Origin of the sequence: Tissierella carlieri (genome assembly GCF_018917285.1) — a bacterium.
Classification (GTDB): Bacteria; Bacillota; Clostridia; order Tissierellales; family Tissierellaceae; genus Tissierella; species Tissierella carlieri.
Map to the genome: position 1 here is coordinate 1 of NZ_JAHLOH010000050.1, position 57,671 is coordinate 57,671.

At 31.0% G+C, this 57,671-nt stretch carries 52 protein-coding genes, 1 pseudogene, 6 riboswitches and 3 other annotated features (1 of these 62 running past the window's edge); of the genes and pseudogenes, 10 read left to right on the plus strand and 43 right to left on the minus strand.

From position 1 onward, the window contains the following. Nucleotides 1–123, plus strand: a pseudogene (locus KQI38_RS22070) (IS110 family transposase); the annotation flags it as partial. 370 nt (nt 124–493) lie between these two features. Here the strand turns inward: KQI38_RS22070 and KQI38_RS18205 are convergent. The 9 genes from KQI38_RS18205 to KQI38_RS18245 form a co-directional block, all read right to left on the minus strand. After that, nucleotides 494–1,198: an ABC transporter ATP-binding protein gene (locus tag KQI38_RS18205; RefSeq protein WP_216561947.1), complete on the minus strand. Its 705-nt coding sequence runs from the start codon at nt 1,196–1,198 to the stop codon at nt 494–496. Further along, nucleotides 1,192–1,974, minus strand: a complete 783-nt coding sequence (locus KQI38_RS18210; protein ID WP_216561949.1) for an ABC transporter ATP-binding protein — start codon at nt 1,972–1,974, stop codon at nt 1,192–1,194. Before KQI38_RS18210 ends, KQI38_RS18205 begins: the two co-directional genes overlap by 7 nt. Next, nucleotides 1,952–2,902 carry a branched-chain amino acid ABC transporter permease gene (locus KQI38_RS18215; protein ID WP_216561951.1) on the minus strand — a complete coding sequence of 317 codons (951 nt, stop codon included), beginning with the start codon at nt 2,900–2,902 and terminating at the stop codon, nt 1,952–1,954. Before KQI38_RS18215 ends, KQI38_RS18210 begins: the two co-directional genes overlap by 23 nt. An 11-nt stretch (nt 2,903–2,913) precedes the next feature. Beyond that, on the minus strand, nt 2,914–3,798 hold the full coding sequence (locus tag KQI38_RS18220; protein WP_094903970.1) for a branched-chain amino acid ABC transporter permease: 885 nt from the start codon (nt 3,796–3,798) through the stop codon (nt 2,914–2,916). Nucleotides 3,799–3,880: 82 nt separating this feature from the next. Next, nucleotides 3,881–5,053 (minus strand): ABC transporter substrate-binding protein, encoded by a 1,173-nt coding sequence (locus KQI38_RS18225; RefSeq protein ID WP_216561953.1) that lies wholly within the window; start codon nt 5,051–5,053, stop codon nt 3,881–3,883. A gap of 144 nt (nt 5,054–5,197) precedes the next feature. Continuing rightward, nucleotides 5,198–5,429: a binding site (T-box leader), on the minus strand. Nucleotides 5,430–5,593: 164 nt separating this feature from the next. Next, nucleotides 5,594–6,145, minus strand: coding sequence for an RNA 2',3'-cyclic phosphodiesterase (gene thpR / locus KQI38_RS18230; RefSeq protein WP_216561955.1), 552 nt, complete (start codon nt 6,143–6,145; stop codon nt 5,594–5,596). Between the two features lie 636 nt (nt 6,146–6,781). Further along, the gene (locus KQI38_RS18235; RefSeq protein ID WP_216561957.1) at nt 6,782–7,609 is read right to left on the minus strand and encodes a TPM domain-containing protein; all 828 of its coding nucleotides are present in this window, start codon (nt 7,607–7,609) and stop codon (nt 6,782–6,784) included. Beyond that, nucleotides 7,603–8,649, minus strand: coding sequence for a TFIIB-type zinc ribbon-containing protein (locus KQI38_RS18240; protein WP_216561960.1), 1,047 nt, complete (start codon nt 8,647–8,649; stop codon nt 7,603–7,605). The genes KQI38_RS18235 and KQI38_RS18240 overlap by 7 nt, the downstream gene beginning before the upstream one ends. 39 nt (nt 8,650–8,688) lie before the next feature. Further along, complete coding sequence (locus KQI38_RS18245) at nt 8,689–9,891, minus strand: SPFH domain-containing protein (protein WP_216561961.1); 1,203 nt, start codon at nt 9,889–9,891, stop codon at nt 8,689–8,691. A gap of 198 nt (nt 9,892–10,089) precedes the next feature. Continuing rightward, nucleotides 10,090–10,307, plus strand: a binding site (T-box leader). Between the two features lie 349 nt (nt 10,308–10,656). Here KQI38_RS18245 and KQI38_RS18250 point away from each other — a divergent pair. Beyond that, nucleotides 10,657–11,691: an ornithine cyclodeaminase, nickel-pincer nucleotide-dependent gene (locus KQI38_RS18250; protein ID WP_216561963.1), complete on the plus strand. Its 1,035-nt coding sequence runs from the start codon at nt 10,657–10,659 to the stop codon at nt 11,689–11,691. 34 nt (nt 11,692–11,725) lie between these two features. Here KQI38_RS18250 and KQI38_RS18255 read toward each other — a convergent pair whose 3' ends face one another. Further along, a complete protein-coding gene (locus KQI38_RS18255; protein WP_094903963.1) occupies nt 11,726–12,106 on the minus strand; it encodes a hypothetical protein in 381 nt (126 codons plus the stop codon). Between the two features lie 392 nt (nt 12,107–12,498). Further along, nucleotides 12,499–12,888, minus strand: coding sequence for a RidA family protein (locus KQI38_RS18260; RefSeq protein ID WP_216561966.1), 390 nt, complete (start codon nt 12,886–12,888; stop codon nt 12,499–12,501). A 311-nt stretch (nt 12,889–13,199) separates the two neighbouring features. Here KQI38_RS18260 and KQI38_RS18265 point away from each other — a divergent pair, with 311 nt between their 5' ends. Further along, nucleotides 13,200–13,793 carry a TetR/AcrR family transcriptional regulator gene (locus KQI38_RS18265; RefSeq protein ID WP_094903962.1) on the plus strand — a complete coding sequence of 198 codons (594 nt, stop codon included), beginning with the start codon at nt 13,200–13,202 and terminating at the stop codon, nt 13,791–13,793. A gap of 200 nt (nt 13,794–13,993) precedes the next feature. Then, the gene (gene baiCD, locus KQI38_RS18270; protein ID WP_216561968.1) at nt 13,994–15,931 is read left to right on the plus strand and encodes a bile acid Fe-S flavoenzyme BaiCD; all 1,938 of its coding nucleotides are present in this window, start codon (nt 13,994–13,996) and stop codon (nt 15,929–15,931) included. Nucleotides 15,932–16,067: 136 nt separating this feature from the next. Here baiCD and KQI38_RS18275 read toward each other — a convergent pair whose 3' ends face one another. From KQI38_RS18275 to KQI38_RS18285, 3 genes are all read right to left on the minus strand, one after another. Then, nucleotides 16,068–16,871 (minus strand): DUF2935 domain-containing protein, encoded by an 804-nt coding sequence (locus KQI38_RS18275; RefSeq protein WP_216561970.1) that lies wholly within the window; start codon nt 16,869–16,871, stop codon nt 16,068–16,070. Between the two features lie 386 nt (nt 16,872–17,257). Next, entirely contained in the window at nt 17,258–17,803 is a 546-nt protein-coding gene (locus KQI38_RS18280) for a phosphoribosyltransferase family protein (protein ID WP_216561972.1), read from the minus strand. Nucleotides 17,804–17,824: 21 nt separating this feature from the next. Continuing rightward, nucleotides 17,825–18,892: an NCS2 family permease gene (locus KQI38_RS18285; protein ID WP_216561974.1), complete on the minus strand. Its 1,068-nt coding sequence runs from the start codon at nt 18,890–18,892 to the stop codon at nt 17,825–17,827. A 140-nt stretch (nt 18,893–19,032) separates the two neighbouring features. Beyond that, nucleotides 19,033–19,134: riboswitch (purine riboswitch) on the minus strand. A gap of 133 nt (nt 19,135–19,267) precedes the next feature. Here KQI38_RS18285 and KQI38_RS18290 point away from each other — a divergent pair. After that, the gene (locus KQI38_RS18290; protein WP_216561976.1) at nt 19,268–20,209 is read left to right on the plus strand and encodes a phosphoglycerate dehydrogenase; all 942 of its coding nucleotides are present in this window, start codon (nt 19,268–19,270) and stop codon (nt 20,207–20,209) included. A gap of 269 nt (nt 20,210–20,478) precedes the next feature. On the opposite strand, the gene KQI38_RS18295 is transcribed toward KQI38_RS18290, so the two are convergent. The 14 genes from KQI38_RS18295 to KQI38_RS18360 all read right to left on the minus strand — a co-directional run bounded on the left by KQI38_RS18295 (nt 20,479) and on the right by KQI38_RS18360 (nt 35,946). Next, on the minus strand, nt 20,479–21,135 hold the full coding sequence (locus tag KQI38_RS18295) for a DUF998 domain-containing protein (RefSeq protein ID WP_216561978.1): 657 nt from the start codon (nt 21,133–21,135) through the stop codon (nt 20,479–20,481). Further along, nucleotides 21,125–21,355: an AbrB/MazE/SpoVT family DNA-binding domain-containing protein gene (locus KQI38_RS18300; protein WP_216561980.1), complete on the minus strand. Its 231-nt coding sequence runs from the start codon at nt 21,353–21,355 to the stop codon at nt 21,125–21,127. Before KQI38_RS18300 ends, KQI38_RS18295 begins: the two co-directional genes overlap by 11 nt. Before the next feature lie 417 nt (nt 21,356–21,772). After that, a complete protein-coding gene (locus tag KQI38_RS18305; protein WP_246565921.1) occupies nt 21,773–22,504 on the minus strand; it encodes an amino acid ABC transporter ATP-binding protein in 732 nt (243 codons plus the stop codon). A gap of 77 nt (nt 22,505–22,581) precedes the next feature. Further along, nucleotides 22,582–23,304, minus strand: coding sequence for an amino acid ABC transporter permease (locus KQI38_RS18310; protein ID WP_246565922.1), 723 nt, complete (start codon nt 23,302–23,304; stop codon nt 22,582–22,584). A gap of 10 nt (nt 23,305–23,314) precedes the next feature. Next, nucleotides 23,315–24,160: a transporter substrate-binding domain-containing protein gene (locus tag KQI38_RS18315; RefSeq protein WP_216561982.1), complete on the minus strand. Its 846-nt coding sequence runs from the start codon at nt 24,158–24,160 to the stop codon at nt 23,315–23,317. A gap of 160 nt (nt 24,161–24,320) precedes the next feature. Further along, nucleotides 24,321–24,504, minus strand: a riboswitch (Lysine riboswitch). Between the two features lie 330 nt (nt 24,505–24,834). Next, entirely contained in the window at nt 24,835–25,758 is a 924-nt protein-coding gene (gene ftcD / locus KQI38_RS18320; RefSeq protein WP_216561984.1) for a glutamate formimidoyltransferase, read from the minus strand. A gap of 38 nt (nt 25,759–25,796) precedes the next feature. Continuing rightward, the gene (locus KQI38_RS18325) at nt 25,797–26,438 is read right to left on the minus strand and encodes a cyclodeaminase/cyclohydrolase family protein (protein WP_216561986.1); all 642 of its coding nucleotides are present in this window, start codon (nt 26,436–26,438) and stop codon (nt 25,797–25,799) included. A gap of 449 nt (nt 26,439–26,887) precedes the next feature. Then, a complete protein-coding gene (locus tag KQI38_RS18330; protein ID WP_216561988.1) occupies nt 26,888–28,318 on the minus strand; it encodes a sigma-54 interaction domain-containing protein in 1,431 nt (476 codons plus the stop codon). 276 nt (nt 28,319–28,594) lie between these two features. Then, on the minus strand, nt 28,595–30,301 hold the full coding sequence (locus tag KQI38_RS18335) for an S-layer homology domain-containing protein (protein WP_216561990.1): 1,707 nt from the start codon (nt 30,299–30,301) through the stop codon (nt 28,595–28,597). A gap of 65 nt (nt 30,302–30,366) precedes the next feature. Continuing rightward, nucleotides 30,367–30,678 carry a transposase gene (locus KQI38_RS18340; RefSeq protein WP_216562133.1) on the minus strand — a complete coding sequence of 104 codons (312 nt, stop codon included), beginning with the start codon at nt 30,676–30,678 and terminating at the stop codon, nt 30,367–30,369. Beyond that, nucleotides 30,675–33,335: an ABC transporter permease gene (locus KQI38_RS18345; RefSeq protein ID WP_216561992.1), complete on the minus strand. Its 2,661-nt coding sequence runs from the start codon at nt 33,333–33,335 to the stop codon at nt 30,675–30,677. Before KQI38_RS18345 ends, KQI38_RS18340 begins: the two co-directional genes overlap by 4 nt. After that, nucleotides 33,332–34,015, minus strand: coding sequence for an ABC transporter ATP-binding protein (locus KQI38_RS18350; protein ID WP_216561994.1), 684 nt, complete (start codon nt 34,013–34,015; stop codon nt 33,332–33,334). Before KQI38_RS18350 ends, KQI38_RS18345 begins: the two co-directional genes overlap by 4 nt. Nucleotides 34,016–34,073: 58 nt before the next feature. Beyond that, complete coding sequence (locus tag KQI38_RS18355; protein WP_216561996.1) at nt 34,074–35,267, minus strand: sensor histidine kinase; 1,194 nt, start codon at nt 35,265–35,267, stop codon at nt 34,074–34,076. Beyond that, nucleotides 35,260–35,946 (minus strand): response regulator transcription factor, encoded by a 687-nt coding sequence (locus tag KQI38_RS18360; protein ID WP_216561998.1) that lies wholly within the window; start codon nt 35,944–35,946, stop codon nt 35,260–35,262. The genes KQI38_RS18355 and KQI38_RS18360 overlap by 8 nt, the downstream gene beginning before the upstream one ends. A gap of 220 nt (nt 35,947–36,166) precedes the next feature. On the opposite strand from KQI38_RS18360, the gene KQI38_RS18365 reads away from it, so the two are divergent. Then, nucleotides 36,167–36,601, plus strand: a complete 435-nt coding sequence (locus KQI38_RS18365) for a GNAT family N-acetyltransferase (RefSeq protein ID WP_216562000.1) — start codon at nt 36,167–36,169, stop codon at nt 36,599–36,601. Nucleotides 36,602–36,772: 171 nt separating this feature from the next. Here the strand turns inward: KQI38_RS18365 and metG are convergent, their stop codons facing one another. From metG to KQI38_RS18425, 12 genes are all read right to left on the minus strand, one after another. Then, nucleotides 36,773–38,398: a methionine--tRNA ligase gene (gene metG, locus KQI38_RS18370; RefSeq protein WP_216562002.1), complete on the minus strand. Its 1,626-nt coding sequence runs from the start codon at nt 38,396–38,398 to the stop codon at nt 36,773–36,775. Between the two features lie 59 nt (nt 38,399–38,457). Then, nucleotides 38,458–38,715, minus strand: a binding site (T-box leader). A 113-nt stretch (nt 38,716–38,828) separates the two neighbouring features. Continuing rightward, complete coding sequence (locus KQI38_RS18375) at nt 38,829–40,955, minus strand: hypothetical protein (RefSeq protein WP_216562004.1); 2,127 nt, start codon at nt 40,953–40,955, stop codon at nt 38,829–38,831. A 129-nt stretch (nt 40,956–41,084) separates the two neighbouring features. Then, the gene (locus KQI38_RS18380; RefSeq protein WP_216562006.1) at nt 41,085–41,294 is read right to left on the minus strand and encodes a helix-turn-helix domain-containing protein; all 210 of its coding nucleotides are present in this window, start codon (nt 41,292–41,294) and stop codon (nt 41,085–41,087) included. A gap of 184 nt (nt 41,295–41,478) precedes the next feature. After that, nucleotides 41,479–42,843 carry a DUF6179 domain-containing protein gene (locus tag KQI38_RS18385; protein WP_216562009.1) on the minus strand — a complete coding sequence of 455 codons (1,365 nt, stop codon included), beginning with the start codon at nt 42,841–42,843 and terminating at the stop codon, nt 41,479–41,481. Next, a complete protein-coding gene (locus KQI38_RS18390; protein WP_216562010.1) occupies nt 42,830–43,321 on the minus strand; it encodes a DUF6323 family protein in 492 nt (163 codons plus the stop codon). The genes KQI38_RS18385 and KQI38_RS18390 overlap by 14 nt, the downstream gene beginning before the upstream one ends. Before the next feature lie 275 nt (nt 43,322–43,596). Then, on the minus strand, nt 43,597–44,193 hold the full coding sequence (locus tag KQI38_RS18395; protein WP_216562012.1) for a HutD family protein: 597 nt from the start codon (nt 44,191–44,193) through the stop codon (nt 43,597–43,599). Nucleotides 44,194–44,456: 263 nt separating this feature from the next. Further along, the gene (locus KQI38_RS18400; protein ID WP_216562014.1) at nt 44,457–45,275 is read right to left on the minus strand and encodes a MerR family transcriptional regulator; all 819 of its coding nucleotides are present in this window, start codon (nt 45,273–45,275) and stop codon (nt 44,457–44,459) included. A gap of 149 nt (nt 45,276–45,424) precedes the next feature. Beyond that, nucleotides 45,425–46,060, minus strand: coding sequence for a thiamine phosphate synthase (gene thiE / locus KQI38_RS18405; protein WP_216562016.1), 636 nt, complete (start codon nt 46,058–46,060; stop codon nt 45,425–45,427). Then, the gene (gene thiM, locus KQI38_RS18410; RefSeq protein ID WP_216562018.1) at nt 46,044–46,868 is read right to left on the minus strand and encodes a hydroxyethylthiazole kinase; all 825 of its coding nucleotides are present in this window, start codon (nt 46,866–46,868) and stop codon (nt 46,044–46,046) included. Before thiM ends, thiE begins: the two co-directional genes overlap by 17 nt. Then, a complete protein-coding gene (cytX, locus tag KQI38_RS18415) occupies nt 46,852–48,063 on the minus strand; it encodes a putative hydroxymethylpyrimidine transporter CytX (protein WP_246565923.1) in 1,212 nt (403 codons plus the stop codon). Before cytX ends, thiM begins: the two co-directional genes overlap by 17 nt. Then, entirely contained in the window at nt 48,063–48,884 is an 822-nt protein-coding gene (thiD, locus tag KQI38_RS18420) for a bifunctional hydroxymethylpyrimidine kinase/phosphomethylpyrimidine kinase (protein WP_216562022.1), read from the minus strand. The genes cytX and thiD overlap by 1 nt, the downstream gene beginning before the upstream one ends. Nucleotides 48,885–48,963: 79 nt before the next feature. After that, nucleotides 48,964–49,062: riboswitch (TPP riboswitch) on the minus strand. An 87-nt stretch (nt 49,063–49,149) separates the two neighbouring features. Beyond that, nucleotides 49,150–49,248, minus strand: a riboswitch (TPP riboswitch). A gap of 86 nt (nt 49,249–49,334) precedes the next feature. Beyond that, a riboswitch (TPP riboswitch) is annotated at nt 49,335–49,433 on the minus strand. A gap of 86 nt (nt 49,434–49,519) precedes the next feature. Continuing rightward, complete coding sequence (locus KQI38_RS18425; protein ID WP_216562024.1) at nt 49,520–50,869, minus strand: aminotransferase-like domain-containing protein; 1,350 nt, start codon at nt 50,867–50,869, stop codon at nt 49,520–49,522. Nucleotides 50,870–50,989: 120 nt separating this feature from the next. Here KQI38_RS18425 and KQI38_RS18430 point away from each other — a divergent pair, with 120 nt between their 5' ends. Both KQI38_RS18430 and KQI38_RS18435 read left to right on the plus strand, forming a co-directional pair. After that, entirely contained in the window at nt 50,990–52,216 is a 1,227-nt protein-coding gene (locus KQI38_RS18430) for an aminotransferase class III-fold pyridoxal phosphate-dependent enzyme (protein WP_216562026.1), read from the plus strand. A 48-nt stretch (nt 52,217–52,264) separates the two neighbouring features. Continuing rightward, complete coding sequence (locus KQI38_RS18435; RefSeq protein WP_094903426.1) at nt 52,265–52,675, plus strand: GNAT family N-acetyltransferase; 411 nt, start codon at nt 52,265–52,267, stop codon at nt 52,673–52,675. Between the two features lie 294 nt (nt 52,676–52,969). Here KQI38_RS18435 and KQI38_RS18440 read toward each other — a convergent pair whose 3' ends face one another. Then, a complete protein-coding gene (locus KQI38_RS18440; RefSeq protein WP_216562028.1) occupies nt 52,970–54,301 on the minus strand; it encodes an MATE family efflux transporter in 1,332 nt (443 codons plus the stop codon). A gap of 85 nt (nt 54,302–54,386) precedes the next feature. On the opposite strand from KQI38_RS18440, the gene KQI38_RS18445 reads away from it, so the two are divergent. Beyond that, nucleotides 54,387–55,220, plus strand: a complete 834-nt coding sequence (locus KQI38_RS18445; protein ID WP_216562030.1) for a MerR family transcriptional regulator — start codon at nt 54,387–54,389, stop codon at nt 55,218–55,220. Nucleotides 55,221–55,460: 240 nt separating this feature from the next. Continuing rightward, nucleotides 55,461–55,553, plus strand: a riboswitch (THF riboswitch). A gap of 50 nt (nt 55,554–55,603) precedes the next feature. Next, nucleotides 55,604–56,125, plus strand: a complete 522-nt coding sequence (locus KQI38_RS18450) for a folate family ECF transporter S component (RefSeq protein ID WP_216562032.1) — start codon at nt 55,604–55,606, stop codon at nt 56,123–56,125. A gap of 88 nt (nt 56,126–56,213) precedes the next feature. Here the strand turns inward: KQI38_RS18450 and pepT are convergent, their stop codons facing one another. Next, on the minus strand, nt 56,214–57,425 hold the full coding sequence (gene pepT, locus KQI38_RS18455) for a peptidase T (RefSeq protein WP_216562034.1): 1,212 nt from the start codon (nt 57,423–57,425) through the stop codon (nt 56,214–56,216). 27 nt (nt 57,426–57,452) lie between these two features. Further along, nucleotides 57,453–57,671, minus strand: partial view of a YfcC family protein gene (locus KQI38_RS18460; RefSeq protein ID WP_216562036.1) — the end only. 1,311 nt of this gene lie beyond the right edge of the window; only the last 219 of its 1,530 coding nucleotides appear in the window; its start codon lies beyond the right edge, outside the window — the gene reads right to left on this strand; its stop codon occupies nt 57,453–57,455.

Below are 57,671 nucleotides of genomic sequence, written 5' to 3' on the forward strand. Positions count from 1 at the left end.
TACTTTATGCTTAAAAAATTTCAAGGTAACAGCCATTATGCAGCTCTCGGCCATGTTGCTCATAAGTTGGTTCGTGTAATATTTAAAATACTAAAAGATAATGTTGCCTTTAATTTAGAATAATTTTTAGAAAAATATATTTTTTAAAAGCATATTTTAAATAGGCTTATTTTGTCATGCCTTTTTTAGATATAATTATTTTTAAAAAAATTTATCTTTTTTATCTTGACAATTCATAGTTGGTCTCCTTAAAAATTATGATTACATCCGTATATTATTGGCATAATTCTATAAAGTATTCAATTATATTGATAAATTATATGAAGTTATATAAGAAAAGCTTCTGGCGAAGCATTAGAAGTATCTTTCCTTGAAATACATTAAGGTCAAGTTAATATTTAAAAAGAATAATTTGTAAGAGCTTTTCTATAGATTAAAAAAACCTATAGACATAATTTTTAATAAATAATTAGTCTATAGGCTATATATAATATTATCCCTCAAGGTAAGCCTTTCTTACCCTTTCGTCTGCTACCATTTTTTTTGCACTACCCTCCATTTCTATTTCTCCATTTCGGATTATATAAGCTCTCTCTGCTGCATTAAGAGCCATATTTGCATTTTGTTCTACTAGAAGAACAGTGGTTCCCGTCTCGTTTATATTCCTTATGATAGAGAATATTTCCTTTACTATTATTGGAGCAAGTCCCATAGAAGGCTCATCTAACAAAATAAGTTTTGGCCTTGACATTAGAGCACGACCAATTGCAAGCATCTGTTGCTCCCCTCCTGACAGTGTTCCAGCCATTTGTTCTTTTCTTTCAAGAAGTCTTGGAAATAAAGAAAATACATTTTCAAAGTCCTTCTTAATTTCTCCTTTATCGTTTCTCGTATATGCTCCCATTTCCAAGTTTTCCATTACGCTCATTTTTGAAAAAACTCTTCTTCCTTCTGGAACATGAGATATTCCTAATTTAACAATACTCGTAGCATTTAAAGAATTGATTTTTTCTCCATTGAACTTTATTTCTCCACTTTTAGGTTTCTCCATTCCAGATATAGCCTTTAAAGTTGTAGATTTTCCTGCTCCATTTGCACCAATAAGAGTAACTACTTCGCCTTCTTCTATCTTGATGCTTATATTTTTAAGTGCATGAATCCCTCCATAATATACATTTACATTTGAAAGTTCTAACATTGTGCTGCCTCCTCACCTAGATAGGCCTTGATTACCCTTTCATTTTTTTGTATCTCCTCTGGTGCACCACTGGCAACTAAATATCCATAATCAAATACAAATATTCTTTCACAAATATTCATAACTAAGGACATATCATGTTCTATCAGAATTATTGTAAGATTGAAGTTCTCTCTTATCCATTTGATTAGAAAATTAAGTTCCTTAGTCTCCTTAGGATTCATCCCTGCAGCTGGCTCATCTAACAATAATAGTTTTGGCTTTGCAGCTAAAGCTCTTGCAATTTCAAGTCTTCTTTGATCACCATAAGGAAGATTTTTTGCAAGCTCATCTTTCTTATCTAATAAATTAAACTTACTAAGAAGCTCTATTGCTTCATCATAAGTATTTCTTTCAGATTTATAATATGAAGGCAGTTTAAATAAAGCTGAAGCTACACTATATTTTAGACCATTATGGAATCCAATAAGTACATTATCAAGTACTGTCATATTTTGAAAAAGGCGTATATTTTGAAAAGTTCTAGAAATTCCATAGTGAGTAATTTTGTGGGGTTTTAAATCCTTAGTTGTTACTTCTTTCTCTAAATCATAAATTATTTCTCCTGATGTTGGAGTATATATACCAGTCAACAAATTAAAAAATGTTGTTTTTCCAGCACCATTTGGCCCAATTAAACCAATAATTTCTCCCCTCTTTACATCTAGGCTAACATCTGTAACTGCTTTGATACCACCAAAGCTCTTTGATAGATTACTTACTTTCAACACTGACATCTTTTCTTCCTCCCTTCTTAAATATTTTAAATTCTTCTTTACCTAAGAGTCCTGTCGGTCTATAAACCATTATCACAAATAAAATCAGTGAATAAATTACCATTCTAAGTTCAGGTATCCCTTGAAGGAATAATGAAATTATTGATAAGGCAATTGCTCCAACAATTGATCCTGTAATACTACCCATTCCACCAAATACAACAATTACTAATATATCAATTGATTTCATAAAACCAAAGGAGTCAGGTTTTATAAAATAAAAGTAATTAGCATATAATGACCCTGCAATACCTGCAAAGAAAGCACCAATAGCAAAAGCTAAAACTTTATAGAAAGTAGTATTAATTCCCATAGCCTCCGCTGCTATTTCATCCTCTCTTATGGCTATACATGCTCTACCATGATAAGAATTGATAAAATGTTTTATTAGAAATACGGTAGCCACAGTCATTATAAAAATCCAAGTCCAATTTGTATATTGAGGAATGTCATTAAATCCAATAGCTCCACCTATATAATCAATATTTAATGCTAAAATCCTTATGATTTCACCAAATCCAAGAGTAGCTATAGCCAGATAATCACCTTTTAATCTTAACGTTGGAACCCCAATCAGAATACCTGCAAATGCTGCTATAGCTCCTGATGCTAATACGGCTACTATAAATGGTTGTCCCAATTTAGCAGTAAGTACTGCTGAAGTATATGCCCCTATTGACATAAAAGCTGCATGTCCCAATGAAAATTGACCTGTAAATCCAGTAATTAGATTTAATCCAACAGCTAATATAATATTAATTCCAACAAGAAAAATGTTTAATTGAAAATAAGAGTCTATAATACCTGCATCCATCAAAATTTTCACTAGAAAATAAATTATAATCAATAGGCTAAAACCTATAATCTTTTTTTTGTCTATTTTTTTCATTTGTCTTCCTCCTATACCTTTTCCTTTATAGTCTTTCCTAGAAGTCCATTAGGCTTAAATAATAAGACTATAATAAGTATTGAAAAGGCAACGGCATCTTTGAATACTGACCCCCCATAAGCAGAAACAAGAGTTTCTGTCATGCCAAGGAAGAACCCTCCAAATACTGCTCCAGGAATAATACCTATTCCCCCTAATACTGCTGCAACAAATGCTTTTAATCCTGGTACTGTTCCCATTAGAGGATTTATAGTATTATAATAGACTCCAACCAAAACTCCAGCTGCCCCTGCTAATGCAGACCCAAGAGCAAATGTAGCTGATATGGTTTTGTTTACATCTACTCCCATAAGTTCAGCAGCATCTTTATCGAGAGAAACAGCTCTCATTGCCTTACCTATTTTAGTTCTATGAACTATATATTGAAGTCCAATCATCAATGCAATAGTTATTAAAATAATATAAATATTTTTTGTATCTAATATAACTCTTCCGTCAAACAGAGTCAGTATTTTACTTTTTAACACTTCTGGAAATGTTCTTGTATCTGGTTTTACAAAATACACCATGGTATATTCTAAAAATAGTGATACAGATATAGCAGTAATAAGAGCAGCAATCCTTGTGGAATTTCTTATAGGCTTATATGCTATTTTTTCTATTATGATTCCAAGAACACTACAAACCAACATTGAAATCAGCAATGAAGGAAAAAAACCTAATCCTAGAAAGGTTGTTAAGGCAAATCCTACATATGCTCCTATCATATAAATATCACCATGGGCAAAATTAATTAAATTTATTATTCCATATACCATGGTATAACCTAATGCTATCAGAGCATATATGCTTCCAAGTGATATTCCATTTATTAATTGCTGTAATAGTTGTTCCATTTTTAACTTCCTTTCTATAATAAGTCTATATGAACAATGTCTTTAAAGAACTAATTATCTAAAAGACATTGTTCACTTTTAATTATTTTGGATCCAATTTCTTCAAGAATGTTGGAACTCCATCTTTCATTTCTATTATTGTCACAGATTTTACTGGGTTATGTTTTTCATCTATTGAGACAGTTCCTGTTACCCCTTTAAAATCCTTAGTTGATGCAAGGGCATTTTTTAATTTTTCTGAGTTTACTTCTCCAGCTCTCTCTAAAGCATCCTTAAGAAAATATCCTAAATCATATCCTAATGCATTGAAAGCATCAGCCTCTTTACCATATTTTGCTTTGAAGTTTTCTTTAAATTTGACCACTTCCTCTGCTTCATCCATTGGAGAATAATGACTTGAATAATAAACCTGATTTAAAACATCTTTTCCTGCAATTTCAGTAAGCTTTGGTGATTCATATCCATCAGCACCAAGTATTGGTACATTTAATCCTAGTTCCCTTGCTTGTCTAACTATTAAACCAACTTCTTCGTAATAACCAGGAACAAATAATACTTCTGGATTTAACCCCTTAAGATTTGTCAAAACTGCTTTAAAATCTGTATCTTTAGCTTGATAAGCTTCTTCAGTTAATACTTTACCACCTTGAGATGTAAAAGTTTCTTTAAAAGCCTTTGAAAGTCCTTTAGCATAATCAGATGTACTGTCAGCTAATATTGCTGCATTTTTAAATCCTAAATCCTTTAAAGCAAATTCTGCCATCATAACTCCTTGGAAAGAATCGCTGAAACAAGTTTTAAATACATATTCTCTAACATTTCCATTGCTATCAACTGTAACATCATCTGCCGTTGCTGAAGCTGATATCAGAGGAATTTTATTTTGAGTTGCTGCTGGTATTGCAGCCTTTGTATTTCCGGATGTAGCTGGGCCAAGTAATGCAACTACCTTATCTCTAGTAGCTAATCTTGTAGAAACATTTGCTGATTCTGTATCTTCTGATTTATTATCAACTTTAATAGGTTGTATTTGTTTTCCAAGAACTCCACCATTTTTATTTATTTCTTCGATAGCTAGCAATACTCCATCACTTAAATTTTGACCATAAGTGGCAACATCACCTGATAACTCATAGTTTACTCCGACTTTTATCGTATCTGAATTAGCTTGATTACTTGCTGGTTTAGATGTACATCCTACAAGAAGACTTAATATAAGAACTAGTGATAATACTCCTAATAATTTTTTGTTCATTTAAAACACCCTCCATTTGTAATTTTTGAAATAATATTTTTAAGTATTACATCTTCCTCTTGGTTTATATTAATCACCATAAAAACAGGCCTCATTTTTATGAAAAATTGTTCTAAAAAAGCCTCTACATGTATGTTAAATACATGTAGAGGCTGTTAAAGCGTTACCACTCTACTTTATAATTATCTCACGATAATTAACTCATTAGGTTCAAATTTAAACCCTGACCTTTTAACGGAGTCTACCGATATGGCTTACTTAATTCAGCCATATAACTCAGAAGTGATTGCTCCCTATTATATCAATGCTGGCTCTCAGCTACTCCAGCTCTCTGTACTTGATTATTTAATAGTTCACTCTTCATCTTAGTTTTATGATTAAATTTGATATCAGATTGCAATCTTTTTTGTATTTAAAAACTAATATAGCACGATAAAGTAATGCTGTCAATGGCTTTTTTGAAAATATTTTTTTAAAAATTTCAATTGACTAAATTTTCAACCTTATTCCCACCATAAGTATTTGTATTTCTTATGCTTCCTAGCACTTGGAATTAAATTGTTTAACATAAATTGGAATATAAGTTAATTGACCATTTTTTCTTGTACTTTCCATAATGGAAATCTTATTTACAGTCATTTTTACTTTATCAATTTCAATCGAATTTTTTATATTATTAAATTCTTCTGTAAAGATTATTTCTCTGCCTAAAGTTATATGTGGAACAAACTTTCTTTCTTCCTTTGGATATTCATAAAATTCTAACCTATCTTCTAAATTAGAATATAATAAATCTAATTCCTTATTCTGTTGTAATCCTATCCAAATTATTTTTTTATTTTTCCTAGGAAATTCTCCAAGTTCTTTAAAAACTATTTGAAAATTTTCTCGATTTAATGATATATAGTTAATAATCTCTTTTAATTTATTTAGCTCATGCTCCTTCACTTCACCAATAAATCGAAGTGTTAAATGAAAATTTTCTTTGCTAGTAAAATTACCTGCACTACTATGGTTCTTAACTATCTGCTGTATTTTATATAAGTATTCCTTTACTTCTTCTGTAAACTCTATAGCTAAAAAAACACGCATAATTTTCCCTCCTAATAACGATTCTATAGAATATTATATCCAAAAATTTCAAATTTTCTTATTATAATTAATATGCTAATCAAATTCACTAAGATTAAAAATTATCAACCTTGATGTTTTATTTTTTATTTGGTATTATTAAATAACAAGTATACCCCAGGGAGGTTTGTTTATGAAAGAAAAATTCCTTAGCATATTATCAGTTTTTACAGCTTTTGGTGCAGCTTTCTGCTGAGGCGGTGGGTTAATATTAGCATCCCTAGGTCTAGGGACAATAGGTACAGCTTATTTATCCAACCTTACAAAATACAAGCCTATTTTCGTTATAGTCACTGCTATTTTAATGTATTGGTCCTATAGTTTAATTGAAAAAAGAAATTCTAACAGAACAACTAAAATAATCTTTTGGATTTCTGCTGTTGTTTCAATTTTAATTTTATATTATCCAACTATTTTAAGTTTGATTTTAAATCATTAGAAACTTGAATTAGATAGATAAAAAAGCACAAATCCTCCTTTAAGATTTGTGCTTTTTCATTTTTCACTAAGAGTTACTAGATATTTTAAATACTTATATTACTATTGAATTTTTTCAATCTATAAAATATAGAATGGCAGAATCCCATACACATCTTGCTAAAACTTTCTTCCTCCTCCACCATGACTTCTTCCACTAGAAGAATTATGAGTTGTACTTTTACCACTGGAAGAATTAGAATTGTTTGTAGGCTTAGGTATAATCCTATGAGTCACGAAGGTATCTACTAATTTATCTTCATTTGAAGTTAATTTTACCAAACTATTATTTCTATAGGAAAAGGGATTTACAACCCTCGGTGTTTTATATCTTGATTTAGTAGTGAAATAAAACAGACTACTAGTTACTATCCCACCAATTATACTAATTATTACATCAGTAAATGTTAGGATGTTTTTAGGTTTTATATATTCAGGCTCATTATATTGATTTGAGGGAATTCCAGCCTCTAGATAATCTTTAGTCCCCCTTAAAAATCCCATAGCAGCTCCATAGTAATCACCTTCAACTAAGCCACTATCAAATACAATATCTAATATCCTTTCTATCCTTGCATCTGTCAGATATCTAATTCCTATGCCAAAGGTGGATATATAGGCTTCTCTATTATCCATATCTATTAAGAATAATATACCATCATAGTTATCCCCTACTCCAAAGCCTTCATAGTCAAAGAAATCGTCTGCATATTCTCTTGACGTTTTACCATCGGTATCACTAGTAGTTACAATAACTATATCCATATTATAATCATTGGATAAATTATTTACCTCAGTTTGTAATTTAATTATTTCATCTTCAGTAAATAACATGGCATCATCAAATACTAAGGATTTTTCAGCTAATACAGTAATTGGTTGTAAAATTAATATAATTAATATAAAAGATAATATTAGAATCATTAATCTTTTAGATAGACTTACCATATTAACATCCCTCCTATTAAAAGAGTGATAAAAGTAACTATAAATATTATCATAGCTACATTAAACGCTTTCTGTTTGTTAAAAGGCAGCTCTCCAAAAGATTTGCCTGTTTGACCATTTACTGCATATACAAAGGTTCTTCCCTTATAAAGGTAAGTTAATATCCATGTTGGTAAAAGAGTATAGCTCCACTTATTATAATTTACCTTAGAATTATTTCTTATATCATTTACTAAATTAAATCCAGATATAGTTTCATCTATTAAAGATTTTGAGTATTTACCAACTCTATCTTCAACTTTGGGAATAATGTCTTCTTTTTCCATATCATATTGTTCAGCAAAAAAACCTGAGAGATATGCCATAGAAAAGTCTATGATCTCATTTTCATTATACGGTGCTATACCATTTAAAAGTGTGTCATCTATTTTAGTAAAAGCCACTTCCCCTACGTTTTCTATATTAATCTGACCTTTTCTTACTATTTGATATTTTTTAGTTTCTGTAAATTCTCTATCTCCACTGCGCCATACTCTAATATTTCTCGCCTCTCCTATATAATCTATATCAACTTCACAGTCAGCCCACCAATATGGTAAATATATTCCAGTTATCTTTTCTAATTGTGAATTGCTATAGAAATCATTAGGAACGAATCTCTTATTTTGTGCCCAATCTAGAAAGTTTTGTTTTGCTTTGTTCTTATCAACGGAGAATGGTATTAGCTTATTAGGTTGAAAGTTACCTATTAACCTATCTGATATTATAACTGGATTATGACAATAATAACAAAAAGTAGCCGTAGTAGTATCATCAGTGACTATTTTGGCTCCACAACTATTGCATTCATAAGATGATAACTGCCTAGAGTCTATATTATCATGATAAAGTTCTTCTTTCTCATCTTTTTCAGTATATATATCATCTATTTCTTCCTCAGTATATTCACTTAAACAAAAGTCACATTTGAATTTTTGCAGTGCAGGTTTAAAATGTATTCCTGCACCACAACTTGGACATTTATAGATCTTTATAGTCATAGCCCACCTCTTTCCTAAATAAAGAATACTTAGATTATATTAAAATTTGGTTCCACATTCTGGACAAAACTTTGGCGTCTCACCACTTGGTTTATATCCACAGTTAGAACATTGTTCTGTAGTCGCTCTTTTTGTTCCACATTCCGAACAAAAATTACCTCCATTTTTTGTACCACAATTAGTACAGAACCAATACCCTTTATTAGGTGTACCTTGAGCTTGACTTTGCTGATTTTGTTCTTTAGCCATTTGATTTTGGTTAGATGCTGATGCAGCTCCCATAAAACTACCTGCCCCCTGCATTCCTACTCCCATACCCATGAAAGCAGATGCTGCTCCTCCTTCATTTGATCCAGCAGCTTCTAACCCTCTAGCAATAGACCCTTGTACATAGCCCTCACGTACTGATGGATCACCTAACATGGCTCCTTTATTTCTCATATTAATTAATTCTTTAGACTCATCATCATAAGAAATATTAGCTATGCCTACAGATTGGATTTCCATTCCTCTCATTCTTTTCCATTCTTCATCTAGGATATTTGCCATATATTGACTCAATTCCCTGCCCTTTGAAGGAACATGAGATATACGGATTCCATCAACTGACATTTGATTCATTGCTGATTGTAAAGCTTCTAAAAACTCAGATAAGTATTGTTCATTAATATCCTCGATATCTACTTTGTCCTTATTTCTTGGTATTGCTTCCATAAAAAATAGTAGTGGATCTGTTATTTTTATAGAATAAGTTCCAAAGGTTCTTAAAAATAGCTCTGAATTATAGAAATTGTCAAAGTAGTTTAAAGGATTTGGAGTTCCGAATTTTATTCCCTTTATCTCTTGTAGGTTTATATAATATACCTTTTGAGAAGTAGGTGTTACACCACCATATTTCACACGTTGAAATGATTCCTCTAGAGCTTCTTCAAAACTTCCATTAAAAAGAGATGGTAAAGATGAATTATCTACTTTGTAATATCCTTCTTCAGCAGTATAATCTATAACCTTTCCTCCATCTACAAGTATCATAAACTGATTTGGATATACGTGAATTATCGACCCATTTGAAACTGTATTTTCTGTTCCCTTTTTATTTGCCCCTCTTCTATCATCTTTTCTGGCGGTTATACCAGATGTAAATACAGTATTATCACCCATATCATTTGGTTCAATTATCTCCAACCATTGATCAGCAAGAGATCCTTTTATGGCTGAACTAAGTGCTTTTATTAGTCCCATTTTTACTACCTCCTAAGAATATATTAGTTTAATATATTTAGTGTTATATCTTTAGTGCTATATCTTTAATTTTATACCCATTTTAAAATTTTTCAATTTAATATATAGAATTAATCATATAATTATAAAAATAATTAATTTTTTCTAAAAAACACTTGACAATTAATTTTATAATGAATATAATATTTTCTAAATAAATATTTGGCCTTGAAGAGGACTAGTAAATAGAAAGATTCTAAAAGGAAGGAAGATCCATCGACTGAAAGATCTTCTAAGATTACTTCTTTTGAACCCACCCTCTAAGCTGCAAATGAAAAAATTTGTCCGTTTCGCCAACGTTATAGGCTTCAAGAGGATTAAGTTTTATTATTACTTAATCAATTTGGGTGGTACCGCGAATTACCTTCGTCCCAGTATTGGGATGAAGGTTTTTTTATGCCCTAACACAACGAACGTTAGGTCCTAGGGGACACCACTGAACTATACCCTACGGGGTAAATAGAGGTTGTGAGTTGATGTAGGTCAAACGCACCACTCGCTACGCTCATTTCTACACTCACTAGCGTTCGCTTCGCTGTCCGTTTTGTCTACAACTCGCTATCGCTCATTGGACAAAAAGGCAATGAGCACCAACCTTAATGTAGAATTTATCTTTGGGAGTGTCCGTTAGGACCAAATCTATACGAGCGTAGGGAGTAAATGAATTCGAGTTTCGACACTGCAAGAAATCGTTTAAATTGTCAATTAGTGAAAGGAGAATTTAAAATGGAAATAAATAAATTTAAAAATAAGAATATATCTAAAAATATCGTGTTAAAAAGAGCAGAGAAGGATAAACATGTACCTGATGATTTTTATTCAACTACAAATTATAAAACTCTCGTATTTCATAATAATAAATGGATAGAGGTAAAAAAGCAAAGAATGGATGCACTTATAGTCATAGATGAACAAGGTGCATCATGTAAAAAATTAAGAGATATAAAGAAAGGTGATATGGTAGTATGTAGTGATTTGGGAGTTAAAATTCTAAAAGATAAGAATGCAATAGTAGAAGATTCTTTCAACTTTATGAATAGTTCTGTCTCTTCCGAAAGAAGAAATAATATTATTATAAAAGATTTGGCCTATGAATTATTCTATAATAACAAGAAATTAACTGTAGTTGCTGGACCTGTTGTAGTCCATACAGGCGGAGACTATTATCTTTCAGAGCTTATTAAAGGAAATTATGTTTCCAGCTTATTAGCTGGAAATGCCCTTGCAGTTCATGATATAGAAAAAAATCTCTTTGGTACTTCCTTGGGAGTATGTGCAAAATCAGGTAAAGTAACCCACAATGGCTACAGAAATCATATGAGGGCTATAAATCAAGTTATGGAATATGGCTCCATAAAAGAAACCGTTGAAGCAAAGATACTTCGCTCAGGTATAATGTATGAATCTATAAAAAATCATACTCAATTTGTCCTTGCGGGAAGTTTAAGAGATGATGGTCCATTACCAGATACAATTACTGATATGATCGAAGCTCAAGAAGCCTATAACAAATATTTACAATCTTCAGATATAGTTCTAGTCCTTGGATCTATGCTTCACGGGATTGCCAGCGGAAATATGCTTCCTGCAAAGATCAAGATGATATGTGTAGATATTAACTCTGCCGTGGTTACAAAACTATGCGATAGAGGAAGCAGTCAAACTATAGGTATTGTCACTGACGTAGGATTATTCTTAAATCTATTGGTCTATGAAATTGAAAGCCTAAAAAATAACATAGGCACTAGATTAGCAACCTAGTGCCTAATTACTAATATATGAAATTAAATTTACATTAGTGTATTCCATCAAATTCAATTTCATGTTGGATGATCTCATTTATACGCTTTTCAATTCTATCAAGGTCAAAGTTTGCTTCTTTCTTTATGCTTTTTCTAAGCATGGGTCCAATCTGGCCAATATCATCTCCTATATCGTATAAAAGCTCTAGGGCAGCGGAAGCCTCCAGTTCATTTCTTGGTATTTCCACCATTCTTGCTAATATAGAATTTTCAGTTTTAGATGCTATTATTGGAGATTTAACTTCCTCAACATACACAACAGTTCTTCTTCCCGGTCCCCGATCATCCTCAATAGGTTCAAGGCTAATGATTTTATCAGAACGAGCAAACTTACCATAGCCTAATGGAACCATTACTCCTTCTTTAATTTCCATATAAAACACCACCAAGTTAAGATTTTTATCAATATATTTTAGAATTAAGTATTATTATTTTACTCATTCCTATAGTATTTATACAAAATTCATACTCCATAAATAAAAAGACATATATCTGTTAACTGCATTTTATTGTATGAACTGATAAACCTTACTCTTCCTTAACAATATATTGATATAGAAAATGTTTTACATATTTTCTTAAATAAATTTTCTATTTAAATGTTTGATTCAAGTTAATATATAAGCAAATTACTTAAATCTTATGTACAATAATATTATTGTACATAAGATTTAAATATTTATTTTTCATTATAAGAGTAATTGATTTTATGTAAAATAATTCCTCCTCAGAATCATTAAACTTCATCAAGGAGGATTATTATTAACTATTTATTTTGTGGCTTTTTTGCAATTAACTCTATTTCAACATCTGCACCAAGTGGCAGTTCCAAAACTGATATAGTCGTTCTAGCAGGATAAGGTTCCGAAAATTGGGTTTTATATACTTCATTCATTGCAGAGAAATTCTTCATATCTGTTAGATATACATTTACTTTTACTACATCATCTGATGTAAGATTAGCTGATTCTAATATTTTAAATAAATTGATAAAGCATTCTTTTGTTTGTTCAGTTATATTTCCTTTATCAGTTGGCATGGGATCTGCATTCATCACAGTTTGTCCTGATAAAAAAACTAACTCTCCAGCATCAACGGCATGTGAATATGGTCCTGATGCCGATACACCATTTGCATTATAAGCTTTTCTTACCATTATTGTCCTCCTTATTTTATATTCTATTATAAGATTATATATTAAATTCTTATTTAAATAAAGCCTCTTGCCATAGTTTGCCAACTGTCATAATAGATTAAAATAGTATTTTATATTTTTTTATCAATAATAATTCAAATTTCTAACAATCTATTTAATTTAACTTTAGCCTCTTAGTGATGAATTTTATCATGATATTACTTAAAAAATATATGGTATTAACTAATTATATTTTTTGATATAATGTTTAGTAAATGTTACATATTTTGAGAATTACAGTCCTGAAATTTACTATATGTAGGAGGTTCAGAATGAGAGAATTGACAAATGTTGAGGAAAAAATTTTGGATAAAGCCTTATATCTTATTGGCAAAATTGGTTCCTTCAACGTCCCAATAAGAGCTATAGCTAAAGAAGCTAATGTAAATGTGAGTGCGGTAAATTATTATTTTCGTACAAAAGATGAAATGTTACGTCATGTAAAGGAATTCTATATAGATAACACAATTGCAGCTTACTCTATACTAGATAGTGATGAATATAATGATAAAGAAAAGGTTATCTTATCTGCAAATGAAATAATGGAGTATACACTAAAATATCCTGGAATTCTTACCATTTTAAAAGAAGCCATGGATAAAAAGGACATTAGTGAAGTAGATGCTAAAATAGTTGAAGTAACTAATGCTATGAATGAAAAACTAGATAAAACATTGGATAATGTCTTAAATCAAAATGATATAATGTTTCAATATAATAAAATGATATTTCTATCTTCTATATTATATCCAACTATCAATTATGATTTTAAAAACTTTGACAACAGTGTTTTAGATAGCAAAGATGAAAGATTAAAATATATTACTTATATAATAGATAGGTTAAAATCATGTTCAAATGATTAAATTTAAGCATCTAAAATAAAATGATTTCGATAAATCAAATAATCGAAATCACTTTTTTGTTTTAAATTAAAACAATTTGTTTTAAACATATTGATTTAGTTTGTTAAATAATTTATAATCTAATTAACAGCTGTTTGTTCACAATAAACTATATATTAAATTCTTTTAAACATTAAATAATATTAAAGGGAGGATTTTTTATGGCATTTGATAATCTTTTTAGTCCTATAAAGATTAGAGGTATGGAGCTTAAAAATAGAGTTGTATTTCCAGCAATGGGAACAAAGATGCCCAGTGAAGATAAATATGTTACACAGCAAATTATAGACTACCATGTAGCTAGAGTATTAGGTGGAAATGGCTTGAACTTTACCGAAGTATGTGGAGTACATGATCCATCTACCCCTAAAAATTTTCTTTCCATTGGTGATGACAAGTATATTCCTAGATTAAAAAAACTTGTTGATGCTATACATTCTGCCGGAGGAAAAGCAGGTATACAACTTTGGCAAGGAGGCATGGCTACAGCTAGTTACCAAAATCAAGATATAATATTAGTTAGTGATACTCCAATTTATGGAACTGATAAGGTAATACCCGGTGCAAGTATTGAAACTATAAAAGAAGTAATAAAATCCTTTGGTTATGCTGCTAGGCGTGCAGTTGAAGCAGGATTTGACTGTATAGAATTTCATGCTGGTCATAATTATTTACCACATGCATTTTTAAGTCCATTCTTCAATAAAAGAACTGACGAATATGGTGGCTCCTTTGAAAATAGAGTGAGATTTTTAATCGAATGTATAGAATCCATTCGTAATAATATACCAGAGGATATGCCTTTATTTATGCGTATCGTAGCACATGATGATAATTTAGAAAATGGTATAACTATCGAAGAAACAATTGAGTTTTGTAAATTAGCTAAGAAAGCTGGCATAGATGTACTTAATGTATCACGTGGAAACTTCTCATCAGCAGCAATAAAATATGAAGTACCCCCAGTTGACCTGCCAAGAGGATTTAATGTTGATAATGCAGAAAGAATAAAAAAAGAAACAGAAATGATTACAATAGCAGTTGGCCGTATCAATGATCCTTCTCAAGCAGATGAAATAATTAAAGGTGGAAAAGCTGATATGGTAGTAGTGGGCCGCGGTCAATTAGCTGATCCAGAATTCTGCAACAAAGCATCTTCAGGTAAAGAAAATACTATTGTAAAATGCGTAGGCTGTAATCAAGGTTGCTATGATGGGTTTGTAAATCCACAGGTACCATATATTACATGTTTAAGAAATCCAGCATTAGGCAAAGAAGCAGAATATAGACTCATAAAAACGGATAATCCTAAGAAAATTTTAATAGCTGGTGGTGGTGTAGCAGGACTAGAAGCTGCCATTACCTTAAAACGTAGAGGTCATACCCCTATATTATGTGAATCTAATAATTCTCTTGGTGGACAATTTGTCCTTGCTGGTGAAGCACCACGAAAAGAAGAATTGAAAACAGCAGCACTATCTATGGGCGAAATGGCAAAATTAGAAAATGTTGAAATAAGACTATCTACTCCTGTTACTCCTGAACTTATTAAGAAAATAAATCCAGATGAGGTTATAATAGCAATAGGTGCTGAGCCAATTAAACCAAATATTACAGGCAGCAATGGAGATCATGTAACAAACTCTCATGATATATTGGCTGGAAACTCAACTGCAAATGGAAATGTTGTAGTTATTGGTGGAGGTCTTGTCGGATTGGAAGTTGCTGAATATCTTTCTGAATCAGCTAACAGTATTACAGTTGTAGAAATGCTAGATCAAGTAGCAAAGGATCTTGGTCAACTTCGTAAAATATGTGTAATGGAAAGCCTTCATACACACAATATAAAAACATTTACATCTGCCAAATGTGTCGAAATTAAAGAGGATGCTGTAATAATAGAAAAAGATGGGGAACTTCAAGCAATCCCTTGTAATTCTGTTGTAATTGCAATAGGAGCAAAATCTCGTGCATCTAATGATATTATAATGTACTGTGATGAAAATAATATTCCTTACCACACTATTGGTGATGCAGTACGTGCACGTAGAGCACTTAATGCTACAGCTGAAGCTGCGGAAGTAGCAAGGGCAATATAAATAATCATAACTACCCGTAAATGAAGTGCACCCCAAAAGTTAAAAATATTTTTAACTTTTGGGGTGCACTTCATTAGCGAGTGGTATTCATAAACAATAGAATAGGCACTAGGTTAGCAACCTAGCGCTTAAATCATTAAATTCTTGGCTTAGTTGGATCACAGTCTGGCATATTAATTTGAGATACCTGAGATAGCTTAATTAAATAATAACATTCTTCTCTAAACATGTGGTCAGGCATAAGGGGCATTAATGTTCCAACTGCTTCCTTAGATATTCTAAGTTCCTGTATTTCTTTTAGAAACATCATAAATAATAGTATCTTTAATTCCACTTGATTATTTAACCTATGTAAAGCTGGAAATTCTTGTAGACCTGCTCTCAAATATCCTGAAAATTCATGTGCTTTATTATATAAATCACTAAAACATATTACAAATTCTTTACTTTTCTTTCTTAAATCTTTTTCAACGCTATCTAATTCACATAGAATCGCACCCGCATGCCCTTCAGCATCTGGAAGCCATAGATTATGATAATGTAAAGGATGGGCAGTAGGTACTTCATTATTTAATAAAAAACTTAAAATCCTTAGATATTCTTCTAACTCATTTACCATATGGTTTATAAATGTAGGTGTAAGCCCTATTAATATCTCCCCTACTAGATGTTCCCTTAATAATTGTAGTTTGAATTCTCCAATATCTTTAGCATGTTGGTAAGCCTTTTGTGTTAATCTTTGAATTTCATCGATAGATAATGGTTTTCTAGCCTCGTCTAGTAGCAGATCAAATATGTCAATGAAATACTTAGCTTTTTCAATCTTGTCAATTTCAGAAGGCGACAAAGTATTATAAATAAATCTTCCATGGTCACCTAATATCTGAAGCCAAAATCGATGTTCAAATAGAGCTGTACTTTCAAAATTAATATTACTCAAATATATCACTCCAATCATAAATACTATTCAATAATATATTTATGATTGAAATTTTAAGAAATGTATAATTTATGCTGTTTCATAAGCTTTGTACAAATTTAATATATAAGAAATGAATTTTTTAATGATTTTAGCCGTTCTTTTGAATAGCTTCTAAATTTAATTTCAAATTTAAATAAAAGAATTAAATTAAATTTTAAATTAATATATGTTATTTCATGAAACCTAATGAGATATAAAAACAATATAAACTCTTGAATCAGCCAACTTTCTCATAGGTTTAAGAGAAACATCAGTAAGAGTCTATGAAAAGAAACTCATTGTAAAGAATAAAGACTCCTTATAAGGAGTCTTTATTAGCTAATATATGGTTAGTATAAAAGAATCTATTCTAATTCAAAAAGCGGAAGATACTTCAAGAAAATAATATCTTTTCTATCTGCTGCTTCACCTTCCGCTAATATAGCCGCCTTAGCAGCGACAATACCTCCCGCAGACTCTACAAGCCTTTCAATTGCCTGAATCGATTCTCCAGTACTTATAACATCATCGATGATACCTACTCTCTTGCCTTTTATATATTCAGCATCTTGTTCATCTAAACACAACAATTGTTTCTTTTGTGTTGTAATAGATACAACTTCATCTATAATAGGTGAATTCATATAAGGCTTAATACTTTTTCTAGCTACAATATATTTTTTCATCTTTAACAATCTTGATATTTCAAATACTAAAGGAATTCCTTTTGCCTCCGCAGTTATTAGTATATCAACATCAGGTAATTTCTTTACAATTTCAGGAGCTGCTGCACAGACTAACTCAGTATCTCCTAGTATTACAAAGCTTGCAATACTTAGATTATCATTAATCTGTATAATAGGTAGCTCACGTGTTACTCCTGCTACTTCAATAGAATATGTCTTTTCCATTATCTTATTCCTCCTTATTTATTACATTCCTAATATACTGGCAAATGTTTTAAATATAATTCCTGCAAGCATACCTAAGAACGGATCAGTGATTGCTGTCACAGTCATGGTTATTCCTCCAACAATTGCACCTCCTGGCACACCTGTTACAGTTAAAGCAGCTGTAGCGTTAGTAGGTACTGTCACGATGGCTCCCAATACGAATAAAAATCCAGCAATTGACTCACTAGGTATATATTTTGCCATTTTAGGCAATAAGCCTGCAAATAAAATAATTGCCATCAAACCCATCATTAAAACGCCTGACATCAAAGGATGTGGTGCACCTCCTGTTGCAGAAATAATAGACTCAACGGGTCCACCTCCAAATATTGCAGATGCAAGGTCTGCTAAGCTACTTACAATGGATAAATGGTCAATGTTTACATTAGTATTTGCAATACTTCCAGTAATCTTTCCAAAAGCAATATTTGCTCCAACATTTAAGCATATCATGGCTAAAGCACCACGAACAACAGAAATATTTATAATAGGCTTCTGGAAAACTATTTTTTCTCTTTCAGTGATGTTGATATCGGATTTCTGCTTTAAGATCATTGCAATAGCACTAGTTGCAATAACTGAAATTGCAATTGTATATACTAGATCTTTTGTAATCATATAGGTAATAAAACTAATAGCAATAGATCCATATCCAACAACCTTATTTTTTCTTGCCATATCAACAGCTACACGTGTCAACATAATACCCACACCTGCCATCATCCCACTAGTAATTGCAGGTCCAATAAATGTTACGATTCTTTCAAGAAGTCCAAATATACCTATAATAGTCATCCCTATTCCACCTAAAATGACCATAGATATTCTTTCTTTCATATCTTTTCCCATTGTTCCAGCTAAAGTAATAGTCTCAGCCTGAAATGAAACTGGTGCTACTACACCTAAAACTAAACATCCAATAGCCCCAACAACAAATGCAAAAGCTGTGGGTACAGATGCAAATCCAAATGATAATGCCAAAAGTCCTTGAGGTAATCCATTAAGAATAACACTAAGTGCTGCAAGTAAATCTTTTAATAAGTCCATTTATGTCTCTCCTTTATGTTGCTCTCAAACAATGGAATACATACATAAACAAAAGACTGGAACTCTTCCCTATAGGAAAGAATGCCAGTCTTTTCAAAACGAAAACAAAGGTTAGAATTGATATATCCACCTTTGTAGTTTTATCTGTTATCCTGACCCATAGTAGGATATTTTACGGCTATCCTGTAGAAACTCCCGAACCATATTATCGGGATTATATGAGAGCAAATATTTTATTTTAACGTAATAAATATATCAGATATTTCGACATTTTTCAACATTTTTCTACTCTAATTTTAAAACATAAAACAAATGTTGGTTTTATAAGCAAGTGGGTATCATTATATTATTACAATATTAAAAGGAGGAATACTTTTGAAAGCATTATTTACTTTTAAATACAAAGATGATGAAATGAAAAGCCTAGAAAAACTAGGTTTTGATATAATATTCAAAGATGAAAGGGATATCACCTTTTCCGAGGAAATAAAGGATATAGATTTAATGGTATGCTTTGATCCATTTAATAAAATAGATATTGAGCTGTTTCCAAATCTTAAATGGATTCAACTTTTAAGTGCAGGTATCAATCAAGTTCCAATAGATAAAATCATAGCTCAAGATATTATTCTTACTAATAATAGAGGCGGATATAGTATACCAATAGCTGAATGGATAGTGCTTAAGATATTAGAAATGATTAAAAATAGTAAAGAGTTCTATGATAAACAAAATAAGAAAACATGGAAAATGGATACTTCACTTTTAGAATTATATGGAAAAACTGTAGGATTTATGGGAACTGGCTCTATAGCACAAGAAGCTGCTAAAAAACTAGAGGGATTTGGTGTAAAAATACTAGGAATTAATGCTAGTGGAAGAAATGTAAATCATTTTCACCAATGTTTTAGTATAGATAAAATAAATGACATAGTTTCTCGATGTGATTTCTTAGTAATAGCCGCTCCTTATACAGATAATACCCATCATCTCATAGATGACAGTGTATTCGCTAATATGAAAGATGGAACTTACTTAGTTAATATTGCTCGTGGAAGCATTATAGATGAAAGTGCACTTATCAATAATCTACAATCTGGTAAAATTAAAAAAGCTGCTCTTGATGTTTTTGAAGTAGAGCCTTTATCAGAAGATAATCCTTTGTGGGAAATGGATAATGTGATTATATCTCCTCATAATTCTTGGGCTTCAGAAATGTATAGTAGGAGAAGATACGAGATAGCCTATGAAAATATGAAAAGATATATAAATAACGAAGAACTCATTAATGCAGTTAATTTGAAAATAGGATACTAATTTGTATGTTGAGTATTAATGTATAAAAAATAGTAAAAAAATCTATCCTTGTCAATCATGATTTTGTACTAATCAAGGATAAGGAACACGCTGACAACCTACATAAACACTACATTTTTTTGCAGGTTGTCGACGTTTCTTTTATACCTGTGAATGAGGGAAAATATTGATTGTGGTGTTTCAGCGTCAAAAAGAAAGAGCCGATAATCCCAGGTTGTATTTCCGTAGATAGGACATAAAATCCATTCGGTATTTACCATTCCAGCACCTCATTTCATAAATATATTTTTGAATGAAACTATAATGATCGGTGCATACATACAAAGCAAACTTAATCTTTGCCATATTCCCTCATTAGAAATTATAGTATTTTCAAATCTTGCCTTATCAGCCATTACAAACAAAGCAAAAAACAGTATAGACAAAGCAAAAAATATAAACGACATAACACTACAAACTACCTCGTTTGAACGCATAGAAACAATGCCAATAATCAAAGGAACAAAGGTTAAAACAAAAAATCCTAAAACAGAGCCATACCCATGTATTTTTTCGGGTAGAGTTGTAAGTGCCTTTGTTTCCCCAACCGAAAATATACCGGATAATATGCAAGCTCCAATGGCATAAAACACTACGCAAAATAGCAATACTTGTGAAAGTATATTTGAAGCAGATAAATATATTGCATACAATTTTAAACTGCCAAGAATAAGCATAATTCCTGCAGCAATGAGCCACAAGTTATATATTAAATGTACTGGGGAATTGCGATTACCTAACAAACTCATCACCATTGTCATATGATTATACTTTTTGCAAAATGGAGCAAGAAAAAAAGGTATAAGCAAATCGCCAATCGTTGCAATGAGTAAGAGAATGAAACCTACATCTGACACACCAAAGGATTCTGTCATATTATTTATCATCTGGCTTAAACTCCCCTAACCCTTTAAGGATTTTTACTGCAACTTCTTGCATAACATCTGCTTTTGTAATAGCAATCCCTTGTTCCTCATCTCCTAAAACCAATAAAATGTCTCCTGGTTTTATATCAAACAAATCTCTTGCTTCTTTAGGAATTACAATTTGTCCTCGTTCTCCTACCTTGACTGTTCCAAAAATATGTTTACCTTTTGGCAATGACATTTTCAACCCCTCCACATTCATACTTTTCATACTAACATGAAAAGTATATCATCAATCAAATGGTAAGTCAAGAAAACGCCCGTCCAAAATTGTATTATATGCTTTATTTCAGTCAATACTGATATGTATACTCATATCCCAAAGGAAAGGTGAACGATAAAATGTAATAGGGTGAAATATTATGAAGCGGGCAACAAAAAAATTTGATTTCAAAACTTTCGATCAAGCCATTAAAGCTTTCTCTTGCCCTATCAAAATAGCACCAGATACAGGGCTTCTTTCGTCCCTACTGCGTGACAGAAAGGTATGAAAAAAGCAGCGTTCCTATATTCCCGTATGGGAATTAGTAAACGCCGCCTATGAGGTGCTTATTTAGTTTTCGTCGTTCACTTCACCAGACGGGAGTTTAAACTATTTTTACAAGATACGTCTCAAAAATTCTCTCGTACGCTCCTCAACTGGGTTGTTGAAGATTTGTTCTGGACTTCCTTCTTCTGCAATAACTCCTCTATCCATAAATACCACACGATCTGCCACTTCCTTTGCAAATTCCATTTCATGCGTTACTACTAGCATGGTAAGACCTCTATCGGCAAGCTCCTTCATAACCTTAAGAACTTCACCTACCATCTCTGGGTCGAGGGCAGATGTAGGTTCATCAAATAGCATAACATCAGGTTCCATGGAAAGTGCTCTAGCAATGGCTACACGCTGTTTTTGTCCTCCTGACAATTGCTTTGGCTTTGCATCAATATATTGGTCCATTCCAACAACATTCAAATATTTCATAGCTATATTTTCAGCCTCTTCTTTAGAATTTCTCAAGACTTTCATTTGCCCTACTATACAATTATTTAAAACATTATGATTATTAAATAAGTTAAATTGTTGGAATACCATTCCTAGCTTTGTACGATATTCATAGATATCTTGATTATCATCTAAAATATTCTCTCCTCTATAAAGAATTTCACCACCATTTGGTTTCTCTAAAAGATTAACACAACGAAGAAGAGTTGATTTACCTGAACCAGAGGAGCCAATAATACAAACTACTTCTCCTTTATTTACTGAAAAATTAATGTCTCTTAATACTTCATGAGTTCCAAAGGATTTACTTAAATGTCGAATATCTAATATCTTTTCCATATTTGTCCTTCTTTCTCTAATATCGATTCGCATTGAAATCTTCTATTCTATCTATCATATTCTTCATGTGTTTATACTTACATTTGATTAGCATATATAATATAATTTTCAGGACCATCTAGTTTTCTTTCGATATATCGTAAAATTCTTGTCACTGTAAATGTCATTATAAAATAAAGAATACATGCAACAAAAAATGATTCAAAATATCTAAAGTTGTTTCCTGCAACTGATTTTGTTTGAAAATATAATTCTGTTACAGAAATTACATTAAGAACTGATGTATCTTTTATATTAATTACAAATTCATTCCCCATTGCTGGTAAAATATTACGAATTGCTTGTGGTAATACTACATTTACCATAGTTTGAATATGGTTCATACCTATAGCTTGAGCTGCTTCGAATTGCCCTTTATCAATAGAAACAATACCACCACGAACAATTTCTGACATATATGCCCCCGTGTTAATAGATACTATAAATATAGCTGCAAAAATTCGATTCATATCTATACCAAATGCTGAAGCAGACCCATAATAAATTACCATTGCTTGTACAATCATTGGCGTTCCACGAAATATTTCTATATAAATAGAAAGAATAGCATTAATAAATTTAAAAATAATTTTCTTTACTCCCCTTTCAAGTATTGGAACAGTACGTATAACTCCTATTAGCAAACCAATAATAAAACCCACAATAGTACCAACCATGGAAATTATAAGTGTCATACCAGCTCCACGAAGAAACATTATCCCATTATTTGAAATAATTTTTAGTATCCACTCAAAACTCATTTTTCTCCTCCTATTCTGCTGCGGGCTGATTCTTAATAGCATCATCCATAATAGCTTCTTGTTCTTCTTCTGAAATAGCTTTTAATATTTCATTGATTTTTTCAGTTAAATTACTACCTTTTACAACACCTACAGCAATCGCAGTGTCTTCATCTGATGTATCGAATCCATCTCTAAACTCTATCATTTTGAAATTTTTGTTTGCAGTTTCAGCACTAATACCTTCTGGACGTTCAGAGATATATCCATCAATCATTCCTGATTCAAGTGCAACCCTCATTGCTGGGAAATTATCCATAGCTGGCTGCTTATCTACATCTTGAATCTGATCAACTACGGAATAATGAAATGTATTTAATTGAGCAGTTATTTTTGCTCCCTTAAAATCTTGGATAGAGGTAGCATCTTCATATTTTCCACCTTTCTGAACAACCATAACTAAATTAGATTTATAGTAATTCTCCGAGAAGTCGATTGTCTCTTTACGTTCAGCTGTTGGTGACATACCTGCAACAATTGCATCAATTTTTCCTGAAGTTAATGCTGGTACAAGACCATCCCATTCGGTTTTAACTATAACTAATTCCCTTCCTAAACCTTCTGCGATTTTCTTAGCGATCTCCACATCGTATCCACCTACAAATTCTGCGGCACCATCTATTTTAATCCCGCCATTGGAATCATCCACTTGAGTCCAATTGAACGGTGCATATCCTGCTTCAAGACCTACCCTAAATGTTTCTTTTTCAGCTACCTCTACCTTTGCATCTTTTACACTACTGTTTGTACCACATCCTGTTAATACCATTGTTGCTAATAAAGATATCATCATTAATACCGATAATTTTTTTCTCATGACTAGTTCCTCCTGTTGTCTTAATTTTAATATAGTATTTTTACTAAAAGGTTAACTTGCCACTTGCTATACGAGTCATGCTATTTTTGACAACAAAAAGACCTGAGATAGACTCAGGTCCTAATAGACATAGTAATACCTAATTCCCCTCCTTTTCCCAAAATGAGATAGCACAACTCAATAAACTGGGAAAGTTTATTGAGACAGTCCTGCAGTTCTTAACTGCAGACCCAGCAAGTAATACTGAGAATATTACAAGCTTCGGCAACATTTCCTTCTCCTTAGCATCTTTGCTTTCTCATGCTCAACTAAAGACTGTTAAATATCGCGCCTCTACCTCACTTGTAAAAGTGAGGCCTTATTCAATTGTTTGATATAGCTTACAATAAATTTATTTATCTGTCAACCCATTTATAAATTTTTTAAAAATTCTAATTTCATCTTCCATAGAATATTTTATAGTTAATTATTTTATTTATCTAGTTTAAAAATTAATAAAAATCGGCCTCACTACCAATAAGCCATCCTTTTATTAAGAATCAAATTTTAGAAGCTTCTCTTTTTACTATATAAATTTTTCCCTTGTACATTCTGCTAGCTACGAATTTTCATAGTTGCTAAATATAAATAGGACTGCTATTCAATTTCCTTAAATAGACAGTCCTAAAATTATATTAACCCATTAAATGAGTTTCTAATATTTGCTCTTGTTTTAATCCTTGTAAGCCTAAATAATGATTTAAATTATTTAGTAAATATTCTAATTTAACTGGTCCTACAAGTTCTGAACCTGTTACTGCCACACCATATTTCTGAGCTTCAAGTTTAACTAATTCAAAAGCCCTATAAAGCGGAGTATTTGCACAGTCAAACATATTCATTGACACAACTACTCCTTCTCTTTCTGGGAATTTAATTCCTACAGCTCTTATTGTTGAGAATCCACCACTTGGTCCTCTTACTGCTTTTGCTATTTGTTTAGCTATACTTAAATCCTCTGTTCCTAAGAAAACATTATATGCAGTTAGCCCCTCTTTATCTGCTGATACAATAGTTGCCCCATATTTTGGGTTTAATTTTCCATCTACTGATAAATCTGGTTTTCTTGATTCATAATCTGGATGATTATTATCTTCTAGTAGAGCTTTTAATCCTTCATATTGTCCTTTTCTAATAAAGGAAATACTCTTCTTATCTTCAGTTCTAGCATTTTCTCCAGAGAAGAAAATTGGCACTTGGAATTTTGCAAATAATTCTTTTCCGATTTCTTCTGCTAATTCTTTACATTCTTCTACTGTTGTATTCATTAATGGGAATAATGGAATAGTATCTTGTCCACCAATTCTTGGATGTGTTCCCTCTTGTACTGTCATATCAATTAACTCATATGATTTTGCAGCCATTTCTAGTAAAGCTTCTTTAAGTGGAGCTGGTTCACCAATAATTGTTAGAACTGTTCTATTAAAATCATGTTCTGGCTCACAAGTAACAAGTTTTACTCCTTCTTTGTTCTTTATAGTACCAGAAATCGCATCAATTACTTCTTGTCTTCTGCCATCACTAAAATTAGGTACAGCTAAAATATATTTATTTTCCATATCCTCTCTCCTCAATAAAGTAGTTATAGTAAATGTTCTTAGCCATTAAGCCTTTTATATACAGTTTCTAAGGATTTTTCTTTTAAATTCTTAGCTGAACTTAATAAGCTAGATACTTTTTCAGAAATATTCTTTTGATATTCCTCATCCTTTATACTTCCTAGATTAATCGTAACATTTAATAACGCACCTTCTAAGCCTGAGTAAGCAAGTAATACACCTACTCCTATATCTGTTATAGCATTTACATTTCCATATTCAGCAAATACATCTTGTAATTCCAGAACCCTATGACATTTTTCAGCACATTTTAATGGAACTTCTAATGCAATTTTATATCCTTCTTGAATTGCCTGGGATCTAGCTTTTTTCTCTTCATCAGTTTCCTTTGGCATCTTAAACGCTTCCATTACCTTATCAAAAGCATTTGTGTCCTTGTCTACGTCATTTGCTAATTCTTCAAATAATCCTTCTAATTCTTTAGCATTAGACTCCATCTTAGACCTTACATCTTCTGGTAATTCCGAATAATTTTTCTTAGAAAATGTTAATCCTCCAACCATGCTTGTCAAGGCTGAACTTAATGTTCCAACATAAGCTGATACACTTCCACCACCAGGTGTAGGATCACTGCTCTTAGTATCCAATGCATATTGTTTTAAGCTTTTGTCAATAAACAATCTTGACACCTCCATATATCTAATATATAATGCAGTTTAGCATTTTTATTGGTATAATTTGCTTAGGATTTTCCTCTTGATTTTGTTCACTACCCCCAAATTCAAGAAAAATATTCAGAAACTACATTACATATAATATATTAAGCAAGTATTATGCCAAAAAATAAAACTCACTTGTAACTTTTCAAAAAATAGTTAAAGTAAGTTTTATTTTTCATTAATTATACTTGATTCATAGGAAAACTCTAATTTTATCTAATGTTTTTTATTTTAATATTTTCTATGAAATCAATAATAATGATTTATTATATTGAATCAACTATAATTTACACCCAATTAAAATGGGTTTAAAAGTGATTTTTTTCCTTTCTAAATTTAATAATACGTTAAAAACCTCTAAATACAAAGGGAAGCTATTCGAAACCAATTGAAGATTTTTTTCCTCTCATTTAGGAATTTTTTCTCTTTTGGAAATTAAGATCAACTTCTAATTTCTTTGCTTTTTTTCTCAGAGTGCTAACCTCCAACCCTGTTTTCTGACTAAGTTCATGTATATCACTAGTCCTGTAAATATAATCTTCTAATAAAGCTCTTTCATAGCTATAAACATTTTCTTTAAAGAGTTTATTTTCATCTATGTCCATTGACCTTGTTTTGCCAATGTCTCCATATAAAACGTCTACTTCACTAATGACTTCAGATTCCGATGTAACTACAAGCCTTTCAATCTCATTCTGCAGCTCTCTTACATTTCCGGGCCAATCGTAATTAATTAGTAAATTCATAGCCTTTGCAGAAATGATTTTTTCATAATTATAATGGTCATTAAATTTCTTAAGAAAAAAATTAACTAAAGGTACAATATCTGTCTTTCTTTCCCTAAGAGACGGAATCACTATAGGTATAACTTTTAGTCTATAATACAGATCTCTACGAAATGTGCCTTCTTCTACCATAGTATATAGATCCTTATTAGTTGCAGCTATAATCCTTGTATTAATAGATATATTTTTTGTTCCGCCTACTTTTTGAAATACTTTATCTTGAATTAAATTTAAAAGTTTTACTTGTAGATTTAATGGCAATTCTCCGATTTCATCTAAAAACAGAGTTCCTTCATTTGCCAATTGGATTAATCCAACCTTGCCCTCCTTTTTAGCACCTGTAAATGCCCCTTCCTCATATCCAAATAATTCTGATTCTATTAAGCTTTCAGGTAAAGATGAACAGTCTACTTTAACAAATGGGCCGTTCTTTCTATTGCTATGTTCATGTATATATTTACTAAAAATGCCCTTACCAACACCCGATTCTCCTTCTATTAATACTGTGGAGTCTACCTTTGCAATTCTAAGTGCTAAAATCTTTATGTTTTCTATCTCCTTACTTTTAGATATAATAGAATCATTTTGTCCATCTATTGCATTAAGTATATCTAATTCTTTTTGCATTCTCACATTAACACTTTTTAATTCATTAAATTGAAGCTTTAAATTTTCAAGACTAGTCATATCCATAACAGATACAACAACATTTATTAACTCTCCATTTTCATAAATAGGTATACCTGTTGAAAAAATATATCTTCCGTTTACCTTCTGTGTCTTTGCAATCTTCTGTCCTTTTTCTATAACTTCTAAAGCAACTGATTCAGAATAAACTCCATCATGGACAAGCTTCTTCATATCCTTCCCAACAATCCAATCCTCTGAGATTCCCTCAATTTCTTCGCAGATTTTATTATATAAAACTGTTATTCCTTTTCCATCTACTACATGAACGCCAACATCTAAAGAATTAAATATGTCTTTGATTCTTTCTAAATTTAGGCATATATTAATCCTATCTTTATCAGAATTATTTCCCTTAGTATCTTCCATATTAGCACCTCACTTTTATGCAAGTTATTTTAAGTTAATTATAACATTATCATAACTATTTTTTATATTCTGATAATATTATATCATACTTATAATCATATGTTTAAACATAGATTTACTTCATATGATATAAATAAAAAACAGCACTAATTTTAAAAAATAATTATACACAAAAAACGGATTCTGCGGAATCCGTTTTTATATTTTTTGATAATTTTTTTGCTGCCTTACCTCATTAATTATTTTCTATTTTGAGACACCCTCTTTTTATGTGTATTATTTATTTTCCTTAATATTTTCTAGTATACTTTCTACTTTCTCTATGGTAGTATTATCTTTTGGATTAAATTTTTCATTTTCTAGTTCTAAATAACCCATATTTACTATTTTTTCTACACTATCTTTTGCCCATATACTAATATCTTTTTCATCTTTATATGAAAGTTGTTGTTTTTCTGCTGGTTCCATGTTTAAATAAGACACAAATCTGTCCAGTACAACAGCCAATTCTTCTCTTGTTAATAAATCAGAGGGCGCAAAAACATTGGATGATTTTCCTACTATTATATTGTTCTTTACTGCCCAACGACTAGCCTCTTCATAATAAGTGAAGAAAAAAATATCTTTAGGTGTTTCTTTTGCATATTCTAAAGATTCATTATTTTCAAGAGATATCTCATGTAATAAGTGAGCCAATCTTCCTCGTGAAATATATAAGCTTTTATCCTCTCTAGCCTGCAACTTTCCTGAATTATTTTCAATGTAATGAACTGCCGTATCTATACCTTGCATATAGTCATCATAAGTTTGTTCCATTATAATATCAGGTTTAATAGGCTCAATACCATAAGGAATACCACTGTCAAATAAACTATCAATTTCTATATATTTTGTAGAGTGACCTACTTGTATATTCAAGTGAGGCAATTGAAATTGATTCACAGCACCATAATGGTCAACACTTCCACCACTATAAGTCCCCATTAAAATACCATCCATTTCTTTTATCATCATGGCATTTATTGTAGCGGAAGAAAATGTATTTTCACCAATAAGACCTACTATTTCTACATCATTATTGTTTTGATATTCGGTTAATACATATAATAAAGGCATAATCACCCCATCAGAGCCGCCTGTATTATTTCTTAAATCAATAACAACAGTTTGATAGTCATTGCTTTCTAAATCCTTTTGAACATTTAAACTAAATGTTTCCATGGGCAAGTTTTTATCTTCTTGACAAGCATTATATTGAATATAATAAACATTTCCATCTAATGGCATAGAAAAATAAATTTTAGATTTATCCTTAGTTGTTTTTGGCTCTTGTCTACGTTTTTGGGCTAAATATGCCACATCTACCGTATCCGCTGAAGTATCTACAGTATGAAGATAAATTGTTTTTTCCTGATTTTCTTTCTTTACTGTTATTTCTAATTCATCATCTTTTATAATACCTACATAATCAAGAATTTCTTTGACGTTGATAAATTGTCTTAATTGTCTTTGAAGCCACACATCATTATCATGGCTGATAATAGATGCCATTTTATTTTTTACAGTTTCCATATCATATCCATTTAAAGCCACAATTTCCCAGCCAAGATATTCTTCATATTCTGTTTCAATAACATCAAGCACCCATGTTTCAATATGTCTGATGCTAAAAGGATAGATATGTACATCTTTCAAAGCATGACCTATATTCACATTTGTATGCGAATCATTAACCATAGCGACTAAGCTTTGTAAATCAAGGACATACTCCACATTTGACTTTTCATTTACATTTTTTTTAATCTCAGATTTTTTCTCTATAAATTCTTTTTCTGATGTGCTATAAAATATATTAGGATGACTTCCTTTTAATGTTTCATACAAAAAATCTAAATTTTCTTCCCTTTCCGTAATTTCACTGGCATGAACCACTGGAAAAGCACATAATAAAACGGTTAAAATTATAATCATCAGTTTTTTCATTTTTATCTCTCCTTAAACTATAGTATTAAATTTTTTTATTATAGATAAACAAATTCAAAATTAAACTATTTATAATAAGACATAGCATTAACAAGAGATTTAGTTTCAGCCTTGTTAGAATTTGCATGATTAAAATAGTCTGAAATAAACTTTCTCCAAATATTTTCTTGGGGATTTAACATTGGTGAATATGGTGGAAGATTAAATGTACATAATGCATTTTCATGTTGATTGATAAACTCTTCAACAGCTTTTGAAGTATGGATTCTAGCATTGTCCCAAATCATAAACACTCTTTTGTCCTTGTTAATGTCTAATAAGTCTTTTAAAAACTTAATAATTTCATCAGAAGAACATACAATTACGATAGAATCTATATGCTCTCATCTTTTAAAACATCTACTATTTCATCCCTCTCTACTTTCTTAACTCCAAAATAATATGCTAAATATATACTCATAAATATCACGATAACATATCCAATTATAATTCTATAATCTAAAAATATAATTAAATCTTTAAAGGTATAAGTTTTATTTATTTTAACTACAAATGCTAAAAAAATCAAAAATAGAGGAATTGATATTATAAAAGGATATATGCTGTAATAAATTCCTTCTAATCTTAACATTTTACCTAAATCATTCTTTGTAATACCCATAGACTTCAACATAGCAAATTCTCGTCTTCTATTCCTTAAGTTATTATTTATACTGGAATATGCATTAGATATACCTATAATACTTAGAAAAAATATAATAGAGAATATAATTAGGTAAACCAATTTATTCATCATTTTTTGCTCTGCTTCATCATCTAATATATTCCAGATATAATAATCATCTTCTGATAAATAATATTTCATAATATCTTTAATTTTTTCTTTAACACTATTAATATCCTTTTCATCTACTAATAAGTTAATTCTCTCCGAATGACTATAATCTCCCGGTAAATCAAAATTTTCCATTATAGAATTAAGAACTTCTTTAGGCATGAATAAATATATACGATAATCTTGTAAATTATAGTCTTTTATCGGTTTTACAGAAGTTTGAAGTCCTATATCTATATGAAAATTATATCCCTTTTGATTTTCATATTCACTAATTGATATATTATTTACCTTCTCATGAAAATATGGTATAAACTTTGTTCTAGCAAGTGGTTGATTTATATCCTCCTTCACTAAATTTAAAAGAATAGCTTTTGGCCTTTCTCTATTATAGTATTCTTCTGGTTCTTCTCCTTGAGACTTAATATATCGATTAAAATCCTCATTTTCAATACCTGTCAATACTACGGGTATCTCATATCCATCTTCTAATTTATTAATAGGATATTTTTTAATATCTATACCTTCAAATCCGCCTACATCTTTAAACCCATCCGACTCATATTCTAATTTCGCCTTAGAATATAGATACAGATTTTTATACGTAATACTTTCATTTACTTCATCTATCTTTCTAATTTCCTTAAATATATTTTCATCAGCAGGCTCTTTAGTTAAGACTCGTGTTTGCATAGAGTAATAGTATTCCTCAGTGTCTAAATCTGTAATTGCTTGATTCAAGCTTCTAAATGTAAGAAAAACAAACATTATAACAAAGCTAATGGTTATAGATATTATTGTAGTTTTAAAGGCTTTCTTATTTCCATCCAAAAAATCTTTAGCTAAACTAGATATTATATTACTAGGACTATAGTTATTCACTTTTCTTTTCTTTTTTCTAAGATGCTCATAATCTAAACCACCATATTTGATAGCCTCAATGGGTAACATTTTACTTAATTTTTTGGCAGGTCTGCTAATTGATATTAAAATAGCTAAAAACGATAAAATCAAAATTAATCCAATCACTATAGGAGATGTTTTAAATACTAGATTAAACATACTTCCATTCATATCAAGATTAATACTTTGTATCATACTGTTCACTATATCTATTATTATATAACAGAACAGATGACCTAAGATAACACCTATAATTATTGGTACTATTGAAATCAAAATAGCTTCCAATACTATAGTTGTCTTTATCTGCTTTGGAGTTGCACCTATGCTTTTTAGCATTCCCAATTGTCGTAATCTATTGTTAGACCATACTGTAAAAACATTATAGATTATTATAGCAAATAATAGCATGACGAATAATATAAAAATAGAAAATATAAGTGTAGATTCAGGGACTCTTTCCCATAAATTAAGAGAAGGCGGAAATATTCCTTGCAGCCTTAGATAATATAAATTATATGATGAACTATAATAGTCTTCAGGACTATCTCCCTCTCCCTTTGCAAATCCTAACATTCTACCAATCTCAGGCAGATCCTTGTATATATTTCTAGGATTTTTCATCCTTAAAAACGGAAAAAGCTTCATGCCTTCATCTATTGAATCTTCATCTAAAAAGCCTAATACTGCATAATAGGGCTCATATGATAAGCTTTTTCCAGAAATAGCAGCGACTATGGTATACTCTTTCTCTTTACCACCTATAAATGTTTCGCCCTCCCCAATAAAATCAAATGGGTCTATATTTTTTCCTTCTTTTTCCCTATATCCTAAATTCACCTTGATTTTATCCCCTATTTTATATTGGGGATTTTCATTTAAAAAATTTCCAATAACTACAATTTCATCGGATTTCTCTGGGATTCTTCCTTCTAATATAAAATTCTTTTCATACATGTTTTCCCAATATTCTTTATTGAGATATGAAATATTGAAATAGGGTCTTTTAGTATCGATTTTACCACTGTAATATTCAGACCTTAAGTATACCTCATCCACTTTTTGATTTTCCTTTAAATATGGAATTTGAGATTTATCAATACCGCTATAAAAAGAGCCATGATAGTTTCCATTTCGCAAAATAGCTTTATTAATATCATGATTCCAGTTCATATAAGTAGCTAATACCATTGTACTAAGCAAAATAGTGGCTATGGTAATGGCAATCAATATAGATATAGTATTTTTTCTATTCTTCTTTAAATTATTCCAAGTATATTCAGTGAGGATTTTCATTGTCTAATCACCTCATCTGAAACTATTTTACCGTCCTCCATAGTGACTATTCTATCTGTTTCCAATGCCATTTTTTCATCATGGGTTATCAGTATTATAGTTTGTTTGTATTTCTTATTTGATAGTTTTAATAATTCCACAATCTCATTGGAATTCTTCCTATCTAAATTTCCTGTAGGCTCATCTGCTAAAATAATTGCTGGACGATAGATTAAAGATCTTCCAATGGCTACCCTTTGTTGCTGTCCTCCTGATAATTCTCCCAGATAATGTGTCAATCTATTGTCCAAGCCCAATATCTCTACTATCTCATTAAAATGCTTCATGTTTGGCGTTCTTCCATCTAAAAGTAAGGGAAGTAAAATATTTTTCTTTACATCGATTGTTGGAATCAGATTATAGAACTGATATATTAGTCCAACCTTTCTCCTTCTAAATAGTGCTAATTCACTTTCTTTTAAAGTGGAAATCTCCCTATCTTCTATAAATACTTTTCCTTCTGTTGGTCTATCAACACCACCTAATATATGTAATAAAGTAGACTTACCTGAACCGCTAGCTCCTACAATAGATACAAATTGCCCCCTTTGGACAGAAAAAGTCACATCATTAAGTGCTATAACTTTTGATTCACCTTTACCATAAGATTTTGTTAAGTTTTCCGTTCTCAATATTTCCATTTTCATTCCTCCTTATGGTTATCAGTTTATATTCTTAATGTGACATTTAAGTGACATTTTATATTTTTTGATAGAATTTAACCTTAAATCTCGCCCCACCTTCAACCCTGTTTTCGGCTGAAATTTCTCCATTATGCTTTTCAATAATAGTCTTTGACATAGAAAGCCCTATTCCAACGCTATCCTTATTAGCATTTTTACCTTTATAAAATCTTTTAAAAAGATAGGGTAAATCTTCCCTATAAAATCCACTTCCATTGTCTTCAATCTTTACCTCTGCAAATATAGGATTAGATTCAAGAAAAATATCTATCTCTCCATTATTATTCAAATGTTCAACAGAATTTTTTATAATATTTAAAAAGGCTTCACCTAACCAATAAACATCTCCTTTTATTGTTATATCTTGTCCTATTACATTTAATTGGATATCCTTTTTTTCTATTAAATACACAATAGGTTCTATAGCTAAATCTATTATATTTTTAATCTCTATAGTTTCTTTTTTAAATTCAATTGCATCTGCATCTAATTTTGACATAGTAAGTAAAGAATTAGTCAAAGTCTCTAGTCTTCTTATTTGTTTGCTCAACCTATTAATATATTCTTGACTTTCCTCCTTTGATTCGTTGTTTTCCATTAATTGAGCCATAATATTAATAGAAGTGATCGGAGTTTTCAATTGATGTGATATATCTGCCATATTCTCTTTTAAATTAATTTTATCTTGCATAGCCTGTTTCTTTAATTCCCTTAGATTGACAACAGTTTTGTATAGTTCATCGGAAAGAATTGTAAAATCTTCATCAATACTTAGATTTAAGGAGTAATCTCCTTTATTAGTATTTTCTAGATAATTCTTTAACTTTTCTATATTTTTTTTCCTACTGTTACCTGATATTTTCATATTGCTATAAAATATGAAAGTAATTAGGATAGAAAATAAAAGACTTATGTAGATAACTTTTTTCTTATCCTTTAGAAATATAAACCCTGCTGAATTATATCCATATTTCTTTAAAACTTCTTTTCCGCTTATAGTATATTGACTATGTTCAGCTTTCAACTGGTTCATAGCCAATATTTCTATATCCCTCGAATTTTTATTTATAACTCCTATTACAGTTGATAATTTCTCTAATAATATATTCTCCAATAAATTATAGGTTAAAATACAAAATACAAATGATAATAGTAAAATGAAAATCAACATTCCTAATTTATAAGATGAATTTTTTCTTAAACTACTCATATTCACTCTCCATTCTATATCCTATTCCTCTAATTGTTTTTATAATCATAGGTCTGCTCCAATTATCTTCTACCTTTTCCCTTAGTCTTTTAATTGTAACAGTAAGAGTATTATCATTAACAAAATCTCCTTCAATATCCCAAAGTCTTTCTAGAATAAATTCTCTTGTTAAGGTTTGATTTTGATTTTCCATAAACATTTCAAGTAACTTATACTCTCGACCAGTTATATTGATTTCCTCATTATTTTTGAAAGCTTTTGTTTGGGATTTAATTAACTTTAAATCTTTGCAAAACAATATGTCCTCTGAGGTATTATCTCTTTTCACTCGTCTTAAAACTGTATTTATTCTTGATTCTAATATGGATAGTTTAAAGGGTTTAGTAATATAATCATCTGCTCCTAAATCTAATCCCTTAACTATTTCTTCATCTTCATCCCTTACTGTAAGAAAAATTATTGGAATATGAGATTTAGATTTTACAAAAGAAAAAAATTCATATCCTATTCCATCTGGTAAATTCATATCAAGGATAATTAAATCATAGCTTAAATTAAACTTTTCTTTTCCTTTGGCTAAGGTATCTCCTATCTCCACCTTAAAATTCTTTTTCTCTAAATATGTCTTTATTCCAAATGATATGTTTTCATCATCTTCAATTAATAAGATTTTCTTCAATAATTTCACCTCTATAATAAATAGTTGAATTTATCTTTATTATATAATAAAAAAGGTCTCAGAGTAATATATCTCCTAAAAAACCTTTTTCAGCTTTAATTTTAGAATATATCCTGATAAAAAAGTGTGATATAATAATTGACGAGGAAAAAATTGGATCATACAGTACTGGAAAATTTGCATAAGTTTCAAATTATTTATATACTACGGAGGCAATTATATGTTAAAACTAATAGACATTGATTCAGAGAATTTTTGGGAAATTATAAAACTTAAGGTAACGAAACAACAAGAAGAATTTGTGGCATCTAATATATTTTCAATTGCTCAATCAAAAGTACAATCCGAATGTATACCTATGGCTATATATAATGACGAAACCCCCATAGGTTTTCTCATGTACTGTATGGACAGCATTGACAAAGAATACTGGATTTATAGAATTATGATAGACACCAAGCATCAGTCAAAAGGATATGGACGACAGGCAATGGAATTGCTTATAAATAGGATTAAGGAAGACAAAGAACACCATGTTATTTTTATTAGCTTTGAACCTGAAAACGAATGGGCAAAAGTAATGTATGAAAGCATAGGATTTACACCAGATGGCAGAATTATTGAGGGTGAAATTGTGTACAAGTTAGAATATTAGCTGCATTCTCTCCCATCTTAAAATTATACTTTTTTAGATAATAAGTATGAATTTAGGCTTGCTTCAAAGAGTAAACCTAAATTCATATTTTGGAACAATTTTTTATTCTGATCTCTCAGCATTTCCTTCATATTGCTAAGAAAGTATAGCCAATATAACTATGACTCTAACTTAATAACGGCCTAATTTACCTAACTCTTCCTCTATTATCTTCTTATCTAACCTTTCAAATAAAATATCAAATTTACCTATTACACTTCCTATTTTTACATCTAAATACTCCCAAGTATCTGAATCGGAATTTAACCAATACTTAACTTTAGCTGATGAGAAAGGCAAAAATGGCTGAAGTAAGTTAGCTATATTTACTATGGCTACTAAGCAATTATAAATGGTATTAGCACATTGAGTTTTATCTGTATTGACTGTAATCCAAGGAGCCGTCTCATCAAAATATTTATTTATACTTCTAATAAAATCAAATATTTTCTCTATTGATGCTTTTAAATTTCCACTCTCTATAAGGCTTCCAACCTCATTGTATAAAATATCAATATCTGTTCTTATATTATAATTTAGCTCTCCTATTGGTATCTCACTATTAAAATACTTTTTCGCAAATACTAAGGTTCTGTTTACTAAATTGCCATATACTCCTAATAACTCTCCATTATTCTTATTAATAAATTCTCTCCAGGAGAAATCAGTGTCTCTTTTTTCTGGACCATTAACTATAAAAAAATATCTCAATGAATCAATATTATATTTTTCAATAATATCTGGAATCCATACTGCCCAGTTATTGCTGGTTGATATTTTCTTTCCTTCTAGATTGACATACTCGCTTGAAACTATATTGTCTGGAAATTTATTAACCCCAACACCGCTTAGTAATGATGGTAGAATTATAGTATGGAATGGAATATTATCCTTTCCGTGAACATAATAAGCTGTAGTTTTGTTATCCCAAAACTCCTTCCAGCTTTTATTATTTTCTGCTCCCCATTTTTTACTTACAGTTAAATAACCTAGTACCGCATCTACCCATACATATACTTTTTTGTCCTCATATCCTTTAATTGGTATGTCGATACCCCATGGAAGCTCTCTTGATATCGCCCTGTCTTGTAACCCTTCATTCAAATATCTCTCTGTATTATTAACTGCATTTATTCTCCAATTTCTTCTACTTTTATCTAGATCATCCCATACTTCTTTTTCAAATTTTGATAATCTAAAAAACAATTGTTTTACGTTTTTAACTACTGGCTCACTGCCACAAAGCTTGCATTTCCTGTCCTCAAGTTCAAGTGGCTCTAAAATAGTGGAGCAAGCATCACATTGATCTCCTCTAGCCATACTTTTACACGCTGGGCAAATACCTTCAACAAATCTGTCAGCCAAGAATTGAGTACATTTTTCACAAAATAGCTGCTCTACTTCTTTTTCATATATTAAGTCATTATTATATAATATACGAATAATATCTTGAACCTCTTTCTTGTGATATTCATCATCAGTCCTAGAATATATATCATAAGAAAATCCTAGCTTATCAAAGCAATATTTGAATTCATTATGATATTTATCAGTAATTTCTCTGGGAGATATATTTTCTTTTTTAGCTCTTATAGATATTGGCGTACCATGGCAATCACTTCCTGATACATACAATACTTTTTCACCTTTGACTCTAAAATATCTTGCTATAACATCTCCCGGTAATAATGCTGCTATATGTCCTATATGCAATGAACCATTGGCATATGGCCATGCTCCTCCTATAAAAATACTCATAATTTTCCCTCCTATTATTTTTTAATAAATACAAAAAACTCCCGAACCTAAGAAATATTCCTAGGAACGAGAGTTTAATTTCGTGTTACCATCCTAATTTACCTATATCTCACGATATAAGTCTCATCAAGTACGTCACAGATAACGTGATTATACTCTATCACTATAACGGGTGAACCCGTTGCAGCCTAAATCTTACGATCTCGGTGCACAACTCCAAGGCCATTTTCACTTTAATATTCTTTGCCCCTTCTCACCAAACTAGGAGTTCTCTGTAAAAGCATTCTTAAAGCTACTTTCCTTTTCTTCGTATTTCAATTATTATGTGTATTATATTCTATATTATAATTAAAGTAAATATGATTTATTAATTTTCTAACATTTCCATCCCACTAATAACATCTGATGTAAGATAATCAAGTAAATTAATCTATTTAATTTCTATCCCATCTTCTATAGATAGAATATTGGAAATAATAGCTGTACCTTTTACAACTTTTTCCTCCACTTTAGGCGCCATCGAAGGATTAGATGGATATTTTTTTCCATCAAATTTCACTCTGGCATAAGAAAATTCTGCTCCTCCACCTGCTACCTGCATTATAATATCATTCCAACCATTTGTTTTATCTTCACTTATTATAATTGGATTTCTCGCTAATGTGAATTTAGATATTACTTCATAACTTTCTTCCCCAATTATTAAAGCTGTAGAGCCACCTGAACCTGACACAGATTGCCCCAATAAGTAAACAAAGATTTCTTTTTTGCCGTCTCCATTAAGATCAATATAATTATAAGAATATGCAACCTTTCCATCTTGATTTTTATCGTACTCTAAATAATCAATAATAGCTTTTTCTAATTTTTCATTTCTTTCAGTTTCAGAAGATTTATATTTAATACCTGAAAAATCTATTGCATCTGATTTAAATTCTATTATCTCATCTTCATTTATTATTTGGTTCATCTTATCTATTAAATTCTCTGTAATTTTATTATCATTTTTGGCTATTTCTTCTGTATAAGTCTTCAATATATCATGTAATACTAAATGCTCATAATTTTCCATTGCCTTATTATAACTTTTAAGAGCATCAGAATTTACCTTATGAGTTGTAAGATCATGGATTGAAAAGATATATCCTCTTAAATACCATTCATGCATTTGATTTACTTCTGGTAAATATTTAGAATAAGGATACATCAACATAAACTCTTCCATAGCTGCAATTCTTGAAGCCATTTCATCTAATGGTATTTGAACATATTCTTCAGAAAGTCCTGGTTTACTAGATTCTGCTGCAAATATCTTTAAATAATCACTAATCTCGCTACTTACGGAGTCACTAAAATTAAAAAACTTCTCATAATCTATAACAAAATAGTAACTTCCTTCGGCTGTAGCCACTTTTAATCCTATACTGTTGGCATTTAGAAGTAATTCTTTCAAATCTTTTTCCTTTGAAAAAGTAGAAGCATTTTTAATAATATTTACATCATTTAAATCAGTAGCTTTCAATTTATATGTTTTCATGATGCCTTGATTTTCAAACATTTTATATTTTTCCTGATATTTATTGAAGGTAGTATTCATTGAACTAAGCTCTTCATTTAAAGCTGACAAATATGTCCTAACCCCTTCACTATTATCTCTTATAGAAAGTTTATCTTTATTTTCATTTAAATAATCAAATGCTTTTGATAAATTCCCTTTATTTATAAATTCATTATAATTAGATACTACTTTTTTATCTGTTTTTTCTTCTTTAGGTTCTCCTACCTTCTCATATTTCACAAAATTAACTCCATCTTTTCCATTCCATTTATACCATATATTAATCTTTTCTGAGTTGACAGAACTGCTATCCGCAGATTCAGGATCAATTTCTTGTATGGAAAATTCAAGTATCCCATCCTTATCAATATCTTTTATCTCACCATTTGGATATACTGATAAAAGATTTGCTTTTTTAGAGCTTATTCTATTAACTAATTTATCATTCTCAAGAGTAAAAAGATAAAATTGTCCTGAATGTGCTCCTACATTGGAATTTATAAAAATTGCATTTTTTCCTGTTTTTCCTTCTCCTATAATTATATTTTCAACTCCATTATCATAATTCATAGAAACTCTATCTATTTCCTTATACTCACCATCTTTATATTTATATAATACTAATGTACCTTCATCATCCATGTTGCTGAAATCTCTTTGTTCATACACTATAATTTCAGGAATGTTATCTCCATCTAAATTACCTATATTAAAATGTTTACTTATTTTTCTCTCATTTTCCTTACTATATTTTGTTAAAAGATTAACTCCTAACTCATTAGCTAAATTCATATATTTATTATCTTTCATATAATCGTAGCTTTTATCATTTTTATTAATAATTGCAGATATTGAGTTTTGTAATCTGTCACTTGCTTTAGTCTGTTCTGCCATAGCTGTAATTCCACTCAAATATCCCAGTGATGCTTGTGGTAGTGGTGCAATAGCTATAGTAAAACCTAATGTAACTGAAGCAATTCTTCTTATTTTCTGTCTCATTTTTATTCTCCTTTTTTTATTGAATTAACTTTATTATATAACTAAGAAGTCTAGGAGTATTTACAAAAAAATTACATAATAATTACATAATGGAATCAAACTAAATAGATATTCTTTTTATCTCCCATTTTATTTTAAATTATAATTATTTTTCTTCAATATTTCTTTGAAATAATATCCATGTAGTGGTAAAAAAGTAATATCAGGATAACTTTGTCCTGTTTCCCATTTAGAAATAGAGGCCTTTGAAATACCGATATATTTTGCTAATTCTTCTTGAGTAATACCTTTTTCTTTTCTCTTAACTACTAGTGTTTTTGCAATATTTATTTCCTTCATCTAATCACCTCTCGCTTTAATTATATTTACTGTTGCTAAAAATTTCAAAGGATTTGCAGTTGATTTTGAAGGTCAGACATTTATTGCATACTCATCAATATTTTGATACCAAACTCCATGAGCCTTAGTAAAGAGTTGACTGAAACAACCAAATTTAGTTGTATTCTCATTCCAGATAAAAAGATTATCCATCAATAATGACATCCACCATTTCAAAAATCTGTTCTTTTCTATCTATTGGAAGATGGTTTATATAATCTTCTAAATTTAATCGAAGCTCATGTTCAGCTTCAGATAAATCTACAGCTTGAATATCCGATTCAAATGAATTCCGCTTAATGAGTGCAGCAATCTCAATATCTTCAAGCATATCAAAGACTAAAGCCATCTCTTCACCATTTAGTTCTGCATCAAAAAGGATATCTTCCAAATCATTAAATGACTCTACTTTTTCTTTTATAATTGCAATCTTATCCAATGAATATTCACAGACTAATAATTGATTAATTAATTTTCTATAATCTTCATCTTCCATCTTTACACCAGGCAAAAACTTAATCTTCTGCTTCAAGTCAGGATTAATCGGAATTACAAATACTTTATCCAGAGCATTTGTCTTAATTCCATAGGCAATATTAGATGTGATTTTAGGTAAGCTTCTTTCAATATACTCTTGAACTAAAGGATTTATAATATTCATCTTTTCAATTAATTTTTTAGCCGCATTTTGAATCTTCAAGGCAAGTGAATAATTAGTATCCTTTGATAGCTCTTTATCTAAAAATTGAATTTCATCTTCTGAAATCTCCAATTTTTTAATACTTTTATTGGCAAGCAAGCACCCTAGCCCCGCCGTCAATACATGTTCAAAGATATTAATTAGCAAATCTTTATATCCTTCGTCATATCCATAAAGGAGATAGTGAATATCTTGTGTATCAAAATTTCTACAAAACTCATTTTCAATAAGCAAATTCTCAAGATATTTTTGAATAAATTCAATCCCCTCCAAATTAATCACTGGATTACAGAGCTGATAATCTATTGATGCAGGAGTCTCATGAGCCTCATAATCTGGATTATATGACCTAAAAAAAGTTCCTATCCCATTATCATCAAGGGTTGCATTATAAGTATAATTTAATGTAAAAACCTTATTCTTTTTAGCCAGCTTGTAGATATGTTTTACAGTGCGAATTTTCTCATCAATCAAATCTCTCCCCTTCTTATAAATTTCATCAATCCTTGTTGATTTGAGTTCACTAACCGCACTGTGAGCATCAGGTAATGATTTTAAATACAGCCCTATTGTGTAGAGATTGGATTTCATTATATTCTCAGCAACCTCTACTCTTATGGAACTACTTTCGCCACCATTGTATCTTTCACTTTTATATGCTAAAAAATCAATACATTGCAACTGAATATTTTCAATATCTGAATCATATAGAAGTCCACAAGCATATGCCTCTTGCAGAATCGAAATAAAATACGATTCTTCACTCAAATTATTACTATCAATGATATGTCGATTTTTAATATTCCCCATATTCATCCTCCTCATATTCTTCCAAATCCTCCGAATAATCCGGAGGATATCCATATCTTAAGTTGCGAGCCATATTAGCAAGTTCTCTTTCTGAAAGTAATTCCAATGATCCCTGGCATTTTCCATCAAAACTATTCTTCATAAATTTTATCAATTCATCATCGCTCATCAAATCAAGTGTTTCATTTTTATAAAAATAAAAGATTTCAGTAAGTTCGTGAAGTGTTTCAGCATAGTTGTACATAGAAATATAAGGGGAATCACAAAACTCTTTAATTATTTTGTTGATGGAACCTCCTCCAAATTCAATCCGACCATTGGTTTTTAATGCCAGAGCACGAGTTTCAACTAGTTCGACAGCATCATGATGGGATAAAGTCAGCCTAAACTGAGCAGTAAAATCATTACATCTTTCTATTTCTGCCACAGCTTGTTTTAATATCAAGGATGAACCTAAGCTAGTTATTTCGAATAACAAAATAAATCTCCTCCTATGATAAATTATTTTTATTTTTTTCAATATCCTATTGACACGCCCTTTTAAATATGTTATGATAAAAATGTATAATTGTATATTTTTGATTTATTGCGTATCTTATATCATATCATGTACAAATATAAAAAGCAATAAAATAATTACAGCGAACAGTTATGTTCGTTTTTTAATTATTTTATTGCTTTTATTGTTATTCCTGTATATCAATAAATTAAGACATAATGTCTAAAATACAGCAAATGCTCTTCTATGTTTAATTATACATATACCTTTGCTATTAAAACATTAGCTAGATTTTCAGATCTTAGTTTTAGATTTAGAGTATTGTTATTAGACCTAACTAAAAGAGTCTGAAATGGGCTAATAGGATTTGTATCTCCATTGATATCAACATATACCTCATTATCCCAAGTATATATGAAACAAAAGGCTTCCTTAAAATCGAAAGAAATTTCTTCTACTACTAAATGTTCTTTGTCTATATAAATGCTCTCAAGCTGTCCTTTAGCTCCATTCCTAAGCATCAAATTAAAATCTCTTGCCAGACCATAACTAGTAGTATCTATTGCTCCATCAAATTCGTATACTTGAAAGGGCTTTAAATTGATATATTCTTTATGATTATGTGTTAATTTAAGTTCATTATCAAGTGGCGTAATAAATCTATTTACTCCTTCTAATTTAGTAAACTCTGATTTTTCTAGTTCTACTGTGGCAGAGCTTAATCTGAATTTAAAATTAAACTCTTTATAATTTGAACCTTCTGGATAGATAAATAATTGAGTAGTCTTCCCTCCTGACCATTCTGTTGTTATATAATCATCCTCTTTAATTAGTCTTGTCTTAATCTCCATTTTATTCTCCTTATTATTTTGATAGTCTTGCACATCGATATATGGGATTTTATATTAAAATTTGCTGCTGCATGACGTGCAGAATAACCTGTACTATGCATATATTCTATAACAGATAGTTTAAAATCGCCACTATAAGTTTGGATTTTAACTAAATATTAGATTTTTTCTCTAACTTTTGGAAATCAATTCATAGCGGGTAGTATTTATAAAACATCAAAAAATCGTCCGTATTTATAACAGACGATTTTTATCATTTCATTTTATTTCTTTTTCACAGGGTAGCATACTTCCGTTACCCATTCTTCAGGATTCTGTGTTTCATAGGGACTAACATGGTAAATACAGAAGGATAAACCATTAAATTCATATCCATTATCTCGAATCCAGTTGGCTACAGCTTCATTCACTTCTATAACTTGGTCATAACTTCCCTTGTAGGTAGCTGATGCAATTTGAATGGGGGCAACGGTCTTAAATTTAACATTTTCAGTGTCTTCATAATTTCCACGCACTGATTTCTGAACTTCTACATCTACTCCACTTTCCTTATACTCTCCATCATGAAAGATAGCTAAAGTATAGCACGGTTCACCATCTTGCATATGAAGAGACGCTGTTTCTTCCATGAGAATATTCCAAAGCATTCCTTCCTGATCATAGTTAGGAATTATCCTACGTACGCTTGCCACATATCTTTCAGGAAGTTCTTTTAACGTTACATTGTAATTCATTGTCTTATCATCCTTTCCAAGTCTCTGAATAGTAGTCTCAATGAGCAGTAAACGTCGATTTATTTCCTCCGCTTGTTCTCGAATTTCTGTCTGTTTTAACAATAAATATTCCCTTAGAGCCTGTGGATTTTCATAATTTTTCAGTATTTTAGAAACAGATGCCAGGCTAAATCCCATATCTTTTAGTGCATTAATACGACCTGCAAGAGGCAATTGTGCTTCACTGTAATATCTATAACCTGTAAAATCATCTATACTCTCGGGAATAAGTAAACCAATCTCATCATAATGACGTAGCATTCTTATACTGATCATTGATAGTTTTGAAAAATCACCTATTTTTAACATTTATCTTATCTCACATATATGTGTTTTTTGAGCTCAATTACAGTATAAAGTATACCATAGTGTAAGAGTCAACAAATAATTTAAAAATTATCTGTTGACTCTTGAAAACTATACTATCTAAATCAAATATGCAGCTCTAAAAGCAGTCATCAATTTTTTCCTTTCCTAAACATACTTTTTAACTCCTTAGCCGCTTCTTTTATATCTGGTTGCGAAATAATAGCTGAGACCACTGCAAGCCCATGGATATCTATGCCTTCAAATTTTGGTATTGTAGTCTTATTAATTCCTCCAATCACCACAATAGGCAGTTTAATATGTTCTCGTATTCGTGCAAGTTCATCTATGGATGTAATCTTTGCATCTGTTTTCGTACCAGTTGTAAACATTGCTCCGACACCAAGATAGTCTGCATCCTCTGACTGTGCATTTATTGCTTCTTCAAAGGTAGATGCAGATACACCAAGGATTTTATTGTCACCAATCAATTTTCTTGCAATGGTTGCAGGTATGTCACTCTGACCAACATGTACACCATCAGCATCAATCGCCAATGCAATATCAATTCGGTCATTAATTATTAATGGAATCTGATATCTATCTGTAATTTCCTTTATTTTCATTGCTATTTCAAAAAACTCTAAAGATGAGCAATTTTTCTCTCTCAATTGTATTACCGTACAACCGCCTAAAATGGCTTGCTCTACAGCAGTTTCCAGTTTTTCTGTACTCATAAGCTCTCTATCTGTTATAAGGTAGAGTGTATAATCAATATTCGGTTTCATCTATCTTCGCCCTTTCTACGAAATATGTGCTGTTCATATTTGATAAAGTATCAATGATACCAATATGAAAACTACCTGTTCCCATTTCTCTAGTTTTTATAAAGGAAATCTCACCGGCAATTCCCATTGCAGTAATTCCTGTAACCGTTGCTGTATAGTAATCCTTTGTTATACCGCAGAAACTACCTACAAGTGCAGATGTCATACAGCCTGTACCAGTCACTTTGGAAAGCAGTTTATGACCATTGGCTACTTTAGCAACACGAATGCCATCTGAAATGACATCTACCTGTCCTGTAATTCCCACAACACAAGAATATTTATTCGCCACTGACTTCGCAATAGCTTCCGCATCATTTCTTTCATCTGCTTTTGAAGTATCAACTCCTTTTGTAGAAGCACTTAGTCCAGCTACAAAGGAGATCTCTGATAAATTTCCACGAATTATATCTATTTTTACTTCTGAGAGAATTTCCTGTGTTGTTTTGTTTCGCAGTGAAGAGGCACCTGCTCCAACAGGATCTAAAACTACGGGAATATGAAGTTCATTGGCTTTTTTTCCTGCGATAATCATTGAAGTAATAGTTCGTTGATTTAAAGTTCCTATATTAATTACAAGAGCAGAAGATATTGAAACGATTTCTTCTACTTCTGCAACATCATCTGCCATAATAGGAGAGGCTCCTATTGCCAAAATGGCATTTGCACAATCATTTACTGTCACATAATTAGTGATATTATGAATCAGTGGATTTTTTATCCTGACTTCGCGGAGCAAGTCCACGCAAGCGTTAGTTAAATAATTCATTAGTATTTCCAGCCTTTCTTTTATTTATAATAAAACATATAAAACCAATTGCCGCCATTACAGGCAACGTGATTCCTATAATAGAGTTATAAGGCATAAGTAAACGATAAACGATAAATCCAATCACCCATAAAATTATGTTTCTTATGCTATGAGAGTGACTAGGATCTATATCTTTTTTATGCAACAGAAAATAATCCACAAACAGAATGGCAAATAAAGGTGCAAATACAGAACCTATAAGATATAAAAAATTCTCATATTGACTAATAGGAACAAACATTGCAAGTAATGAACCTACGACACATGCAATAACAGCAGCAAACTTTTCATTTACCTTTTTATTTAAATTCGCTGTGCTTACTCCTGCAGAATAAACATCGAGAAATGTAGTAGTAACTGTAGAAAATAGAACAATTACAAGAGCAATCAAGCCAAGTCCTGCAGACATTAATATGGCTGTAATATCCGATGTGCCAGCGTAAATTGCTGCACCGAGTCCAATTACAAACATCACTGTACTACCAACAAAATAACTTATTACACTCCATAAAGTACCTGTGATTTTCTTCTCCAACTTTCTTGTATAATCAGATATAAGAGGAAGCCAAGAAAGGGACATAGCTACATTAAGTTCAACCGCGGTACCAAAGTTTATAGTTTCTTCCATTACAATTACTCCACTAGTATTTTTGAAAACCGTAAAACCAAGAATAATTGTAAATATAAACAAGACCGTCATCACTACAGTATTTAATTTTGACAGATTTTTAATACTAATTACTACCCAAATACAAATAAGTAATCCAATAACCATACACCATAACCTTTCATTCTGATAGCCCCAAAGATGATTTGTAATTCCATCAAATGCTTTTGCTCCGTTAATAATCATAATTGCAGTCCAACCAAGAAGCTGTAATATATTAATCCACGAAAACCCAAATGAACCATATTTACCAAAAGAAATGCGAACAGATTCAGCAGCAGAAAGGCCAGTTTTTGCACCAATCAGCCCCGCTGGAAAAAGAATAGCTCCTCCAATTACATGACCAATAATAATAGCCCAAATACCTTGGGCTAGTCCCAAAGGAGCAAGCAAGGCTCCTGTCATAATTTCAGCAATAGATACTGCTGCACCAAACCATAATAATATTTGACTAAAGGTAGACACCTGTTGATTTTCATTTTTCATTATAAATCTCCTTTACTTTCCTTAATATTCAAACCATTTTTATATAGGTCATAAAAATGATGTGTTGGTCCATTACCCTTACCAATGTTTAACGAATGTTCAATTGCTGTAGTAATATATTTTTTAGCCTGCTTTACAGCAATAGGCATAGTCATACCAAGTGCAAGATTGGAAGCAATAGCCGAAGAGAAAGTACAACCTGTTCCATGAGTATTTTTTGTATTTATACGCTGAGTTTCAAAATAATAGAACTCTTTACCGTCATATAAAATATCCAGTGCATCTCCAATAGCATGACCACCTTTAACAAGAACATTTTTACACCCCATATCATAAATAAGCTTTGCTGCTATTTTCATATCTTCTGTACTGCTTATCTTAATATTTGATATCTTCTCAGCCTCTGGGATATTAGGTGTAAGTAAATCAGCATAAGGTAGTACAACCTTGATCAACGTATCTATGGAATCGGGGTCCATAAGTGGGCAACCATTTTTCGCATACATTACAGGATCAATTACAACATTACACGGCTTATATTGCTCCAGTTTTCTTGCTACTGCCTCCATACAAAGTTGTGTAGACAGCATACCAATTTTCACAGCGTCAACCTCAATATCCTCAAATACTGCATCAATCTGCTTCTCAATCATATCTGGAGTAATATTTTGTATATCGATAACACGGCTCGTATTTTCTGCTACTACTGAAACAATGACACTCATTCCAAACACCCCATGTGCAGAAAACGTCTTTAAATCTGCTTGTATCCCAGCACCTCCACTACAATCTGATCCAGCAATACTAAGTACCTTTTTCATTGAAATTCCTCCCTTTGTTCTTTATATATAATAAATTAGGGTACTTCTCTACACGGAGAAGCACCCTAATCAAATACAATAATGTAAGTGATTTGCTTCCCTACGTTGGTATTAACCAACAGGTTCAAAGGGTCAGGTTTTACCTTCTCAACTATTTATAGTCCCCCCGCAAATGTTAATTATATTCATTTTTATACTTAATAACTCTATTTTAAATAATAATAGGGTACTTCTCTACACGGAGAAGCACCCTAATCAAATACAATAATGTAATTGATTTGCTTCCCTACGTTGGTATTAACCAACAGGTTCAAAGGGTCAGGTTTTACCTTCTCAACTATTTATAGTTCCCCCGCAAATATTAATTATATCAATTTTTATACTTAATAACTCTATCTAAATAATAATAGGGTACTTCTCTATACGGAGAAGCACCCTAATCAAATACAATAATGTAAGTGATTTGCTTCCCTACGTCGGTATTAGCCAACAGGTTCAAAGGGTCAGGTTTTACCTTCTCAACTATTTATAGTCCCCCCACAAATATTAACTATATTGATTATATCCCATAGTAATAACATAATCAAGCTACAAAAGTATAATTTTTTCTTTAGCTTTTATAAATACTATTATTTTTATTCAGCTTTCATAACTGAAATTATAGTAGCCAAAGCATCTATACTTTCTTGTGGAACACCAGATATGCAAATCCTTATGTAGTTATAATTCCTCTGATTCTTCTCTTTAGACCATTTTTCTGGAAAGAATTCTAATGCTGCTTTTACAAGAATCCCATGATGTTCAAGTTTCTTTTCAAATTCTACAGCCTCTATATTCTCAGGCAGATAGAGCCATATGAATATTCCATGTTCTGGAACATACCAACTGAAACCTAACGGGCTTAATGATTTAACGATTTTAGCTGCCTTCTTAAGTTTAGTTTCATAAGATTTTTTGACTTTTTTAATATGTTTTTCGTACATTCCTGATTTTATAAAAATATCCAGTGCTGCTTGTGGAATTTTTGATGTATTCAAGTCACTAATATGCTTAATATTAATCACTTCCTCAATCATGGATTCTGGAAGTACTGCTGCTCCCATCCTTATTCCAGGCATGAAAGCCTTTGAAAAGCTTCGTATATAAATAGTACGTTTGCTTATATCATAATAATGTATTGACATAGAACCTTTTCTTGAGCCTAAATCTGCTAAATAGTCATCTTCTATAATAAGCACATTATATTTATAAGAGAGTTCGGCAATTTTCTGCTTGTCTTTTTCAGAAAGAGTATAACCGGTAGGATTATGATGTCTTGGTATAACATAGAAGGCAGTAATTTCACCTGACTTAAATATTATTTCCATTTCTTTATAGTCAAAACCATCAACTCTCCTTTCAATTCCTATAATATCAATACCTAAATGATCTGCCAATTTTAAAGCAAGACTGTATGTAGGAGATTCAACAAGTAATTTACCTTTACTTTTCCCAAATAGATATTGAAATACTAACCCTATAGCTTGTTGGGCTCCATTGGTAATTATTATCCTTTCAGCAGCAGTATATATTCCGTCCTTCTCAAATTCATACTTTAATGTATCCCTTAAAGAAGATAGTCCACCACTAGATTCATATTCAAACAATGTATTTTTATACATATCAACTGCCTTATTCATTACATGAGTGAATTCTCTATATGGAATAAGTTTTTCATCTGGCTTAACTGTCCTAAAATCCACCTCTTCCTGCACCACCTTTAACCTTTCTTCTGAATCAATCAAGTAAAAACCTCCGCGAGGAATACTATATACCTTATGCTCCCTTTCCAATTCGTTATATGCTTTATTTACAGTTATTTTATTTATAGAAAGGTATGAAGATACTTCTCTGCAACTTGGAAGCCGCTGACCATTTTTTATTTTCCCATCCTTAATTTCTCTAAATATAAAATCCTTAACCATCTCAACTTTACTTTTTTTCATCATTTTTCACCTCTACACCATATTTTGTAATAGTACAGAATGAATTTTACATAATTGAACTACTATATTTTTCATTATATACTTAACCTAAAATAATTCAATATATTGGAGGTAATAAAGGTGGATGAACTATACAAAGATAGATGCATGAAAATGTTTGCAAGTCCAGATACTTCCATAACAGTCATGGAAGCTTTAGGTACTCGAATCAAAACTAAAGAATATGGAGAACTGATTGATTTTGAATCAGGATGTTGGGCTGCTGTCCTAGGTCACAGCAAGAAAGAAGTCGTGGAGACTATAGTTGAAAATGCGGGACATTTATTTCATACTCATCAATATTTTGATACAGAACACCCAGGGGCCTTAGTAAAAGAACTTACTGAAGCGTCTAAACTTAATGGAAACTATAAAGGCACCTTTATGTCATCGGGAAGTGAGGCTGTTTCTCTAGCTGTTTTACTGGCTGAACTTGTTACTGGTAGACTAAAGAAACTCTCCTTATCAATTTCTTATCTTGGTACATCTCCAGAACTGAGAATGCCTAGAAACCTTAATCAATGGGTAGATCTAGATGTATATGAATGCCTCAACTGTACAAAAGATTCCAACTGCGAAAAATGTGGTAAGTATAATCATATAGATTTCTCACATATGGCTGCATTTGTTTTTGAATCTGGAAATTCAGGGGGTCTTGTCCTATGTCCACCAGATAAGCTAATCACATTTTTAGTTAAAAATATTAGAAATTCAGGAGGCTTTGTTATAGCAAATGAAGTTACGACAGGCTTCGGCAGAACTGGTAAATGGTTTGGATTTCAACACTATAAGGTCTTTGACTGTGAATCAAGTTCTCCTGATTTTATTGCAGTGGGTAAAGGTCTTGGAAACGGCTATCCTATAAGCGGCTTGCTGGTTCATTCAGAGTTGGCAGAGATAGTAGAGTCAATAGATTTTAGATACGTTCAATCCCATACGGACGACCCTCTAGGTTGTATGGTAGCAAGGAAAGTAATTGAAGTCATGTTAAATGAAAATCTCGTTGAATACGGAAATAAAATAGGAGAATATTTTCGTCATAAACTAGCTGAAATAGGTGAACGTACAGGTGGAATAATGGAAGTACGTGGAAGAGGAATGATGAACGTTGCGGTTCTTGATAAAAGACATAAAGCATCAGAAGTATTTAAAGTCCTTCTCGAAAGAGGTTTTTTCATTGGATATTCAGATGTTTATAATTATCTACATTTCTATGCTCCATTAATAATTAAAAGTGAAGAAATCGATAACTTATGCAATTCTCTTGAACTTATTCTAGAATCTGATTCAACTATAAAATTTAAATAACCTATCTGCTATTAGGTAAATTATCATTAAAATTATGGAGGTAATAAAATGAACAACTTTGAATATTATATCTCTACAGATAAGTCAAAATTAAATATTGAATCAGTAAAATCATTATTAAAACAATCTTATTGGGCTAATGACAGAACTGAAGAAACAATATTTAAATCTATTGAAAATTCGATCTGTTATGGAGTATACCAGAATGGCAAATTAGTTGGATTTGGTAGAGTGGTTACAGATTACTCTACAGTTTATTGGATTTGTGACATAATAGTTGACATAAATCATCGAAACAATGGTTTAGGAAAAAAACTGATGGAAAATATTATGACAACTAAAGAATTAGAAGGATTGCTAGGTATTCTAGCGACTCAAGACGCCCACGGATTATATGAGCAATATGGTTTTACTAGGGAATCCCATAAGTTTATGATGAAAAAAAGAACTAGGCTGTAAAAACTTGAAATTCGATTCTCATTAATTTTTACGAATATAGAATCATAATTATATCAGAAGTTTGATAGTTAGAGTATTATTCATAAATCAAATATAGTTTCAAATGTTCAAATAAAATAAAAAATTATAATAATGGTTATGTACATTCTCTTTTAAAATCGAATCAAGGGAAGTCAAAAGACTTCCCTTGAAAATACATATATTTTTAATATCCCTCTAAGTCATAATCTATTTGTAGCCCCTAACTCCATGACTTACGTTACCATAAATAAAATCTTTATATTACTCTAATATTTAAGCATAATGATAATCTTTTCTAAAAACAGCCAAATATATAATACACATTATCATAGCCAAGAATTCAGCTATGGTCATAGCGTACCATACACCCTCTACACCCCAAATTAATGGCAATATAATAAGTCCTGCTGTAATAAATACGAAAGTTCTCATAAAAGAAACAATTGCTGAAACCCTACCATTTGAAAATGCAGTAAACATAGCCGATGTAAATATGTTTATTCCTGCAAAGAGAAAATTGATACTAAAAATATAAAATTTTTCTATAGTAATATTATATACTACACTGTTTTTAGGAACAAACAGTTGAACGAGTAATGGTGCAGATAACGCCGCAACAGCATAGGATATAATCGAGCTTGCCACAATGAAAGTTATACAGTATCGAAAAATCTTTTTAATTTGTATTATATTTTGGCTTCCATAATTAAAACTAATAACTGGAGCTACACCCATTGAAAATCCCATAAATACAGCATTTAATAAGAATTGAGCATATAACATAATAGTAATTGCTGCAACACCATTTTCTCCTAAATACTTCATCATTATTATATTATATAAAAAGGTAACCACAGCAAGTGCAATATTGCTCACCATTTCAGATGAACCGTTAAAGCAGCTGTCCCATAGAACTTTTTTATCTAGCTTTGGTTTTACAAAATATAATGTTCCCTTTCTGAGGAAAGTAAAATAGAGTACCCCAAAAACAGCTGGAATTGTAATACCGATTCCAGTAGCAATTGCAGCACCTACAATACCCATTTGCATTGGAACAATAAAGATATAATCAAGTACAATGTTTGTACAACCACCAACAATAGTCATTATAAGTCCAAGCTCAGGTTTTCCAGCAGTAACAAAAAAACATTGAAACAGCATTTGAAGTATGGCAAGGGGAGTAAAAAATAAAAATGTTCTCCCATAGTCAAGGCATAGCTGAAGTACTACTTCATTGGCTCCTAATAAAACTACTAGGGGTTTAATAAAAGCAATACCTAATACCAAAATAATCAAACCTATCATAACACCAACTAAAACAATCAAACTAAAGTTTTCTCTTGCAGCTTGACTTTCCCCTTCTCCCATTTTTTTAGCAATCACTGCACTTCCTCCCGTAGCAAACATGAGCCCTATGGCAATAATTACATTATAAATTGGATATACAATATTAACTGCTGATAATGCTGTTGTTCCAACAAAACGAGATACAAATAATCCATCAACAATTGTATACAATGACATAAAAACTATCATCACTATAGTTGGAAGGGCAAATTTAAAAAGTGAATAGAAATTAAATTCCTTATCTATCGAATTTTTCATGGTGATTTCCTCCTATTGATAATTTATATAACATTGATTATAATAAAGTATAGTGTTACCCGATAGTCAAGAGGAGATTTTATTTATGAATAAAAACTTACAAAATTACTTTACAACTGGAGAATTTGCAAAAATTGTAGGTGTTACAAAACATACTTTATTCCATTATGACCAAATAGGCATATTTTCTCCAGAACTAAAAGGACAAAATGAATATAGATATTATTCTGTTTTTCAAGTTGAACCTTTCTATGTCATATCTGCATTAAAAGAATTGGGAATGCCATTGAAAGAAATTAAAGCTTATTTAGATATACGGGGACCAGAAAAACTTATTGATTTATTAAATAAACAGGAAGATGAAATTGACAAAAAAATTGATCGGCTTCTTGCCATGAAGGAATTAATTTCACAAAAATCACAGCTTACTAAATCTCTATTTAATGCAGATACAAAAAATATTTCTATATCCGAAGAAAAGGAAGAGTTATTGCTTTTGACACCTACTCTACCATGGACAGGAGAACGCAGTGTATTCATATCCTTTGCAAATCACATAAAATCTTGTATAGAAAATAATATCTTTATCCCTTATTCTGTGGGTCAGATGATTAATAGTTCAAATATTCTTGAAATGGATTTTAATGCCTATGATTATTTCTACACAAAGGTTTCTACCCAACTACTAAAGGCTGATATTTATCTTAAAAAGGCAGGTCGATACTTAACTGCATATCATACAAATGGCTATTCCTCAATTGAAGAAACTTATGAAAAAATACTTACCTTTACAGAGCAGCATCAACTACAACCAACAGAATATTTTTTTGAAGATGCGGTTTTAGATGAGTTATCTGTTGTAGGATATGAAAATTTTGTAATTAAAATTTCAGTTCTGATTAAGGAACAACCAGATTAAAAGCTGTTTGGTCCATTAGAATTTTCCAAAGCATTCCATCCTGATCATAGTCAAGAATTACCTTATGTACAATTTCCATAGGAAATTAACTTCACTATAATATTAATATCCTGTAAAAACACCTTATTACTGGATATTTAAAATCTCGTCCATGCAAATTAAAATCTATAAATAAACAAATTATCTGTAAATTAATTCTAATATATGTTATTATAGAATTTGGAAAATAAAATAATATATGACAGAGTAGATAACAAGCGTTAAGTGTTTGAGAATGGAACGTTGTCTCAAGACGAAAAGCTATGCTTGCGGTTTGTTATCGCGTTCACTGCTCATAAGGCTTCTTTCTTATGTGCAGGTCATAAAAGAAAGGAGTTTTTTTAATGATTAAAGAAAGTCGTTTTACAACAAAAAAAATCGCTTACGGAGCTATATTTGTAGCACTATCCGTAGCCATCAACACCATGAGAATAGGAAGCATAAGTTTTGGAGGATTTCCTATAATATTTTCAGGCTATGCCCTTGGGCCTTTAATGGGATTTATAGTTGGAGGATTAGCTGATGTAGTAGGCTTTCTAATTAGACCATCTTCAACAGGGTCATTTAATCCCTTATTTACTTTAACATCAGCTTTAACTGGAGCAATACCAATACTTGTAACAAGATTTCTAGGAGATAAATATCCAGATTATAAACTATGGAAAATCTTTATTGGAGTTTTTGTTGGGCAAACCATAACTTCTGTAATAGTGGTACCTATATTCACATCTTTACTTTTTGGTAGAAATACTATATGGTTCTATATGTGGAAAGCTGGTATTAAACAAGCACTTTCAATTCCTGTATATGCAATACTGTTAAAGGCAATAAATGATATAATAATAAAGCAATTTGATTTTAGGTAATAATATAATTTTAAAAAATCAAAGATGTGAAAACTTTATTTTCTTCACATCTTTGATTTTTTATATTAATTGACTACCCTTTACTTGATTATTTTGCGTTATTTTCAACAATTTTTACAATTAACTGTGATGCTAGCTTCATTGATTCTGTTGGGATAAACTCAAATCTTCCATGAAAATTATAACCTCCCGTAAAGATATTAGGGCACGGAAGACCCATATAGGAAAGCCTCGCCCCATCAGTTCCCCCTCTAATAGGTTGAATAATTGGCTGAATTCCTAATTCTATCATAGACCTTTTAGCAAGTTCAATGATTTCCATATGTGGTTCGATTTTTTCTTTCATATTATAATAGCTATCTTTAATCTCTATAGTAATTATATTTCCATACTTATCATTTAAGAAATTTATTATCTTTCTAAAATCTTCCTTCTTCTTATCAAACCTATCCTTACAGTGATCTCTAATAATATAGCTAATAACTGTATGGTCTATGCTTCCAGTTATTTCATCTAATAAATAAAATCCTTCATAGCCCTCTGTATATTCTGGTTTTTCATTTACTGGCAGCATGGATTCAATTTCCATGGCTATTCTAAGTGAATTTACCATAATATTTTTTGCCGTACCTGGATGTACGTTTTTTCCTTGGATTTCTATCTTCACACTTGCAGCATTAAAATTTTCATATTCCAGTTCACCTACATGACCCCCATCAACAGTATATCCAAAGTCTGCTTTAAAGTTCTTTATATCAAATAAATCTGCTCCTCTTCCAATTTCTTCATCTGGTGTAAATCCAATCTTAATATCTCCATGTTTTATTTCTTGATGTTTGATCAAATATTCTATTGCATCCATAATTGCAGAAATTCCAGCCTTATCATCAGCTCCTAATAGAGTTGTTCCATCTGTTGTAATAAGTTCCTTACCTATAAGACTTCTTAGGAAAGGAAATTCTTTTATAGTTATACTATATTGTTCATTTAATTCTATATCTCCGCCCTCATATGTGAAAATCTTTGGGTTCGTACATTTACCATCTAAATCTGGACTGGTATCTAAGTGGGAGATAAATCCTATAGTCGGTACTTTCTTATCAGTATTAGATTTGAGAGTAGCATATACATATCCATTTTCATCCTGCTTAACATCTTCAAGTCCCAATTCCTTTAGCTCATCCGCTAATAAAGCACCTAGCTCCAATTGACCTGGAGTGCTAGGACAGGTACTACTATTTTCATCAGATTTCGTATCTATAGCAATATACTTTTTAAATCTTTCAACGATTCTATCCATATAATCATCCTTTCGATTAAAGCAATCTTATAGTAATGTTTGTATAATAAGCATTATCATAGAGAATACTCCGATTATTCCCATTAGTGGCAGTATAAACTTTAGCCATTTATTATATGTTACATCTACCATTTCTAGTGTTGCCAAAATTAACCCTGTTGGTGTAATAAATGCCATCCAACCTTGACCCCAGTTATATGCCGTAACTACAATATCCCTAGATACTCCTACTGTATCTGCCAGTGG

What these genes read in the sequence shown, in the direction of transcription:
- KQI38_RS18285 (WP_216561974.1), bottom strand. Translation starts at nt 18,892, where the DNA reads ATGGACTTATTAAAAGATTTACTTGCAGCACTTAGTGTTATTCTTAAT.
- KQI38_RS18220 (WP_094903970.1), bottom strand. Translation starts at nt 3,798, where the DNA reads ATGGAACAACTATTACAGCAATTAATAAATGGAATATCACTTGGAAGC.
- metG (WP_216562002.1), bottom strand. Translation starts at nt 38,398, where the DNA reads ATGAGTATTTTTATAGGAGGAGCATGGCCATATGCCAATGGTTCATTG.
- KQI38_RS18260 (WP_216561966.1), bottom strand. Translation starts at nt 12,888, where the DNA reads ATGGTAAGAAAAGCTTATAATGCAAATGGTGTATCGGCATCAGGACCA.
- KQI38_RS18300 (WP_216561980.1), bottom strand. Translation starts at nt 21,355, where the DNA reads ATGTCATTGCCAAAAGGTAAACATATTTTTGGAACAGTCAAGGTAGGA.
- baiCD (WP_216561968.1), top strand. Translation starts at nt 13,994, where the DNA reads ATGGCATTTGATAATCTTTTTAGTCCTATAAAGATTAGAGGTATGGAG.
- KQI38_RS18225 (WP_216561953.1), bottom strand. Translation starts at nt 5,053, where the DNA reads ATGAACAAAAAATTATTAGGAGTATTATCACTAGTTCTTATATTAAGT.
- ftcD (WP_216561984.1), bottom strand. Translation starts at nt 25,758, where the DNA reads ATGGAAAATAAATATATTTTAGCTGTACCTAATTTTAGTGATGGCAGA.
- KQI38_RS18205 (WP_216561947.1), bottom strand. Translation starts at nt 1,198, where the DNA reads ATGTTAGAACTTTCAAATGTAAATGTATATTATGGAGGGATTCATGCA.
- KQI38_RS18255 (WP_094903963.1), bottom strand. Translation starts at nt 12,106, where the DNA reads ATGGAAATTAAAGAAGGAGTAATGGTTCCATTAGGCTATGGTAAGTTT.
- KQI38_RS18280 (WP_216561972.1), bottom strand. Translation starts at nt 17,803, where the DNA reads ATGGAAAAGACATATTCTATTGAAGTAGCAGGAGTAACACGTGAGCTA.
- KQI38_RS18305 (WP_246565921.1), bottom strand. Translation starts at nt 22,504, where the DNA reads ATGGAAAAGATATTAGATATTCGACATTTAAGTAAATCCTTTGGAACT.
- KQI38_RS18315 (WP_216561982.1), bottom strand. Translation starts at nt 24,160, where the DNA reads ATGAGAAAAAAATTATCGGTATTAATGATGATATCTTTATTAGCAACA.
- KQI38_RS18210 (WP_216561949.1), bottom strand. Translation starts at nt 1,974, where the DNA reads ATGTCAGTGTTGAAAGTAAGTAATCTATCAAAGAGCTTTGGTGGTATC.
- KQI38_RS18365 (WP_216562000.1), top strand. Translation starts at nt 36,167, where the DNA reads ATGTTAAAACTAATAGACATTGATTCAGAGAATTTTTGGGAAATTATA.
- cytX (WP_246565923.1), bottom strand. Translation starts at nt 48,063, where the DNA reads ATGAAAAATGAAAATCAACAGGTGTCTACCTTTAGTCAAATATTATTA.
- KQI38_RS18310 (WP_246565922.1), bottom strand. Translation starts at nt 23,304, where the DNA reads ATGAGTTTTGAGTGGATACTAAAAATTATTTCAAATAATGGGATAATG.
- KQI38_RS18435 (WP_094903426.1), top strand. Translation starts at nt 52,265, where the DNA reads ATGAACAACTTTGAATATTATATCTCTACAGATAAGTCAAAATTAAAT.
- KQI38_RS18355 (WP_216561996.1), bottom strand. Translation starts at nt 35,267, where the DNA reads ATGAGTAGTTTAAGAAAAAATTCATCTTATAAATTAGGAATGTTGATT.
- pepT (WP_216562034.1), bottom strand. Translation starts at nt 57,425, where the DNA reads ATGGATAGAATCGTTGAAAGATTTAAAAAGTATATTGCTATAGATACG.
- KQI38_RS18440 (WP_216562028.1), bottom strand. Translation starts at nt 54,301, where the DNA reads ATGAAAAATTCGATAGATAAGGAATTTAATTTCTATTCACTTTTTAAA.
- KQI38_RS18345 (WP_216561992.1), bottom strand. Translation starts at nt 33,335, where the DNA reads ATGAAAATCCTCACTGAATATACTTGGAATAATTTAAAGAAGAATAGA.
- KQI38_RS18400 (WP_216562014.1), bottom strand. Translation starts at nt 45,275, where the DNA reads ATGTTAAAAATAGGTGATTTTTCAAAACTATCAATGATCAGTATAAGA.
- thiD (WP_216562022.1), bottom strand. Translation starts at nt 48,884, where the DNA reads ATGAAAAAGGTACTTAGTATTGCTGGATCAGATTGTAGTGGAGGTGCT.
- KQI38_RS18240 (WP_216561960.1), bottom strand. Translation starts at nt 8,649, where the DNA reads ATGACTATAAAGATCTATAAATGTCCAAGTTGTGGTGCAGGAATACAT.
- thiM (WP_216562018.1), bottom strand. Translation starts at nt 46,868, where the DNA reads ATGAATTATTTAACTAACGCTTGCGTGGACTTGCTCCGCGAAGTCAGG.
- KQI38_RS18350 (WP_216561994.1), bottom strand. Translation starts at nt 34,015, where the DNA reads ATGGAAATATTGAGAACGGAAAACTTAACAAAATCTTATGGTAAAGGT.
- KQI38_RS18250 (WP_216561963.1), top strand. Translation starts at nt 10,657, where the DNA reads ATGGAAATAAATAAATTTAAAAATAAGAATATATCTAAAAATATCGTG.
- KQI38_RS18380 (WP_216562006.1), bottom strand. Translation starts at nt 41,294, where the DNA reads ATGAAGGAAATAAATATTGCAAAAACACTAGTAGTTAAGAGAAAAGAA.
- KQI38_RS18445 (WP_216562030.1), top strand. Translation starts at nt 54,387, where the DNA reads ATGAATAAAAACTTACAAAATTACTTTACAACTGGAGAATTTGCAAAA.
- KQI38_RS18395 (WP_216562012.1), bottom strand. Translation starts at nt 44,193, where the DNA reads ATGGAGATTAAGACAAGACTAATTAAAGAGGATGATTATATAACAACA.
- thiE (WP_216562016.1), bottom strand. Translation starts at nt 46,060, where the DNA reads ATGAAACCGAATATTGATTATACACTCTACCTTATAACAGATAGAGAG.
- KQI38_RS18215 (WP_216561951.1), bottom strand. Translation starts at nt 2,902, where the DNA reads ATGAAAAAAATAGACAAAAAAAAGATTATAGGTTTTAGCCTATTGATT.
- KQI38_RS18265 (WP_094903962.1), top strand. Translation starts at nt 13,200, where the DNA reads ATGAGAGAATTGACAAATGTTGAGGAAAAAATTTTGGATAAAGCCTTA.
- KQI38_RS18295 (WP_216561978.1), bottom strand. Translation starts at nt 21,135, where the DNA reads ATGATAAATAATATGACAGAATCCTTTGGTGTGTCAGATGTAGGTTTC.
- KQI38_RS18335 (WP_216561990.1), bottom strand. Translation starts at nt 30,301, where the DNA reads ATGAAAAAACTGATGATTATAATTTTAACCGTTTTATTATGTGCTTTT.
- KQI38_RS18385 (WP_216562009.1), bottom strand. Translation starts at nt 42,843, where the DNA reads ATGGGGAATATTAAAAATCGACATATCATTGATAGTAATAATTTGAGT.
- KQI38_RS18450 (WP_216562032.1), top strand. Translation starts at nt 55,604, where the DNA reads ATGATTAAAGAAAGTCGTTTTACAACAAAAAAAATCGCTTACGGAGCT.
- KQI38_RS18235 (WP_216561957.1), bottom strand. Translation starts at nt 7,609, where the DNA reads ATGGTAAGTCTATCTAAAAGATTAATGATTCTAATATTATCTTTTATA.
- KQI38_RS18330 (WP_216561988.1), bottom strand. Translation starts at nt 28,318, where the DNA reads ATGGAAGATACTAAGGGAAATAATTCTGATAAAGATAGGATTAATATA.
- KQI38_RS18375 (WP_216562004.1), bottom strand. Translation starts at nt 40,955, where the DNA reads ATGAGACAGAAAATAAGAAGAATTGCTTCAGTTACATTAGGTTTTACT.
- KQI38_RS18245 (WP_216561961.1), bottom strand. Translation starts at nt 9,891, where the DNA reads ATGGGACTAATAAAAGCACTTAGTTCAGCCATAAAAGGATCTCTTGCT.
- KQI38_RS18425 (WP_216562024.1), bottom strand. Translation starts at nt 50,869, where the DNA reads ATGAAAAAAAGTAAAGTTGAGATGGTTAAGGATTTTATATTTAGAGAA.
- thpR (WP_216561955.1), bottom strand. Translation starts at nt 6,145, where the DNA reads ATGCGTGTTTTTTTAGCTATAGAGTTTACAGAAGAAGTAAAGGAATAC.